Source organism: Streptomyces sp. NPDC058880, from assembly GCF_042742535.1.
Classification (GTDB): Bacteria; Actinomycetota; Actinomycetes; order Streptomycetales; family Streptomycetaceae; genus Streptomyces.
Genome location: NZ_JBHYMC010000031.1, coordinates 1 through 55933 on the forward strand (window position 1 = coordinate 1; position 55933 = coordinate 55933).

Consider the following 55933-nt stretch of genomic DNA (forward strand, 5'->3'; position numbering starts at 1 on the left):
CGGCGTCCGCCGCGACGCCGCCGAACCGCCCGCTCCCGCCACCTCCCGCGCGAGCCGGTTCCGGCGGGCCCGCAGCCGGGGCGGTCCGGCCGCGTCCGCCGCGGGCGGAGGGGCGCCGCTCGGACGGTTCCTGGCCAAGGCCGCCGCCGTGACCGCCGGGCTCACCGCCGCCGGGGCCCTGTTCGGGCTGGTGCGCGACCAGACCATCGCGCACCTCTTCGGCGCCGGTCACGCCAGCGACGCCTTCCTCATCGCCTGGACCCTCCCGGAAATGGCCTCGACGCTGCTGATCGAGGACGCCATGGCGCTGCTGATGGTCCCGGCCTTCAGCCACGCCCTGGCCCGGCGGGCGGCCGGCCGGGCCGGGCTGACCCGCAGGGAGGCCCGCGCCCAGGACCCCGTACGGATGCTGGTCGGGGCGACCCTGCCACGGCTCGTCGTGTTCCTGGCCGTCGTCGCCGCCCTCCTCGTCGTCGCCGCTCCGGCCGTCGTCGCCGTGCTCGCGCCCGGCCTGCCCGACCCCGCACTGGCCGTCGAGTGCACCCGTCTGACCGCGCTGACCGTGCTCTCCTTCGGCATCGCCGGCTACTTCAGCGCCGCGCTGCGCGCGCACCGCTCCTTCCTGCCGCCCGCCGCGATCTACGTCTCGTACAACATCGGCATCATCGGCACGATGGTGGCCCTCCACTCCCTGTGGGGTGTGCGGGCCGCCGCCGCGGGCGTCGCCGTCGGCGGGCTGCTGATGGCGCTCGTCCAACTCCCCGCCTTCATCCGCAACGTGGGCTTCGGACCGCCCCGGGTCAGACGGGCCGCCGCCCCGCGCAGCCAGCGCGACCGCGACCGCCCCACCCTCATCGCGTTCGGGGTCATCGCCCCCGTCGTCCTCTTCGCCGTCTTCCGCCAGTCGCAGGTGCTGGTCGAGCGGTTCCTGGCCGCTTCGCTCCCCTCCGGGGCGATCTCCCACCTCAACTACGCGCAGAAGGTCGCGCAGATGCCGATGGTGCTGTCGCTGATGATCTGCACCGTCACCTTTCCCGTCGTCGCCCAGGCGATGGCCGGCGGCGAGCGGGAGAAGGCCCGCCGGCGCGTGGAGCGCGACCTGGCGCTGGCCTCGCTCGCCGTCCTGATGGGCTCCGCGCTCGTCATCGGCTACGCCCCCCAGATCATCCAGGTCCTCTTCGAACGGGGCGCCTTTTCCCATGAGGACACCCTCGCCACCGCCTCCGTCATGCGGGTCTACGGACTCGGACTGCTCGGCCACTGCCTCGTCGGGGCGCTGTCCCGGCCCTTCTTCTCGACCGCCCGGCCCACCTGGTTCCCGGCGCTCGCGATGAGTGCCGGACTACTCGTCAACATCGTGGCCGGAGCCTTCGCCGTCCGCTGGTGGGGCACGTACGGGATCGCCGCCGCCAACGCCGCGGGCATCTCCACCGCCGCCGCCCTGCTGCTCACCGGTCTGGGCCCGCGGATCATCGACATCCACGTCCGCCGGGTCGCCGCCGGCATCGGGCGGCTCGCGGTGGCTGCCGCCGCCGCATGCGCCACCGGCTGGATCGCCGGGCCGATGATCCCCGATCCGCTGCTCAGCGCCGGCCTCGGCTGCCTGCTGGTACCGGCCATGTTCGGCGCCACCGGCACAGCCATACGCGCCCTCGAAGTCACCGCCCTGCCCGATCAGATCTCCCAGTTCACGCAGAGGTTCCGCAATGCCCGCTGACACCGACACGGCCCCCGCCGCCGTGGGGGTACCCGCCCGCCGGACCGCATCGCCCTGGGTCCTGATGTACCACTCGGTCGCCGAGTTCACCGACCCCGCCGAGGACCCGTACGGGATCACCGTCACCCCGCGCGCCCTGGAGGCCCAGCTGCTGTGGCTGCGCTCCCGGGGCCTGCGCGGGGTGTCGGTCGGCGAGCTGCTGCGGGCCCGGGCGGCCGGACACGGAGCCGGGCTCGTCGGCCTGACCTTCGACGACGGCTACACCGACTTCCTGACCCGTGCGCTGCCGCTGCTCCAGCGCCATGACTGCACCGCGACCCTCTTCGTGCTGCCCGGCCGGCTCGGCGTGGACAACGTGTGGGACCCGCTGGGGCCGCGCAAGTCCCTGCTCACGGCCGAGGGAATCCGCCAGGTCGCCGCTGCCGGACAGGAGATCGGCTCGCACGGCCTGCTCCACCAGGACCTCACCGCGGCCGCCGACGACGTGCTCCAGCAGGAACTGCGCGGCAGCCGTGACCTGTTGCGGGAGCTGACCGGAACCGTGCCCGAGGGCTTCTGCTACCCCTACGGCCACCTCGACGCCCGCGTCGTCGACGCGACGCGGGCGGCCGGCTACGGATACGCCTGCGCCATCGACCCCGGCCGGCTCGCCGGCCCGCACGCCCTGCCGCGCACGCACGTCAGCCAGGCCGACGGCGCCACCCGGCTGCGGGTCAAGCAGGTGCGCCACCGGGTCGCGGTGCTGCGCCGGGCGGTGCACCGGTGAAGCCGATCGAGGAGGTCAAGGCCCTGCACGTCATCACCGGCCTCGGTGTCGGCGGCGCGGAGCAGCAACTGCGGCTGATGCTGCGTCACATGCCGATGCGGTGCGACGTGCTGACGCTGACCAATCCCGGACCGGTGGCCGAGGGGCTGCGGGCCGACGGCGTACGGGTCGTGCACCTCGGGATGCGCGGCAACCGGGACCTGGGGGCGCTGCCGCGACTCGTGCGGTTCATCCGGCGCGGCCAGTACGACCTCGTGCACACGCACCTGTACCGGGCCTGCGTGTACGGGCGCCTCGCGGCCCGGCTCGCGGGCACCGGCGCGACCGTCGCCACCGAGCACTCCCTCGGCGAGGGCGAGATCGAGGGCCGGCCGCTCTCGGGCGGGGTGCGCGCGCTGTACCTGGCCAGCGAACGCCTGGGCGCGGCGACCGTGGCGGTGTCGGACACCGTGGCCGCCCGGCTGGAGGGATGGGGGGTGCCGGCCGCGCGGGTCCACGTCGTACCCAATGGGATCGAGGCCGTCCGCTTCCATTTCGACGAGGCTGTCCGCCGGGCGACCCGGGCCCGCACCGGGCTGCCCGAGCGGGCCTTCGTGGTCGGCGGGGTCGGCCGGCTGGTCCCGGGCAAGCGGTTCGACGTGTTGGTGCGGGCCATCGCCGCGCTGCCGGGCGCACACCTGCTGCTGGTCGGGGACGGCCCGCAGCGGGCGGGGCTGCGCCGGTTGGCCGCCGAGCTCGGCGCACAGAGCCGTATCCACCTGCTGGGGGAGCGGGACCCCCTGGGCGACAGCGCGGACGGCCGCACCCCCGGCATCCCGGCCCTGCTGGCCGCCATGGACGTCTTCGTCTCGCCGTCGCGGGAGGAGGCCTTCGGGCTCGCCGTCGTCGAGGCCCTGGCCGCCGGACTTCCCGTCCTGCACGTGACCTGCCCGGCCATCGACGACCTGCCCGCGTCCGAGGCCCCCGGAGCGCGCCGGATCGGGACCGGCACCGAGGAGTTGGTCGCGGCGCTGCGCGGCCACATGGAGGCGGGTGCGCGCCGACTGCCCCCGCCCCCGGTGGTGCGCCGCTACGACATCGCCCGCAGCGCACGTCGGCTGCTGGACGTGTACGACCTCGCCCTCTCGACCGCGCCGGGCCCGAGGGGGCCGGACCCTGCCCCGGACCGGGGCCCGGGCTCCGCCCCGGAGCCCGCCCCGGGACCGGCGGCGGGACTGACGGTGCCCGGCCCCGGCACCCCGCGGCGCACCCCGGGCCCCCGTGGCTGATCCCCACCCCCGAAGGGGTCCCGGAAGGGGTCCCGGCCGGGACCCGCAGGAACCCACCTCCCTCCAGGAAGCGAGCACGCACATGGCCGACACCGCCGAGACGAAGATCGAGAAGGCAGAGAGGACAGCGAAGACAGCGAAGACCGAGAAGAGCGGGACGTCCGAGAAGAAGCCGGAGCGCAAGGCCGACCACCGTTCCGGAAAGAGGCCCAGGAGGCGCCTCACCCGGCCCCCGGTGTGGTGGCCGCTGCCCGCCTGCGCCGTGCTGGGGCTCGCCGCCGGCGGGGCGTACGGGCTGATCAAGGCTCCCGAGTATGCCGCGACCAGCTATGTCGTCGCCGTTCCCGACGACACCACCCAGCCCGCCACCGCCCTCGGCTTCGCGCAGGCGTACGCCCGTATCGCCACCAGCAGCTCCACCCTCGCCTACGCGCAGCCCCGGGCGGGCATCACCGCGCGCGAGCTGCGCACCCAGGTGCGGGCCGAAACCTCCCCCGAGTCCCCCATGATTGCCATCACCGGCACGTCCAAGAGCCCCGGCGAGGCAGCCGACATCGCGAACGCCGTCGCCGACGCCCTGTCGCTGAGCAGCAACCAGGCCGCGAAGAACACCGGCGTGCAGCTCCTGCTCTTCAACCAGGCCGTGGCCCCCACCGACCCCGCCTCCCCGTCCGCCGCCGTCAGCGGTGCCGTCGGGCTCTGCGCCGGCGGGCTGCTGGGCGGGCTGTGGCTGCTCGCCCGGCCCGGCCGCGCCCGGCGCCCGGAGGAGGGCCTGGCCGGGCCCGCGGCCGGCCCGGCGGCGGAGCGCGTGACCGGGGCCCCGGCCGAGGAGTACGCCACCCTTCCCGCCCAGGGTGAGCCGGCCTCGGTCAAGGAGAAGGAGTCCGTGCGATGAAGCCGGGCTCCGCCGGGGCCCTGTCGGTGACGCTGTGCCGAGACCCCCGGCAGTTCGCCGCGCTGGAGGAGCCGTGGAACCGGCTCGTCCGCGCCTGTCCCACCGCCACCCCCTTCCAGAGCCACGCCTGGCTGCACTCCTGGTGGCTGTCGTACGGCAAGGAGGGCCGGCTCCGAATCGTCCTCGTCCGGCGCGGCGGGGAACTGGTCGGCGCGGCCGCCCTGATGCTCGTACACCGGCCGATCCCGCTGCTGGTCCCCCTCGGCGGTCCGATCACCGACTACTTCGACGTGCTCGTGGCCGACGAGCACGCCGACCAGGTCGTCCCGGCGCTGGCCCAGGGGCTGCACCGGGCCGCGCGCGGTGCCGTGGTCGACCTGCGGGAAGTGCGCCCCGGGGCCGCCGCCGAGGAGCTGTACCGGCAGTGGCCCGGGATCGGCAGCAGGCTCGCCGACTCCACGTGCATGGAGCTGCCGACGCTGCCGTTCGATGAACTGGTCAAGCGCATGCCGGCATCCGGCGCCCAGCGGGTGCGGGCGAAGCTGCGCAAGACCGACGCGGCGGGCATCGAGGAGCACGAGGCCACCGAGCAGGAGGTGCCGCGCGCGGTACGGAACCTGCTGCGGCTGCACGAGAAGCAGTGGCGCGGCCGCGGGGTGACGCCGGAGCACCTGCGCCCCCGTTTCGCCGAGCACCTCACCCGGGCCACCCGCCGGATGGTGCGGGCCGGCCAGGGCCGGCTCACGGAGTTCCGGCTGGACGGCAAGGTGGTGGCGGCCAACGTCACGCTGCTGTCCGCGGGGCTCAGCGGCGGCTACCTCTACGGCGCGGACCCGGACCTGCGGGCGCGCAAGGTGGACGTGGCGACGCTGCTGCTGCGCTACGAGGCCGGGCGGGCGCTGGCGGAGGGCCGGCCGGTGGTGAGCTTCCTGCGGGGCAACGAGCCCTACAAGAACCACTGGCGGCCGGCGACGGTCGTCAACCAGCGCTTCCTGATGGCCACGACCGCGCTCGCGCCCCTGCTGCGACTGCACGAGTCGCAGCTGACGGGGCGCGAGCGGGCGGTGGACGCGCTGCGCGAGGCGCTGCCGGCCGCCAGGGACTGGCGGGCGCGGCTCAACGAACTGCGGGTGCGATGAACCGGCTAGAAGGGCCAGAAGCCGGAGCCGTCCCCCAGGTCGATCTTGAAGCAGACCGACTGCTTGCCGACGAGCTTGGACAGCCATTCGCCGAGGTTGACCGGCACGCACCACTGCCGGCTGCCGAGGGGAGGCTGCTGCGGCTGGGGCGCGGGCTTGACCGGAGTGGGCTGGGGCTTCGGTACGACCGGGCCCGGCGTGACGGGCGCCGTGGCCACGGGAGAGGGCGTCACGGGCGAGGGCCTGGGCACTTCGGGGCTGGGGGTGACGGGCTCGGGGGCCTCCGGGCTCGGTGCGACGGGGGAGGGCACGAGCGGGCTCGGGGTCACCGGAAGCGGCACCTCGGGGCTCGGCACGGCCGGGCTCGGTTCCACCGGGGAGGGCTCGGTGGCCTCCGGGGTCGGGACCTGCGGGGTCGGGACGTCCGGGGTCGGGACGTCCGGGGTCGGGACCTGAGGCGTCGGGACCTGCGGGGTCGGGACCTGAGGCGTCGGGACCTGCGGGGTCGGGACCTGCGGGGTCGGGACCTGAGGTGTGGGAACGCCCGGCGTCGGCACCACGGGCGTGGGCACGACCGGTGTGGGCACGACCGGGGTCGGCACCACCGGAGTCGGCACCACCGGGCCGGGCGCCTCGGGCGTCAGCGCGTCCCGGAACACCTTCGTGGACGCGGGGTTCTGCTTGCACTGCCACACACCGTGCGGGCAGTAGTCGGTGATCGTGTGGTAGAGCGGTTTGTGCTGCGCGATCCACTGGAGCATGCGTCGCACGTACTCCGGGTTGTCACCGCGCCGGAACAGGCCCCACTCGGGGTACGAGATCGCCTTGCCGTGGGCCCGTGCGAAGTCGACGTGCTGCTGGAGCCCGTACGGCTGGGAGATCTGGTCGTCGAAGGTCTGGCCGGGCCCCTGGTCGTAGGAGTCCATCCCGATGATGTCGACGTAGCCGTCGCCCGGATAGCACTTGGTCCAGCCGATCGCGTCCGTACCGCGGTTCGGGGCGAAGTCGAACTTGAACTCCTGGCCGGGCACGGAGCGCATCACGGTGACGACGCGCCGCCAGTACAGCTTCCAGTTCGCCGGATCGGGACGGCACCGGTGGGTGTAGGTGACGCCGTTCATCTCCCAGCCGAGCACGATCACCGTGTCCGGGACACCGAGCGACACCAGCCGCTGGGCCAGCCTGCGGAAGTGCTCGTCGTGCTCGCCCCGCGCGCCCGCCCGGATCAGCTGGGCCACCTGCTGGTCGGGCACCCGCGCCTCGTTGCGCGCCTGCATGGGCACGTTGAGGACGAACATCCGGTCGTCGTCCGCCAGACGCCAGCGCGCCCAGTCCTCCAGGAAGGAGACCCGGCCCTCGATGCCGGCCCACTGGTCTCCGGGGAGATAGGTGTGGCCGACCCGGATCTCCCGGCCGCCCAGCCAGCGCGAGAGGTGCGGGATGCGGGCCACCCCACTGGGGCCGTAGTCGAGATAGGCGCCCATGGCGGTGCCGGAGTCCTTGATCCGGTCCTCGTCGGGCGCCGCGAGGGCGGCCCCGGTGGCGAGCAGTCCGGCCGTGACCGTGCCGATGCAGGTGCCCGCCAGTCGGCGGCGTGGTCTGGGCATGGCGTCTCCCGAGCTTTCCTGAATCGGTGTGCTTGTCCAAGACGTTAGGCATCAGATCTGACGAACGGCCTGTTCGGTGACTGCCGCCTAGGCCATTAGCAGCTGCACACCACTCCCGCTTGGTCCGACTAGGTGAAAGACACCGTTGCCATGCACGCGCATCTCAACCATGTGCCCGCCGTTGTGCTCAGACTCGACCGCAATCCGTTCCACCACGGAACCCTCGGCGCCGTCAGATCCCTTGGCCGCAAGGGCGTGGAGGTCCATGCCGTCGTCGCGGCCGGAGGAGGTCCCATGGTGCGTTCGCGGTACCTGCGCGCCGTGCATCCCGGGCCTGCCGGCGGGCTGGACCCGGAGGCCCCCGAAGCCCTGCTGGAGTGCCTGACCAGGGTGTCGGAACTGATCGGCCGTCCGGCCGTGCTCATCGCGATGGACGACCTGAGCGCCATCGCCGTGTCCCGGGTCGCGCCGCTGCTCCGCGAGCGCTTCCGGATCCCCCATCAGCCCGACAACCTGCCCGCCAGGGTGGCCGACAAGGCCGAGCTGTCGCGGCTGTGCGCGCGCTGGGACGTCCCGCACCCGGAGACCGTGGTCCCGGCGAGCGGGGCCGAGGCGGCGGACGCGGCCTGGCGGCTGGGCCTGCCGGTGGTCGCCAAGTGGAGCCGGCCGTGGCTGCTGCCCACCGGGGCGGACGGGCTGCGCAGCACCACGCTCGTGCAGACCACCGCCGAAGCGCGCCGGTTGTACGAGCGCTCCGCGGAGGCGGGGAGCAGGCTGCTGCTCCAGCGGTTCCTGCCGGCCGGGCCCGACACCGACTGGTTCTTCCACGGCGCCTTCACCCACGGCGGGCGTCCGCTGCTCGCCGGTTCGGGTCGCAAGGAGCTGTCCTGGCCGGTGCGCACGGGGCTGACGGCGGTGGGGCGCTGGCTGCCCGACCCGGCGGTGGAGGAGGCGGCACTGCGGCTCGCCGAACGACTCGGCTACCAGGGCATCCTGGACCTGGACTTCCGCCGGGACGAGCGCGGGGTCTTCCGGCTGGTGGACTTCAACCCGCGCCCCGGCGCGCAGTTCAGGCTGTTCACGGACGCGACGGGAATGGACGTGGTCCAGGCGATGTACCTGGATCTGACGGGCCAGCAGGTCCCGCAGCCCTCGGGCGGCGCCGGCCGCGTCTTCGTCGCGGAGAACTACGCGCTGCTGGCGGCGGTCCGGGGCCGGTCCCTGCCGCGGCGCCGGCCGGCGACGGCCCCCGCGCCCCCGAGGACGGGAGCGGCTGCCGAGCGGGGGCAGGTCGAGCCCGCCTGGTTCGCGTCGGACGACGTCCGGCCGTTCCTGTCCATGCTCGCGGCGTTCCTGGGACGCGGCGCGGCCAAGGGGGCCCGGGTCCTGCGGGGTGTCCCGGCGCAGGGCCGCCGCACCGCGCGCGCGGTCGTCCGCGCGCCGCGGCAGCGCGGGCGGGAGCAGCCGGGCGCGGCCTCCGCCGGGTCGGTCTCCCGCCCCGCCCCGCCGGAGGCGTCGGCCGAGCCGGACGAACTGGTGACCCGTTGACCGGGCCCGGACCGGCGGTCGGGGCCGGGCGGGTGTCCAAGGTGTTGGAGGAGCGACCGTGACTCGGACCGACGATCTCGTGGTGATCGGAGCCGGCCCGTACGGGCTGTCGATCGCCGCCCACGCGGCCGCCGCGGGGCTCGGCGTACGGCTGTTGGGGCGGCCCATGGCCGCGTGGCGCGACCACATGCCCGAGGGCATGTACCTGAAGTCGGAGCCCTGGTCCTCCAACCTGTCCGCGCCGGACGGGCGGCACACCCTGGCCGAGTACTGCGCCTCCCGGGGAACGGTCGCGGAACACGGCACTCCGCTGCCCATCGGCACGTTCAGCGCGTATGGGATGTGGTTCGCCCGGCACGCAGGGCCGCCGGTGGAGGAGGTGACCGTCACGGAGGTGACCCCGGAGGGGGAGGGTTTTCGCGTCCGCACCGCCGAGGGACCGCCCCTGCTCGCCCGCACGGTCGCCGTCGCGGTCGGGGTGATGCCCTTCACCCAGTACCCCGAGGCGCTGGCGGACCTCCCGCCCGCCCACTACTCGCACAGCAGCGGCCACCGGGACCTGTCCGGCTTCGCCGGCCATGACGTCGCCGTGCTCGGAGCCGGGCAGGCGGCGCTGGAGACCGCCGCCCTGCTGGCCGAGCGGGGGGCCCGGCCGTGCCTGGTCGCCCGGCGCTCCCGGCTGAACTGGAACACCGTCCCGCAGCCCCTGGCCAGGCCTGCGCTGCGCGCTCTGCGCGAGCCGCACAGCGGTCTCGGCACGGGTTGGCGCAGCTGGGTGTGGTCGGAACTGCCGTGGGCGGTGCGCCGGCTGCCCGCGCACACCCGGGAGCGGATCGCGGCGACCGCGCTGGGCCCGGCCGGCGCCTGGTGGCTGCGGGACCGTTTCGAGCGGCGGGTGCCGGCGCTCCTCGGGCACCGGCTGCACCGGGCGGTGGCGGCGGGCGAGCGGACCCGGCTCGGGCTGACCACACCGGCGGGTGAATCCACGGTCCTGGACGTCTCCCACGTCATCGCGGCCACCGGCTTCGTCCCCGACCTGGCCCGGTTGGGGATGCTCGACGCCCCCCTGCGCGCCGCGCTGCGGACCGTGGGCGGCGGCAGGGCCCCGGAACTGGGCCCCGGCTTCGAGTCCTCATGGCCCGGACTGTTCTTCGCCGGGCTGTTGGCGGCTCCCTCATTCGGCCCTTCCATGCGATTCGTGCACGGAGCGGGCTTCACGGCGGGGAGACTGGTGGCAGGAGTCCGCAAACGCCTCGGTGCCCGGCGTCCGCGGCCGGGCCCGCCCGGTGTCGCCCGATGGGACCGGGTCGCTTCCCCCGGGCCGGGCCCGGGGGTGCCCCCGGGGCATCCGAAGACGTACCTGCGGTGAGAACCGCGGTCAGATAGGGGTCCGTGATGAGTGCGGAGCGAGCACAGGGCCGCGGCTGGGTACGCATTCCCGCCAGCCGCGGCGAACAGTCCGCCACGTCCGGGCCCGCCGGGCACGACCGTCCCGCGTACCCGGGCTCCTATCCGGGCCCGCATGCGGGCTCCTATCCGAGCCAGCATTCGGGCGGGTACGCGGGTCCGTACCCGGGCGGGTACGCGGGTCCGTACGCGACGGCCGCCGCCACCGACCCGGCCACGATCTACCTCTCCGTCGTCCGGCGCTGGCGGGAGGCCGGGCGCACTCTTCCGGGGCACCCCGACGAGGAGTGGGAGCGGCTGATCTCCCAGCCCTGCTGGCCCGGCCGTTAGGAGGCGCGGACGGTGGCAGCGGCGGAGCGCGACGCACCCGGGCCGGCCCGGCGGACCCCCGTGACCGATGCCGGGGAGCGGCTCGCGCTGAACGGCATGGGCAGCTTCGAGTGGGACCTGAACTCGGGGACGGTGGCGCTGGACGCGGCCGCCATGGCCGTGTTCGACGTGGAGCCGGGGGAGTACGACGGAACCCCGGAGAGCGCCGCGCAGCGCGTCCGGCCCGAGGACGCGGCCCGGCTCCGCGAGACCATCGCCGGGGTGCTGGCGGAGGGCGGGGAGACCTTCGGCGCGTACTTCACCGTGCACCGGCGGGACGGCAGGGACCAGTGGACGCACACCACGGGCCGCGTGGTGCGGGGCACCGAGGGACAGCCCCCGCACATCGCCGGGATCGTCCGGGACGCTGCCGCCGAGCTGGCCCACGCGACGCTGCTGCGCAAGCTGGAGGCGGCGCGCGCCCAGCAGACCACGATCGTGCAGCGGACCACCGAGGCCCTGTCGCGGGCGGTGACGGTCGACGACGTCACGGCAGCGCTGACCGGCGCGGGCGCGCTGGAGCGGCTCGGAGCCGACGGGCTGGCCCTAGGGCTGGTCGAGGGCGGCACCATGAAGATCATCGCGCTGAGCGGGGAGTCGCTGGAGATCCTCAGCGAGCGCAGGTTCACCCGGATGGACGGGTCGCTGCCGCTCTCGCACGCGGTGCTGACCCGGCAGGCACGTTTCGTCACCTCGCTCACCGAGCTCGGCGAAGAGTTCCCGCTGCTCGCGGACTACCTCGGCCGCATCCGGTTCGACGCCGCCGCCTACCTGCCGCTGATCGCCCAGGCCAAGGCCATCGGCGGGCTGGTCCTCTTCTACCGGCACCGCGAGGAGTTCAGTCCGGAGGAGCGCAACCTGTGCCTGGGCCTGGCGGGCATCGTCGCCCAGTCGCTCCAGCGGGCGCTGCTCTTCGACCAGGAGCGGGAGTTCGCGACGGGCCTGCAGGCGGCCATGCTGCCGCGCCGGATCCCGGAGATCTCCGGCGGGGAGATCGCGGTCCGCTACCACGCCGCGTGGAGCGGGCGGGAGGTCGGCGGCGACTGGTACGACGTGATCGCACTGCCCCGCAACCGGGTCGGCATCGTGGTGGGCGACGTCCAGGGCCATGACACGCACGCCGCGGCCATCATGGGCCAGCTGCGGATCGCGCTGCGGGCGTACGCCGGGGAGGGACACCCGCCGTCCACCGTGCTGGCGCGGGCTTCGCGCTTCCTCGCCGAACTGGACACCGAGCGCTTCGCCACCTGCCTGTACGCGCAGGTGGACCTGGAGACCGGCGGCGTACGCGCGGTCCGGGCGGGCCACCTCGGCCCGCTGATCCGCCACACGGACGGGCGAACGGGCTGGCCCAACGTCCGCGGCGGCCTGCCGCTGGGCCTGGCCTCAGCCTTCGAGCAGGAGGATTTCCCGGAGACCCAGCTCGACCTGGTCCCGGGCGAGACGCTCGTCCTGTGCACCGACGGCCTCGTGGAGGAGCCCGGCACGGCCATCACCGCCGGCATGGACGCTCTCGCCCACGCGGTGCGCAGCGGCCCGCAGGACGCCGGGGCGCTCGCCGACCACCTCTCGGACCGGCTGTGGGAGCGCTGGGGCTCCGGCGACGACGTGGCCCTGCTGGTGCTGCGCAGGGCCCCCGACCCCGGCACCCACCGGGCACCGCGCATCCACCAGTACATCCACCAGGCGGATCCCGAAGGCCTCCGTGAGGCCCGCTACGCCCTGCGCCAGGCCCTGCGCGACTGGGGTGTGCCGGAGCTCGCCGACGACGTGGAGGTGGCGGCGGGGGAGCTGCTGGTCAATGCCCTCCTGCACACCGATGGCGGGGCGGTGCTGACCATGGAGGTGCTGCCGGAGCCGGTGCGGCGGATCCGGCTGTGGGTCAAGGACCGCTCCAGCGTGTGGCCGCGCCGGCGAAGCCCGGGCGAGGCGGCCACCACGGGGCGCGGGCTGCTGCTGGTGGACGCCCTGGCCGCGCACTGGGGCGTGGAGTCCCGGGGCGACGGCAAGGCGGTGTGGTGCGAGTTCGACATCGGCGACAGCTCCCGGAGCGCCGGGTGACTGGCCGTACACGCCGAGTTGTGGGCGGCGGTGGCCGGGGCGATGATGCCGACCATGGAACGGAACGCGCTGTGCGCAGGCTGAGCCGGGGTGCCGTGACCGGCATCCTCGCCGCGCTCCTGCTGGCCGCGGGAGTGCCGACGGCCGTGGACTGGACGACGGGACGACCGCACGCGGACCCCGGGTGCCAGGCGGTGGCCTTCATGTCGATGACGGGCGTCGCGCCCGAGTGCCGGTCCCGGTAGCGGCGGCTACCGGGAAGGCGCCGGGGCTGCGCACGGGCCTCAGTGCCTGCGGACCTCGACGTCCTGCCGGTCCTGGGCGACGGTGCTGACCGACCTCGGCATCAGGCCCGAGAGCCGGACCTCCTGGAGCTCGGCGGTGACCACCGCGCGGCCCGGGCGCACGTCCACCCAGCGGCCGGGGGCCGTGGCCACCCACCGGCGCTCCTTGCCGTCGCAGACGGGCTGCTCCGCCCCGATGCTCAGCCGGCCGCCCTCGTGTTCGACGGTCGCCTTGATCTGCATCGCCCCCGAGGGTGAAGCCTGCTCGCAGTGGTAGGACCCGGAAAGGGTGACGGTGCCGTCGCCCGCGACGTACGCGTCGTGATGCACGGAAATACCTTGACTGAAAACGGTGGCGCCGGCCGGGGCACAGAACAGCGTGGTGGCGGCCAGTGCGGAGAAGGCCGCGAGGGCCATTCGGCGGGGGGAGATGCGCATTCTTCCTCCAGAGGGTGCGGACGGCGGTATTCCGCCGGAACGCATTGTGCTGGCAGGTGGCCGTACGCGTTCGCTCCCCGGACTCGTGTCGGTGTGTGCATTTGCCTGCCCGGGGGCGTGAAACTGGCCGCAATACGTCCCCGAAGGGATCTTGCATGCGCCAGCCCGCCCTCCCCGCCCTCGCCCTCCTCCCGCTGCTGCTGTTCGGTGCCTCCGCCTGCCAGGGCGCTCGCGAGGGAGTCGCCCTTGCCCCGGCCGCGGCCCCGGCCGTCCCGGTGGACGACGGGGCTCCCGGGGGCGAGGAGGGTCCCGTACGGCCGGTCGCGAAGGACGCCCATGTGGGTGACGCCCTGCGGGTGCACGGCACGCAGGTGGGCCGCCACCTGGAGGTCGTGCTCGGTGCGTACGTGGATCCGGCGATCAGTGCCGACAAGAACTTCGCCCCGCCCGCCGGCAAGCGCTGGGTGGCCGCCTCGATGTCGTTCGTCAACGTGGGCGGTGCCTCGTACGGGGCTCTCGGACGCATGTGGGCGCACGACGGCGCGGGGCAGCGCCACCCGGTGGTGCCCACCGGTGAGCTGACGACCGGCAAACCCATCGTCTTCGATTCCCTGGAGGTCGGTGAGCGGGCAGAGGGGTGGGTGGTGTTCGAAATCCCAGAAAACGCGCGCATTGTGCGGCTGGAATACCAGGACACGAACATCCGGGCGAATGTCGGAGAGGGATTCTGGGCTGTCTAGCCCGCCCGGGTGAAAGGCCGTGAAAGGCCCGGGCGCGCGACCACTAGGGTGCGGCGCATGACTTCTACTCAAGCCGAAATCGACCGGTCCCAGCTCGGCACCCTTTCGGTGCTCGCCTGGATCGGCGACCCCTCCGAGGCACACGACATCCCGTACCTCCTCGCCTACACCCTGGGCGACGGCCCGGGCGGCCGGGAGGCCGGGGAGGTGGCGGCTCGCGGGCTGCTGGAGGAGATCGGCCTGCCCATCGGTGACGTCGTCATGGACGGCACCCGCAACCCCGCCGGCTTCCCGGTGCAGATCCTGCTGGAGGGCAACCAGATCGCGCTCACCCTGCCCGGGATGAACGCACAGTGCACTGCCCCCGACGAGTGGGTCGCCGCGGCCGACGAGAGCGGGCAGGTGTACTTCCTCTTCGCCACGCGCGCCTGGCCCGAGGCGGTCCCGGGGCGGCCCGTCGACGCGACGACCCTCCAGGCCTTCGCGGGCGACGAGGAGGTCCTCACGGCCAGCGCCCACTGCGTGCTCTCCGTGCGGCGCCTGCAGAAGTAGCCGGCCGCCCCACCGCTCCGGCCGCCGGGCTCCCAGCCTGCCCGGTGGCCGGGCCCCTCCCGCGGGCTCCCGCCGGGTCTCGGCCCGGGCCCCTTTCCCCGGATCTCCGCCCGGAGTCCTCCGTCAGGGCCGCTCGAAGACGAATCCGAGCGAGCGGACCCGATTGTCGAAGCTGGAACCCGCCAGGTCCGGCAGGCCCACCGCGCGCAGCCCGACCGGCCGGGTCAGCAGCTCGCGGAAGAGCGCCTTCATCTCCACCCGGGCCAGGTGCGCACCCAGGCAGAAATGCGGTCCGCCGCCGCCGAAGCCCAGGTGCGGATTGGGCGAGCGGGTGATCACGAAGGCGTCCGGGTCGGGGAAGACCGACGCGTCGCGGTTGGCGGAGGCGTAGTACAGGACCACCTTCTCGCCCGGCCGGAAGACGCGGCCGCCCATGGTGTGCTCGGCGGTCACCGTCCGGCGGAACTGGATGATCGGCGTCGAGTGCCGGATGATCTCGTCCACCGCGCCGTCCGCGTACGTCTCGAAGTCCGACATCAGCAGGTCCCGTTGGCCGGGGTGGTCGGTCAGCAGGGTCAGCCCGTGGGTGATGGCGTTGCGGGTGGTCTCCACCCCGGCGACCATCAGGAGCGAGAAGAAGGCGCCGAGTTGGCGGGCCCCGAGGGCCTGTCCGTCGACGTTCGCGCAGACCAGCGCCGAGATCAGGTCGTCGGCCGGGTTCTTGCGCCGCTCCCTGCCGATGCCCGCCACCATCCGCTGCATCCGGGCGAGCGCGCGCAGCCCGCGGCCGGGCATCCGCAGCCGGGAGAGCAGGCCGCGTTCCACGCCGATGTTCTCGGAGGCATGGTTGACCCGGTCGGCGATCTCGGCGCGGAAGCGCTCAGGGATGCCCATCATGTTGCAGATGACCTCCAGCGGCAGCCGGGAGGCCACCGCCGAGACGAACTCGTCGGGCCGGTCGGCCAGTACGTCGTCCACGATGCGGGCGGCCACGGCGTGGATGTCGGCCTCGGCCGCAGCCAGCAGGCGGGGAGTGAAGGCCCGCTGGACGATCCGGCGGAGCCTGGCGTGGTCCGGGCCGTCCAGGTTGACCATGGAGTCGCCGAACAGGGCCCGCACCCAGCGGGCCGGTTCGGGAGTGGTCACTCCGGGGGCACTGGCGAAGACCTTGGGGAGCCGGCTGGCCTCCTGCACGTGGGCGTGTCGGACGAGGGCCCAGTGGCCGGCCCCCTCGGGCACGAACACGGGGCCTTCGGCGGCGCGCAGGCGGGCGAAGACGGCGAGCCGGTGTGCGGGCGGCTGCTGCCAGAAGCCCGGCTCGGCCAGTTCCCCGCCGGGTCCGGTGCCGTGGCGTTGCGCCGGGAGTGTCATGGCCGTGCCTCCAGTCGGTGCGGTGCGGTGTGTCCTGCTCGTCCTGCGCTGAGAACGGCGGCGGGGGCGCGGGAGTGACGGTCGGGCCGCCGCCCGCTACAGGACCTCGGCGCCGGACCGCTCGGCCAGGATCAGGCCGACGGTGACCGTGACCACCGCGACGAGTCCCGCGTAGAGGACGGCGTAGGCGCCCGTCCAGATGCAGGCGAGGGTGACCACGGCGGAGACCGGGAGCACCAGTTGCTGGGCGAGGCCGCGCTTGAAGTGGCGCGAGTGCAGCAGCCACACCATGAAGAGGAAGGCCGCGGCCGGGACCATGACGGATGCGTTGGCGGAGACCTGGGAGATGTGCGCCTTGCCGACCGCGTGCTCGACCACGACCTCGATGCCCGCGCCGATCGCCGCACCGGAGGCGAAGATCAGCAGGTGGCCGTAGCCCCACGGGATGGCCTCCCGGTTGGAGGTCAGGTGCTGGTGCATCGGCACGGCGAAGTAGATCCACCACGCGGCGAACACGATCAGCAGCCCGCCGGCGGCGATGGGGAGCAGCAGGTCGAGGGCTTCGTGCTCGTCGAGCGCGGACTTCACGGCCACCGTGCTCGCCGCGATCGTCTCGCCGAGCACGATGATGGTGAACAGCCCGTACCGCTCGACGATGTGGTGGGCGTGCCAGGGCGTCTGGTGCCCGCGCTCGGCGATCACCGGGACCATCAGCTCGGCCGCGACCAGCACCAGGAACAGCCAGCGCTTGGCGCCGTCGGGCGCGAAGAGGAGCCCCACCCAGCCGGCCTGGCAGATCACCAGCCCGGCCGCGTACGTCAGGGCGGCGGTGCGGGCGGCGCCGCTCTCCCCGGCGGCGGCCCGCAGCCACTGCGCCGTCAGCGCCACGCGCATGATGATGTAGCCGACGACGGCGATCGCCCAGTCGTTCTCGTCGAAGGCTTCGCCCACCCCTGCCGCGTAGACGAGGACGCCGGCGATCTGGACGAGCGTCGCGATCCGGTACGGCACGTCGTCGCAGTCGTAGGCGGAGGCGAACCAGGTGAAGTTCATCCAGGCCCACCACACGCCGAAGAACACGAAGAAGTAGCCGATCACCCCGGTACCGGGATGGCCCTCCGCGAGTGCGTGCACGAGCCGGGCTCCGGCCTGCGCGACAGCCACGACGAAGCAGAGGTCGAAGAACAGCTCCAGCGGGGTCGCGGCGCGGTGGCCCTCGTCTCGGCTGCGGGCGGTCATCGGGGTGTAGGCCATACGGTCAGGAGAGCAGGGTGGTGACGCGCCGCAGCTCAGGCGCGCTGCCCGGGGGGGCCGCTGTGCCCCGGGCGGCCGTCCGGGCCGGTCACGCCGGTCACACCGGGCTGCTCGGGCCGCTGCGGGTCAGAGGCTGCGGGCGGCGATGTCGCCGTAGGCGGTGGTGGCGTGGAGGGTGAGGTCTCGGCCGCTGCCGTCGTTGGTGAGGGCGTTGCGTATCCGGCCGTAGGAGGTGCCCGCGTCGAGGGTGGCACGGGTTCCGCGGGCGGCGCCGACGGAGATGTCGCCGGCCTGCGTCCGCAGGACGACCGTGCCGCGGACGGCCTCGGTGACGTGCACGCCGCCCTTCTGGGTGGTGATCTCCGCGGAGCCGCCGAGACGGCCGACCGTGATGTCCCCGGCCTGGAGGGCGAGTCGGGCGCCCGCGGTCTCGTCGAGCTTGATCGCGCCGTGGGCGCTGTCGATGGTGACGTCCCCGAGCCGGCCGACGCCCCGAATCTCGGCACTGGCGGTCCTGGCCTCGACGCGGGAGCCCGTGGGAAGCCTGACGGTCACCTCGACCGATCCGGAGCCGCCGAGGATCCGGTTCCTCGGCGCAGCGGCGGCGATCCGCAGGACGCCGTCTGCGTATGCGACGGTGGTCCGTTCGGCGGCCGTCACATCGCGGCCCCTGGAGGCGTCGGCCGGGAGGATCTCGACGGTGGTGTCGGCGCGGTCGGCGGCGATGAAGCGGAGGCGTCCGACGGGGATGTCGAGGACGGCGGCGATCGGGGCGGCGGTGGTGAACTTCTGCATGGTGCTTCTCCGTTCTCCGTCAGCGGCGCCCTGCGGCCCGCTGGTTTCGATAAGAGAAAAGCTACGTTGCGTTTGCAGTTTCGGCAATCACGCGATTGCATGCGGCCTCTATATGAGCAGCTCAGAGGCCCTATTTCGTTGCAACTGCTTCGAGGTGAAAGCTAAGGGGGTGGCGCTGCGTTGCAATGAGATGGAGGTGAACGCTAGGGTGGAGATTCCACGGGATGCAGAGGGAGGCCGCGATGCCGGGAGGCAGGCTTACGCAGCAGGAGCGCCGGCAGATCGCCCTGGGAGTGGCCGACGGCCTCGCCTATGCCGAGATCGCCAGGCGCTTGGACCGTCCGACCTCCACGGTCACCCGCGAGGTCATGCGCAACGGCGGCCCCTCCGGCTATCGGGCGGACCAGGCCCACCGTGCCACCGAGCGCCGCGCCCGCCGGCGCCGCACCGCCGTCCCCCCGAGCGCGGATCCGGTCGTCCTGCCGCACGGCCGCGATCCCGGAGCGGTGGCCGCGTACGAAGAGCAGTTCACCACGGTGATGATGCAGTCGGGCCTGTCGAACAAGATGACCGCGCGGGTGATGGTCTGTCTCCTCACCGCCGATTCCGGCAGCATGACCGCCGCCGAGCTCGTCCGGCGCCTCCAGGTCAGTCCGGCGTCCATCTCCAAGTCGATCGCCTTCCTGGAGGGGCAGGCTCTCGTCCGCCGGGAGCGTGACGAGGGCCGCCGGGAGCGCTACGTCATCGACGAGAACCTCTGGTACCAGTCGATGGTCACAAGCGTCCGCTCCCTCAACCAGCAGGTCGACATCGCCCGGCAGGGTGCCGGTGTCCTCGGCCCCGGTACCCCGGCCGCCGTCCGCCTGGAGAACGTCGCCCGCTTCCTCGACTTCGTCGCCGAAAGCCTCGCCCGCGCCGCGGAGCAGGCCCGAGACATCCTTCATGTGAAGGGGGAGGAGCCCTCGGGCGGCGCCGCCGGCGAGGTGTGACCGGGCGAGGTGTGGCCGGGCGGCGTGAACGCGTGGAACGTGGACGCGAGCCGAGGCCGGGAGGGCGTCGAGGACGGGCCGTCGCGCGACGCCGGCGATGTGGCCGGTCCCGGCCGGCGCAACCGCAGGCCCGGCGAGGGCGACGGGCGGCCGTACCCTGGTGGCATGAGCAGCACCCCCGACCCCGACCCGCAGCCCCCGCGCTCCGCCCCCGAGGCCCGGCAGTCCCGGCCGAAGCCGCGGATCGTCTTCGACGACCCGCTGGACCAGCAGTCGTCGGACGACACCGACCGGGGCTGGGGCGATCGGCCGCCCACCGGAGGAAGCGCGGCCGATCTGGCCCGCTTCCTCGACGAGAAGCCACCGCACCACATCTGACCGGACGGGGCGGCCGGTGCTGCCGGCGCGGTCAGAAGCCGTTGCGCGAACCCGCCTGGCCGCCAACACTGCCGCCCGTGCGCTGCGCGACCAGGGTGTCCCGGATCTCCTTGAGGACCTCCAGCTCGGTGATCTCGACGATCTCCTGGGCCCCCTCGCGGGCCTTGCGGCGGTCCTCCATGCGCGCCAGGTACTTCGACATCGGCAGCACCATCAGGAAGTACACGACCGCCGCGGTGATCACAAAGGTCAGCGTGGCGTTGAGCACCGACCCCCAGAGGATCTCGACACCGGTCGGCTGGCCGTCGGGGCCGATTTCGCACGGCGCCTTCAGGCAGGACTTGTAGCCTTCCAAGCTCTTCGTGCCCACCGCGCCCACCACGGGGCTGATGATCCCCTTGACCACGGAGTTCACGATGTTCGTGAACGCGGCGCCGATCACCACGGCCACCGCCAGGTCGATCACGTTGCCGCGCATCAGGAAGGCCTTGAAGCCCGCCAGCACGCTTTCCTTCTTGTTCTCGCTCATCGCTGAGCCCTTCTCTGCGGAAGCCAAACACGGAGCCAACGGTTCCGAAAGCTACGGCAGTCCGGGCGAGGTCTGTCCAATCGGTCTTCACTTTGAGGTGAATTGACTGATCGTGCGTACGGATCAGCACAGCGTCACCGCCAGCCGCGCCGTCGCGCCGGCGCCCACCAGGTCCCGCGCGGTGTCCCTCGGTACGGACAGCACGACCAGCGCCCCGCCGTCCCCAACACCCTGTTCCGGATCGGGTACTTCGGCGACCGTGGCCCCTGCCGCCACCACCCTGGGTTGCTGCGCCCGCTCGGCCGCCACCACGTCCACCCGGTCCCCGGGCCGCAGCAGTCGCACCGTCGCGCCGTCCGCGATGCGCACCGGCGCCGAGACCAGCCGCACCACCGTCGGCGGCGGTTTCACCTCGGACGGCGGCTCGCCCCGGGAGGCCTGGGCCTCGGTCCCTCCCACGGCGAGTGCTGCCGCCACGACGGCCAGGGAGGCCGAGGCGGCCCGCCGCCGGCGCCGCAGGGCCCGACGCAGCCGCCCGGGGCCCCGCCCCACACGGAGTGGCGGGAACGGCGGGACGGGACGCGACGGAGGACACGCGGAGGAGGCTCGTGGCGATGCCGGGGAGAAGCCCGGAGCGGAGGGCGGAGCGGAGGGCGGAGGGGTGGCCGGGCAGGAGGTCGTGGACGAGGCCGAAGAGGCTGCGGAGGTACGGGACATGACGAGCACCACCAGACGGAGTGAGTTCCTGTGCCCGGACTCGCCGCCCGGACACACTCCACCATCCGGCCTGCGCCCGCATCCCGCTCGGGCCTGTGGACCGTCCCCAGCCTGTGGAAAACCCTGTCACCCGACCGAGTGGCGAACCCCCGTCCACACCGTCCTCGGTGGCGGGTGGACCTCAGCGCTTCGCCGGCACCTGGCAGGACTCCGAGAAACCCTGGCTGGTCAGGCCGAAGGCGCTGTTGATGCGTGAGCGCCAGTTCTCCAGCGCGACCACCGCCGTCAGTTCGACGAACGCCGCCTCCCCGAGCCGTGCGATCAGCGCCGCGGCCAGTTCGTCGGTGACCGTGGGCTCGGTCTCGGTCATGGCCTCGGCGTACTCCATGACCAACAGCTCCAGCTCGGTGAACACCTCACGGGCCTCCCGCCATTGCGGAACCCGCTCGATCTTCTCCGGCGCCATCCCCAGTTCGTGGCCCTCCCAATAGCCGAAGTCCATGCACCACGAGCAGTTGATGCGGGCCGCCGACGCCATCACGGCGAGGTGCTTCAGGCCGGCGTCCAGCGCGTTCCATCCGGCCGCCCGCTGTTCCAGGCGGACGTAGGTGAACAGCACGCGCGGGTTGTGCCCGTAGGCCTGTCCGGGGTCGAGCACCTTGCCGTAGGTGCGGCGCGAGTACCAGGCGCCGACGCGCATCAGTAGGGTGCGGGGCGGGGTGAGCGAGATACGCGGCATGACTGTCATCTCCCGGAGCGGTCTGTCCGAATGGGCCTTCACGGAGGAAGACCGGACAGCCGCCCCGGATGTGACAGCGCGGACTACGGAAGCTCGATGCCCAGGTCCCAGCCGTCCAGCGCGTGCGTGCACAGGCAGTCGCGGGTCGCCGTGGCCGGCAGCGCCGCCACCGCGTCGAAGAGGACCTCGCGCAGGCGGCCGACGTTCTCGCCGAACACCTTGAGCACCTCCGTGTGGGACACGCCCTCACCGGTCTCGGCACCCGCGTCCAGGTCCGTCACCAGAGCCATCGAGGTGTAGCAGAGCCCCAGCTCACGGGCGAGGATCGCCTCCGGGTGCCCGGTCATGCCGATCACCGACCAGCCCGCCGAGGCGTACCAGCGGGACTCCGCACGCGTCGAGAAGCGCGGCCCTTCGACGACGACCATGGTGCCGCCGTCCACCGGCTCCCAGTCCCGGCCGCGGGCTGCGGCCACCGCCACGGAACGGCCCACCGGACAGTACGGGTCGGCGAAGGTGGTGTGCACGACGTTCGGAACGGATCCGTCCGGCAGTGCCACCCCGTCGAAGAAGGTCTGCACGCGGCTCTGCGTACGGTCGACCAGCTGGTCGGGCACGAGCAGCGTGCCCGGCCCGTACTCGGGCCGCAGGCCGCCGACGGCGCACGGGCCGAGCACCTGGCGGACGCCGACCGAGCGCAGGGCCCAGAGGTTCGCCCGGTAGTTGATCTTGTTCGGCGGGACCGTGTGGCTGCGCCCGTGCCGGGGCAGGAAGGCCACCGCGCGGCCGGCGAGCTCGCCCATGTACAGGGAGTCGCTGGGAGGCCCGTACGGGGTCTCCACCTGGATCTCGGAGACGTCCTCCAGGAAGGAGTAGAAGCCCGAGCCGCCGATGACACCGATCTCTGCGTTCACCATGCCGCTCACCCTAACCGGGCACGCCGGAGGCCCCGCAGCCCGGTGGGGGCGTGCGGGGCCTCGGGAAGGAGCGGGTCAGGCGGCCGACGTGGAGCTGCTGCTCGTGCTCGACGACGTCGAGGAGGACGAAGCGGCGGGAGCGGCGGCGGCGGTCGACGTCGAGGACGACGACGTGCTCGACGCGGGCTTCGAGGCAGGGGTGCTGCTCGACGAGGCGCCACGGCTGTCGTTCCGGTAGAAACCGGAGCCCTTGAAGACGATGCCGACCGCGGAGAACACCTTCTTCAGGCGTCCGTCGCAGTTCGGGCACACGGTCAGCGCGTCATCGGTGAACTTCTGCACGGCCTCAAGGCCCTCACCGCACTCGGTGCACTGGTACTGGTAGGTCGGCACGAATTTCCTCCTGGCACTCTGACTCAATGAGTGCTAACGACGCTCCATGGTGACGTATTCCGGCGGATCAGTCCACCGTCACCGGCACGCGGTGACCCATCCCACGCTCGTTCACCCGGATACGGGGCGCCGCAGACGGGCCGGCCGCAGCGCCGATCTCGGCGCGGCCCGGGACCTCGGCACGGGCCGCGGTCCCGCTGCCGGACGCGGCCTCGGTACCGGACCCCGCCTCGGCACCGGGCGCGGACGCGTTCACGATCCGGCTCGGAGCCTTCGGGGCCAGCTTGGCGCGCAGCGTCAGCAGGGTGGCCAGCGCCAGGGCGGTGGCCGCCATCGGCACCATGAAGCCGGACGAGGATCCGTGCGCGTCGGTCAGGCGGCCGGCCAGGATGACCGCGATGGCCTGCCCGAAGGCGATCGAACCGGTCAGCCAGGTGAAGGCCTCGGTCCGGGCGTTCGCCGGAACCAGCTGCTCGACCATCGTGTAGCCGGTGATCAGGGCCGGGGCGATGAACAGGCCCACCACCAGGCCGAGCGCGCCCAGCAGGATGACCGAGTGCGCGGCCCACAGCACGGACGCGGCGGCGGTGAGGCCGACGTACCCCAGGATCAGTCGGCGGCGCGGGCCGATCTTCCAGGCGATGGCGCCCATGGCGATGCCGGCGGTCATGTTGCCGGCGGCGAAGACGCCGTAGAGCAGGCCGTTGGCGCCGGGGTTGCCGATCTCGTTGGAGAAGGCGGCGAGCGAGACCTGCATGCCGCCGAAGACGGCGCCGATCCCGAGGAAGGCGAAGATCAGCACGCGCAGGCCCGGGTAGGACAGCGCGAAGGCGCGCTTCCCGCCGGTGGTCGACGGGGTGTGCGTGCTGGGCTGGGAGGCGCGGCGGGCCGCGAAGAGCAGGCCGCCGAGCAGCGTCAGGGTGGCCTCGGTGGCCAGACCGGCCGCCGGGTGGACGCCGGTGCACAGGGCGGTCGCCAGGACCGGGCCGACGACGAAGGTGAACTCGTCGGTGACGGATTCGAAGGCGGCGGCCGTCGGGAGCAGCGGCGAGCCCTCCAGCCTGGCGGCCCAGCGCGCCCGGACCATCGGTCCGACCTGCGGCACGGAGGCGCCGGCGGGTACGGCGGCCAGCGCCAGCGCCCAGACGGGGGCGCCGGCCAGCGCCAGGGCCGTCAGGCCGCTCACGGCGGCGGCGTGCGCGAGGACCACCGGCACCAGTACGGCGCTCTGGCCGAACCGGTCGGTGAAGATGCCCATCAGCGGGGCGGAGAGGGCCATCGAGATGCCGGTGACGGCGGCGACGATGCCGGCGCTGCCGTAAGAACCGGTGGTGTGCTGCACCAGCAGCAGGATGCTGATGGTCAGCATGCCGAAGGGGAGCCTGGCTGCGAAGCCGGGGAGGACGAAGCCCAGGGCGCCAGGTGTGCGCAGGAGCTGTCCGTATCCGGGGCGGGCGGACGTGTCGGTCGTGACCGCGGATGTCACGGCCTTGCCTTTCCGCTGCCTGGTAGAACTCCCCGTCTGCGGACGGTGCCGTGCTTTGTGAGCGGTCGCACCCGTACGTGTTGGGAGCCCCGAGAGCTGTCCTCTTGCGCAGAACCGAGTGATACCTGGGCGCCCCTTGCGGGAGGGAGCCACGGCCGCTTTGCGGTCGCGCCAGCTCTGCGTCAGGCAGAGTTGGTTCGATCTGTTGTGCCTTCATCGTACAGGGGACGCCGGTATCACGCCCTGTGATTGCCCCGACAATCCGTGTCTTCACCTGCGATTGGCGGGAACTTCGCAGATGAAGGACCTCGCATATGCTGACAAGGGCCGTCGGATCTCCCCGAATGCGCCCGGATGGGAACGCTGCTCCGGGGCCGGTCCGGCGGATCGGGGTCGCCCGGCCGCGATCCGCCCGACGGCCCTGGCCGCGATCCGCCGGACCGGCCCTAGGGGGAGCCGGATCCGTTTCCGGTCCCGAGCCAGCCCGCCAGCTTCCCGCCCCGGGCCACCGCCCGCAGCCGTGCCTCTGCGGCGTCCCGGACCGGGTCCGTGGCCACCACCAGCAGCTCGTCACCCCGCCGCAGCACGGTGGACGGCGCCGGTACGAAGCTCCTGGCGTCCCGCACGACCAGCGTGACCGATGCCCCGGGCGGCAGCCTCAGTTCGCTGACCTCGACGCCGTGCATCCGTGAGGCCGGCGGGATGGCGAAGGACAGCAGGTGCCCGCGCAGCTTCTCCAGCGGCGCCGACTCGATGCCGAGGTCGGACGCGGTCTCCATGCCCCGCCCGAGGTCCAGCTTGCGCGCCAGCCAGGGCAGGGTCGGCCCCTGCACCAGGGTGTAGACGACGACCAGCACGAAGACGATGTTGAAGACGCGGTCGCTGCCCTCGATCCCGGACACCATGGGGATGGTCGCCAGGATGATGGGCACGGCGCCGCGCAGGCCCGCCCACGACATCAGGACCTGCTCCTGCCACGGGATGCGGAAGGGCAGCAGGCTGACGAAGACCTCCAGGGGCCGCGCCACCGTCGTCAGCACCAGGCCGATGATGACCGCGGGCCAGAAGTCGCGGACCAGCTCGTGCGGCGTGACGAGCAGGCCCAGCAGCACGAACATGCCGATCTGGGCGATCCAGCCGAGCCCGTCGGCGAAGCCGCGCGTGGCGGGCCAGTGTGGGAGCTTGGCGTTGCCCAGGACGACCGCCGCCAGGTACACGGCGAGGAAGCCGGACCCGTGCGCCATCGCGCCGGCCGCGTACGCCACGATCGCGATGGCCATCACGGCGATCGGGTAGAGGCCGGATGCGGGCAGGGCCACGTGCCGCAGGGCGTAGGCGCCGAGGAAGCCCACGGCCAGACCGATCGTGGCGCCGATCGCGAGCTCCAGGGCGATCTTGCCGAGCAGGACGTACCACGCGTCCGCCGGGCCCACTGCGGAGAGCGCGACCACGAGGATCACGACGGGTGCGTCGTTGAAGCCGGACTCGGCCTCCAGGACGCCCGTGATCCGGGACGGCAGGGGCACCTTGCGCAGCACGGAGAAGACGGCCGCCGCGTCGGTCGAGGAGACGACCGCCCCGATCAGCAGCGCCTGGCGCCATTCGAGTCCGACGAGGTAGTGCGCCCCCGCCGCCGTCACGCTCACACTGATCGCCACACCCACCAGGGAGAGCATGATCGCGGCCGGCAGGGCCGGCTTGATCTCTTTCCACTTGGTGCCCAGACCGCCCTCGGCGAGGATCACGACGAGGGCGGCGTAGCCGATGACCTGTGTCAGCTCGGCATTGTCGAAGACGACGTTCCCGATGCCGTCCTGGCCTATGGCGACGCCTATGCCGAGGTAGATGAGCAGGCTGGGCAGGCCGCTGCGCGACGAGACCCGCACGGCGGCCACGGCGACGAGCAGTACGAGCGAGCAGACCAGCAGAAGCTCATTGAGCGTGTGGACAGTCAGCGGGCGGCCCTCCTCAATGCGCCCGGCGGATCGGTCCTCCCGGCGGCAAGTTCGGCAAGTAATTCGTTACCTTACCTAATCTTTGACGCGCCCTTTACGCGATAACCACATTGTGAAACGGCTGTTCTCCGCTGTCCTCGGGACCGCGGGACCCATGGAAGATCCATTCAGGGCCGCCTCCCGGGCCGCCCTGCGCCCATGCCCTCCACACAGCCTCCACCCCTGGCGGATCAACGGAGTCGGTCCTGCGCCTATGGTTGCTCCCAGCACTCCCAGGACCACCCTGCCCCTCTAAGGACAGCGATGCCCGCCAACGAAACCGCTCCTCCCACCAAGAAGAAGGGACGACGCGCCCGTCTGATCGTGCTCGTACTGGTCCTGGGACTCGTCGCGGGCCTCGGCTACGGGGCGTACTGGAGCGTGGACAGCGTGCGCGCCTCCTTCCCCCAGACGACCGGCTCCCTCGACGTGCCCGGCCTGAAGGGGGCGGTCGAGGTGAAGCGCGATGCCAACGGCATTCCCCAGCTCTACGCGGACAGCGACGACGACCTCTTCCGCGCGCAGGGCTTCGTGCACGCGCAGGACCGCTTCTGGGAGATGGACGTACGCCGCCACATGACCGCGGGGCGGCTGTCGGAGATGTTCGGCGCCGGCCAGGTCGAGACCGACGCCTTCCTGCGCACCCTGGGCTGGCGCCAGGTCGCGCAGGAGGAGTACGACACCAAGCTCTCCGCCGAGACGAAGAAGAACCTGCAGTCCTACGCCGACGGGGTCAACGCGTACCTGAAGGGCAAGTCCGGCAAGACCCTGTCCGTCGAGCACGCGGCCCTCAAGCTCAGCGACGGCTACCAGCCCGAGCAGTGGTCGCCGGTGGACTCGGTGGCCTGGCTCAAGGCGATGGCCTGGGACCTGCGCGGCAACATGCAGGACGAGATCGACCGGTCGCTGATGGCGAGCAAGCTCTCGCAGGAGCAGATCGCCGAGCTCTACCCGCCCTACCCGTTCGACCGGAACAAGCCGGTCGTCGAGGGCGGCAAGGTCGACGGCGGCAAGTACACCCCCCAGGGCCAGACCGGAAACTCGGGCTCGGGCAGCGGCTCCGGCAGTGGTTCCGGCTCCGGCAGTGGTTCCGGTTCCGGCTCCGGCGGTGCCGTCGCCAACCGGGCCTCCACCGCCCCGGCCGCCGGTGAGGCCACCGGCCTCGCCGGCAACGCCACCGCCCAGGGCGCCACCGTGGGCCTGCGCACCCAGCTGAGCGCCCTCGCCGACACCCTGGAGAAGGTTCCGGCCATCCTCGGCCCCAACGGCAGCGGCATCGGCTCGAACTCCTGGGTCATCTCGGGCAAGTACACGACCACCGGCAAGCCGCTGCTCGCCAACGACCCGCACCTGTCGCCGCAACTGCCCTCGGTCTGGTACCAAATGGGCCTGCACTGCCGTGCCGTCTCGGCCGAGTGCAAGTACGACGTGGCCGGCTACACCTTCTCCGGGATGCCCGGCGTGGTCATCGGCCACAACACCGACATCGCCTGGGGCATGACCAACCTCGGCGCCGACGTCACCGACCTCTACCTCGAACAGATCAAGCCCGAGGGCTACGTCTACGACAACCGGGTGCTCCCCTTCACCTCCCGCGAAGAGGTGATCAAGATCGCGGGCGGCAGCAGCAAGAAGATCACCGTCCGCACCACCAACAACGGTCCGCTCGTCTCGGACCGTAGCGAGGAGCTCGCCACGGTGGGCACCCGCGCCCCGGTCGACAGCTCCGCCCCCGACCGCGGCGACGGCTACGCCATCGCCCTGCGCTGGACCGCGCTGGACCCGGGCAGGACGATGGACGCGGTCTTCAAGCTCAACCAGGCCAAGAACTTCGACGACTTCCGCAAGGCGGCCGCCGACTTCGACGTCCCCTCCCAGAACCTGATCTACGCCGACAACAAGGGCGCCAACGGCAACATCGGCTACCAGGCCCCCGGCCGCATCCCGCTGCGCGGCCAGGGCGACGGCCGGATGCCCGCCCCGGGCTGGGACTCCAAGTACGCCTGGAAGGGCGGCCGGGACGGCAACACCGGCTACATCCCGCAGAACGAGCTGCCCTGGGACCAGAACCCGGCGCGCGGCTACATCGTCACCGCCAACCAGGCCGTCGCGGAGAACGGGACCGGCGCGGGCAAGTACCCGCACCTGCTGACCACCGACTGGGGCTACGGCGCCCGCAGCCAGCGGATCAACGACCTCATCGAGGCGAAGATCAAGGATGGCGGGAAGATCTCGACCGACGACATGCGCACCATGCAGATGGACAACAGCAGCGAGATCGCCGCGCTGCTGACCCCGATGCTGGCGAAGATCGAGGTGTCGGACCCGGGCGTGCGCGCCGCGCAGAAGCTGCTGGACGGCTGGAACTACACCCAGGAGTCCGACTCGGCGGCCGCCGCCTACTTCAACGCGGTCTGGCGCAACGTCCTCAAGCTGGCCTTCGGCGACAAGATGCCCAAGGAGCTGCGGATCGAGGGCAGCTGCATGAACGTCCTGGGCAACGGCACCGGCCCGGCCGACGACCTCGCCAAGACCGTCCGCGAATGCGGAACCCGCGACGCCGGCTCGGCGCAGCCCGACGGCGGCGACCGCTGGTTCGAGGTGGTCCGCCGCCTGGTCAAGGACGAGAAGTCGCCGTGGTGGAGCGTCCCCGCCAAGGGCCTGAACAAGCCGGCCACCACCACCCGTGACGAGCTGTTCGCCCGGGCCATGGCGGACGCCCGCTGGGAGCTCACCGCCAAGCTCGGCAAGGACCAGTCCACCTGGAGCTGGGGCCGGCTGCACCAGCTCAACCTGAAGAACCAGACGATCGGCACCGAGGGCCCCGGCTTCCTGCAGTGGCTCCTCAACCGCGGCCCGTGGAACGTGGGCGGCGGCGAGGCGACCGTCAACGCCACCGGCTGGAACGCCTCCAGTGGCTACGGGATCACCTGGGTGCCGTCGATGCGGATGGTCGTCAACCTCAGCGACCTCGACAAGTCCCGCTGGATCAACCTCACGGGCGCCTCGGGTCACGCGTACAACTCGCACTACACGGACCAGACGCAGATGTGGGCCACGGGCGAGCTGCTGGAGTGGCCCTTCGGTAAGGAGGCCGTCGACAAGGCCACGGTCGACACCCTGACCCTGCGGCCGGCCGGGTCGTGAGCCGGGTCACGGGCTGAAGCGGCGCACCCCCGACGGGGTGGCCACCGCCTGGACGGGGTGGTCGTGCGGTTCCTCCGGGACCCGCGCGACCACCTCGTCGTCGTAGAGGAGCACGACCAGCGCCGGATGCGCCCCGGCGCGCTCCAGCCGCCCCAGTACCCGGTCGTAGCTGCCCCCGCCGCGGCCGAGCCGCATACCGCGCCCGTCCACCGCGAGCCCGGGCAGCAGCACCGCGTCGGCCTCCGTCACCGCGTCCGGTCCGAGCGCCGGGCCGGAGGGCTCCAGCAGCCGCATCTTCCCCGGGTGGGCGGCCTCGACGAGGCTGCCGGGACCCTCGTACGCCGCCCAGTCGAGGTCGTTGTCGGGCAGCAGGAGGGGGAGCAGTACCCGCTTGCCGGCCGCGCGCAGGGCATCGAGGAGTGCGCGGGTGCCCGGCTCGCCGCCGACCGAGACGTACGCCGCCACCGTGCGCGCAGTGGCCAGTTCGGGCAGTTGGAGGGCGGTGACGGCCAGCGCCGCGGCCGCCGTGCGGCGGGCTTCGGGGGTCAAGGCGCGACGGGCCGCGAGGAGTTCCCGGCGCAGCTCGGACTTGGCGGACGTGGTGGGCGGGGTCTCTGCCACGGGAATCAGCTGTCCTTCGAATCAGGGCATAAATGGATCTGTCTGCCGTGACCTCGTCGGGTGTTCGACAGGACCCACTATCGTTCTGGCCATGACTATGTTGCACCCCGTGATCAAGAAGGCCGTCATTCCGGCCGCTGGCCTCGGTACCCGCTTCCTCCCGGCGACCAAGGCGACCCCGAAGGAAATGCTCCCGGTTGTGGACAAGCCGGCCATCCAGTACGTGGTCGAGGAGGCCGTCGCGGCCGGGCTCGACGACGTCCTCATGATCACAGGGCGTAACAAGCGTGCCCTGGAGGACCACTTCGACCGCAACTACGAGCTGGAGTCGGCCCTCACCGCCAAGGGCGACGACGACCGGCTGAAGAAGGTCCAGGAGTCCAGCGACCTCGCGACCATGCACTACGTCCGCCAGGGCGACCCGCGGGGCCTCGGCCACGCGGTGCTGTGCGCCGAGCCGCACGTCGGCCGCGAGCCCTTCGCCGTCCTCCTCGGCGACGACCTCATCGACCCGCGCGACCCCCTGCTGCGCCAGATGGCCGACATCCACGCCCGCACCGGCGGCACCGTCATCGCCCTGATGGAGGTCGACCCGGCCAACGTCCACCTCTACGGCTGCGCCGCCGTCGAGGCCACCGACGAGAAGGACGTGGTCCGCATCACCGGCCTCGTCGAGAAGCCGGAACCCCAGGACGCCCCCAGCAACTACGCGGTGATCGGACGCTACGTCCTCAACCCCGCGATCTTCGACATACTGCGGGAGACCGAGCCGGGCCGCGGTGGGGAGATCCAGCTCACCGACGCCCTGCAGAAGCTGGCCGCCGACGAGAGCGTGGGCGGCCCGGTGCACGGCGTGGTCTTCCGGGGCCGTCGCTACGACACCGGGGACCGCGGCGACTACCTGCGGGCCATCGTCCGCCTCGCGTGCGAGCGCGAGGACCTGGGCCCCGAGTTCCGCACCTGGCTTCACCGTTACGTCACGGAGGAGATGTAGCACCTTGAGCAGTTCCGCACCGCAGGACACCGGCCACCGTCTGTGGTCCGTGGACGAGCACCTCGCGGACGTCCTCGGGGCCGTCCGGCCGCTGGAGCCGATCGAGCTCCAGCTGCCGGACGCCCAGGGCTGTGTCCTGGTCGAGGACGTCACCGTGCCCGTCGCCCTCCCGCCCTTCGACAACAGCTCCATGGACGGCTACGCCGTCCGCACGGCCGACGTCCAGGGCGCCAGCGAGGAGTTCCCCGCGGTGCTGACGGTGATCGGGGACGTCGCGGCGGGCAGCGGTGAGCTGCCCACCGTGGGCCCCGGTGAGGCCGCCAGGATCATGACCGGCGCCCCGATGCCACCCGGCGCGGAAGCCGTCGTGCCGGTGGAGTGGACCGACGGCGGCACCGGAGGCGGGGCCGCCGCCGGGATGACCCCGGCCAGCTCCGCCCCCGAGCGGTCGGCCGGAGAGGTGCGCGTGCACCGCGCCGCCGAGCCGCGGGCACACGTCCGCGCCCGCGGCAGCGACGTCCAGGCGGGCGACCTCGCCCTCGCCGCCGGAACGGTCCTCGGCCCGCCCCAGATCGCCCTGCTGGCCGCCATCGGACGCGGCACCGTCCGGGTGCGCCCCCGCCCGCGGGTGGTGGTCCTGTCCACCGGCAGCGAGCTGGTCCAGCCCGGCGAGCCGCTCGCCGCCGGCACGATCTACGACTCCAACAGCTTTGCGCTGGCGGCGGCCGCGCGGGACGCCGGAGCCATCGCCTACCGGGTCGGGGCCGTCGCGGACGACGCGGACACCCTGCGCTCCACCATCGAGGACCAGCTCATCCGGGCCGACCTGCTGGTCACCACAGGCGGCGTCAGCGTCGGCGCCTACGACGTGGTCAAGGAGGCGCTCTCCCCGGCCGGCTCGCCCGCCGCGCCCGGCCTGTCCGGCCCGGGCGAGGACGACGCCGACGTGGACGCGACCCGGATCGACTTCCGCAAGCTCGCCATGCAGCCCGGCAAGCCGCAGGGCTTCGGCACGATCGGCCCGGACCACACCCCGCTGCTGGCACTGCCCGGGAACCCCGTCTCCTCCTACGTCTCCTTCGAACTGTTCGTGCGCCCGGCGATCCGCGCCCTCATGGGGCTGCCGGAGTCCGAGGTCCGGCGGCCGAGCGTGCGGGCCGTGCTGAGGGCCGACAAGGCGCTCGGCTCCCCGGCCGGCCGCCGCCAGTTCCTGCGCGGGAAGTACGACGCCGGGAGCGGCACGGTCAGCCCCGTCGGTGGATCCGGGTCCCACCTGATCGCCGCACTGGCGCACGCCGACTCCCTGATGGTCGTACCGGAGGACGTCACCTCGGTGGAGCCCGGCACCGAGCTGGAAGTGATCCTGCTCGGCTGAGCCGGGCGTCCGTTCCCGCCCGCCCGGACCGTTCCCCCGGCCCGCCCCTCCGGCGGCCCGTGCGGGTAGCGTGTGTCGCACCACACAGGCCCGCGGGCCCAGAGCGGAGCGGCACAGCAATGAGTACCGAGAGCAGGCTCACCCACATCGACGAGGCCGGCGCGGCCCGGATGGTCGACGTCTCCGCCAAGGACGTCACCACCCGGACGGCGCGCGCCAGCGGGCGCGTACTCGTCTCCCCGCGGGTGATCGAGCTGCTGCGCGGCGAGGGCGTGCCCAAGGGGGACGCCCTCGCCACGGCGCGCATCGCGGGGATCATGGGAGCGAAGAAGACCCCGGACCTGATCCCGCTGTGCCACCCCCTGGCCGTCTCGGGCGTGAAGGTCGACCTGTCGGTCGCCGACGACGCCGTGGAGATCCTCGCCACCGTCAGGACGACCGACCGCACGGGCGTCGAGATGGAGGCGCTGACCGCCGTCGCGGTCGCCGGACTCACCGTGATCGACATGGTGAAGGCCGTCGACAAGGGCGCGGTCATCACGGACGTCCGGGTGGAGGAGAAGACCGGCGGCAAGTCCGGCGACTGGGTGCGCTCGTGAACGCCCCGCGCGGCGGGGAGGTGCACAGCCACCACGCGGCGGGCGAGCAGGAGACCGGTGCGGCTCCGGACGGGTCCCTGGGCAGGGCGCTCGTCGTCACCGCCTCCAATCGGGCCTCGCAGGGCGTGTACGCCGACCGGGGCGGCCCGCTGCTCGCGGAGGCGCTGGAGAAGCTCGGCTTCAGGGTGGACGGCCCCCGGGTCGTCCCGGACGGCGATCCCGTCGAACAGGCGCTGCGCGAGGGCGTGTCCGCCGCGTACGACGTGATCCTGACCACGGGTGGCACCGGGATCTCGCCGACCGACCGCACCCCGGACGCCACCGCGCGGGTGCTGGACTACGAGGTCCCCGGCATCCCCCAGGCCATCCGCGCCGAGGGCCTGGCGAAGGTGCCGACCGCGGCCCTGTCCCGGGGCCTGGCCGGTGTCGCCGGGCGCACCCTGATCGTCAACCTGCCCGGTTCCACGGGCGGGGTGCGTGACGGCCTGGCGGTCCTGTCCCGCATCCTGCCGCACGCGGTGGACCAGATCCGGGGCGGGGACCACCCCAGACCTGCGGGACCCACCGGGAGCGCGAGCTGAACGGCCCCACCTGGCCGGTGGTCCTGACCGACGGCGACGTCACGCTCCGGCCGATACGACTGCGCGACCAGAAGGACTGGCGCGAGGTCAACCAGCGCAACCGCGACTGGCTGCGGCCGTGGGAGGCCACGATCCCGCCGCCGGCGCCGTGGGGGCCGGTGATCCAGCGGCCCACGTACCGCCAGATGGTCCGCCACCTGCGGGCGGAGGCGAACGCGGGCCGGATGCTGCCCTTCGTCATCGAGTACCAGGGGCGGCTGGTGGGCCAGTTGACGGTCGCCGGGATCACCTGGGGCTCGATGTGCGCGGCGCACATCGGCTACTGGGTGGACCGCGACGTGGCCGGCCGCGGCGTGATGCCGACGGCGGTCGCGATGGCGGTCGACCACTGCTTCCGGAAGGTCGGCCTGCACCGGATCGAGGTGTGCATCCGCCCCGAGAACGGGCCGAGCCGGCGAGTCGTGGAGAAGCTGGGGCTGCGCGAGGAGGGGCTGCGCCCGCGGTACCTCCACATCGACGGGGCCTGGCGCGACCACCTCGTGTACGCGATCACCGCGGAGGAGGTGCCGGAGGGTCTGCTGCGCCGCTGGCACCGGGCGCGCCACTCGCAGTCCCCGCCGAAATAGGGAGGTACGGCGGAAGCCGCCGCCCGCGATAAACGAATATCTGTTCGAATTAATGGCCCGAGGTAACCGATTCGCCCATAACCTGATCCGAAGAATCACAAAAAAAGTCCGTGATATCAGTGAGATCGCGCGACACGCCGGCCCAATTGGCCGATCCCCTCGCCCGCGCCCCTCTACGGTGTGAGGTGTGAGCAGCAGCGGCCTCATCTACGCAGTCATTGTCGGGGCCTGGGCCGCCTACTTGGTGCCCATGTGGCTCCGGAGGCAGGACGAGCTGAACGAGGCCCGTCCGACGGAACGCTTCTCCACTGCCATTCGGCTGCTTTCCGGCCGGGCGGGAATGGAGCGCCGTTACGCCAAGGGACTGCGTGAGCGCGGTGACGAAGAGGCGGAGCCCCAGCCCCACGCGGACCCGGACGCCGCGACGGAGACGGTCGATTCCGTCGACGCCGACGCCCGGGCCCTCGGCGTGTCCCCGACCAGGGCGGAGCCGCGCGCCGCAGCCGCCGAGCGGGAGCAGCGGGCGGAGCGTGCCCGGCGCGAGAAGCGCCTCCGGGTCCTCGCGCGCCGCCGGCGCACCACCGCACTCCTCTTCCTGGTCTTCACCGCGGGCGCCGTCGTCGCGGCGGTGGGCGGCCTGCGCTACCTGTGGGCGCCCGCCGTGCCCGCCCTCCTGCTGAGCGCGTACATCGCCCACCTGCGGGTCCAGGAACGGCGGCGCTACGCCTTCACCATGGACCGGCGGCGTGCCGAGGCGGCCGCGCGGCAGCTGCGCGAGGACCGCCCGCGCCGCCGCCACCCCGAGGAGGGCGCCGACGCGGCGGGCGAACCGGACCCCGCTCCACCGGTCTCCCCCCAGGAGGCCGGACGGCGCGCGCTGGTCGAGCAGACCGACCACGCCGAGTGGGTGGACCAGCAGCGCGAGCGTGAACGCGGCCCCGCCCGCGGCGACAGCTGGGAGCCGGTCCCGGTCCCGCTGCCGACGTACGTGACGGCCCCGGTCGCCCCCCGGGCCACCGGTCCCGTGACCCCGGACGCCTGGAGTGCGACCCGCTCCAGCACGGCCGAGCCGACCGAGCCGCGCCTGCGCGCCCAGCCGGCGGTACCCGCCCCGGCGCCCGCCGAGGACGACGCGCAGGAGCGGACCGCCCAGCGCCCCCGCGGCCAGGGCCGTGGCCGCACCCCGCTGTTCGACCAGTACGAGAGCGAGGGCCGCCCGCGCGCCGCGAACGAGTGATCGGTGACCTGCGCGGACCCTCGCGGGAACGCGTTTTGGAGCACCGGCGCAGGGGTGCTAATGTTTCACACGTCGCAAGGGCCTGTGGCGCAGTCTGGTAGCGCACCTCGTTCGCATCGAGGGGGTCTGGGGTTCAAATCCCCACAGGTCCACAGACGACTGTTCTTGAGTTAGCTCAGGAATGGTGACGAGATCCCGTCCGATCGCAAGATCGGGCGGGATCTTCGTCGTTTCAAGGGTCGTTCGATGCCTGTTCGGGGTGGTGGATGGCGGCGTATCGGGTCTGGCGGGTTGCTCGGCAGGTGCCTGGCCGCTGCCGGGGCATGCGAACCGGCCCCGGTCGCCCGGGGCTGGTGATGGTGCTGTACGGCTGTGACGCTGCCCGATCAGAGGTTGGCCGGCGGATGCCGTCCCATGTCGAGTGGTGTGGGGCCGGAAGACGGGTCGCGACCTGGGGCAGCCGGAACAGACTCGAAGTCGGCGTCGGAGAGTCGGCTGCCGGTGCGCTCGTAGAGCCAGGTTTCCAGGATGTCCAGGTTTCCGACGGCCAACATGATCGCGATCAGGATCGTCTGGGCCACCTGGCCGGGTGCTCGGCGGTGCATCGGGTTGCCGATGTCCATGTAGGCGCCCTTGAGGCGGCCGTTGAGGCCCTCGTTGTGGGAACGGATCGGCTTGTAGATCCGATCCCAGGCGAGGCTGAGGTAGTGGCTGTCCTGCCGGAACTTGGCGATCTTCAGGTCTCCGGCCGCGTCGGCGGGGACGCTGATCGCGGAGGCCCCGCAGACGGCGGGCAGCGCCTCCCTGCCGGGAGGGTCCGTCCGCTCTCTGTCAGGGAACTGGACGGTCGGGCGAGCCGAGGCGTGGCTGGCGCGGGAGAGGAGATCCGCCAGTTTGATCACGGTCTGAGGCGGGCCCGAGGCGGTCGGTCGAGCAGGGCGGAGGCGTTCTCGGCGGGTGCAGTTCACCGAAGGGGACGGTCCGGCCGCCGGGCATTGCAGGCGCACGGTTCCGCGGGCGTCGGCGTTCTGCTTGAGCTTGAGGAAGTAGGGCAGTCGCTCGGCGACCAGAGGTTTCAGATCGTCGAGCCGTCGGCGGAAGGTTTTGTCGTCCATGCCGTGAGTGGCCTGAGCCAGGGCGTTGGGGATGTGTGGGCAGGCGAGGGAGCCGTCGATCAGTACGGCTCCTTGCCAGCTGCCCTGGACGCCACGGTCGGCCGCCTTGTAGTCCAGGGCCAGGCGGTAGCCGAGTCGGCGTACCGGAACCTGAAAATTCTCCGGCGAGCAGCCGGTGTAGGCCCGATCTGCGGCACATACACCTGTCGGCAGTCGAAGCTCGCCGAGGTGCTTCAACACGGTGACCGCGTTCTCGCCCGTACGGACGGTCGGGGTGTCCAGGCTGAGGCCGAGGCAGAGTTGCGGGTAGGAGGGCGCGCGGCGACCCTTCGTGGCTCCTTCGCCCGTGCGGGAGTGGGCGGCGACGAGCAGGCTCGCGCTGTAGCCGAAGATGCCCTTGTCGGAGCCGCCGCTGAAGTGCCAGCCGGCGGTGATCTCGACGGAGGCTGTGCCCGAGTAGTCGCTATCAGGGTTGGCCAGCACCGGGATGGAGGTGGCGTCCACGCCCACGTCACCGGCCCAGTTCCGCAGGTATCCCCGTTGCTGTGCCAGCCGGACCGGGACCAGTACGAGATCGTTCGCCAGCCGTTGGAGCCGGTTCGCGGCCGCGCGGCCGGCAGCCTCGTTCCAGGCAGCGGAGTGGATGTCCGCCTCCGCTTGGTCCAGGCGCCGGCGCCGGTCGCAGCGTGCCGGGTCGAGCGCGGTGGTGATCCGGTCCATCCCTCGGTAGAGGCGACGACTGGCAGCTATGCACGCACGTGCCGTGGATGGCGGAACCTCGGGGATGCCGAGCCAGGCACGAGCTGCGGGTTGGAGACGGAAGTGCAGGATCCGCCAGGCGTCGGAGACCGTGGCTCGGCCCGTGTAGTACACGGCGAGCATCAGGCCGGCCAGCACGGTCCTCGGCCGCACGCCTGGTGGCCCAGGACGGCCGCGCAGCATGTCCTCCAACTGCTGGGGCAGACCAGAACGGTCGAGGACTGTCAGCAGCTGGCCGACCTTGGAGTCGGGGATCTCAGTGAGCCGCCCAGGCCGCAGCCGTGGCCGCGCATGACGGGCGGCCAGCTGATCGGCCTCAGGCCGCGCCCTCACGAGCGGCGGCCACGCAGCAAGCGGATCACCTCCGCCCTGGGTAGTGGGGGCACCCAATGGTGGTAGCCGGCCAAACCGGCAGGGGAGGCCATGCCCGCGGCGGAAGCGACTGCCTCCGGACTGATGCCCTCGGAAAGTCGGCCGACGATCCACGTCGACCGCAATCGCCGGGCGGAGAGCGGCGGCAGACCCGCGTGGGGCCGATGGCGGGCAGGCCAGGACGAGACGAGGTTCTTGGCTGCCGCGACCTTCCGTCCCGGCCGGAAGAGAAATCCGGTTCCGGAGCTCTCTGCCAGCTCGGCCAGAGTGCCTTCCCAGTCGGAGTGGCACGCCACGAGTCGGCCGAGCAGCTTCTCCTCCAGCACCGCAACCCCACCAGAGGTCACGCGAACGTGGCTGCCTCGCATGGGCGGGACCTCGCCCGGCATCAGGCCACACCCGGCTCCGAGCGTCATGAGGGCGAGGCCGTCGAGTCGAGCCTGGTCCGGCAGATGATTCGCCCAATCCCGCAAGCGAGCCAACTCCCCCGCACCGTAAGGCGGCTGAGGCGTGCGAGGCGAGGAAAGCCGAGCCGGAGGGGCCTCTCCGCGCTGGACCCACACCAGAGCCTCCCGTGCCCGCCGCAGCCAGGTCCGGTAGGTCAGTACTGTCGAGTCCTTTGCCGTAACGCAGCCCGACAGGATGAAGGCGTCGATCGTCTCGGTCCGCAGCCAGGTTCCCGGGTCGCGCGGCAGCCCGCTCCGGTCCGCCCAGACCGCGACCCGGCCGATCACGTGCAGCAGTGACTGCAGGGGAAGTTGAGAGTCATGGTGGAGAAGCGGCGGAAGTTCGATGCGGAGTTTCGTGAGGGGCTGTGCGGATCGTGACGGAGACCGGCAAGACGGTCGCCGAGGTTGCCAGGGACCTGGGGATCAACGAGGCGACGCCAGCCCGCTGGGTGTCCCGGGCTCGGCGTACGGGGACCGCGCCGGCCAGCGGGGTGACGAGCTGGAGCGGTTGCGGCGGGAGATTGTCCCGCTCAAGCGGGACAACAAGGAGCTGGCGATGGAGCGTGATGTCCTCAAACGCTGCATGGTCCTGTGGGTGAAGTAGCCATGGCGGACCCGGCGGCCGTCGTCGGGGCGATCGGCGATCGGCGGTCAGAGGAACAAGCACGGTATCCCGCACCGCGTGGCCTGTCGCGCGCTGGGCGTAAGCGGGTCGTGGTTCTACAAGCAACGGAATCGCACACCCACCGGCCGTGAAGTACGCCGTCAGCAGTTGGTGGAGGCGGTGCAGGAGGAGTTCGCCAAGTCGGGCGGCACCTACGCTTCCCCCAAGATCTGGATCACGCTGGTGCGGCAGGGCCGGCGAGTCTCGTCGAGGCTCGTTGCCCGCACGGACATCGATGTCTCCGCGGAACACATACAGCTACAGGGGGCAACTCTGAGCCATAGAGGCCCTCACGACTCACCGGCGACGTGACCGGCGGCGACCGGCACGGCGGGCTTAGCCCGTGTGCAGTTGCCATGTCTATGATCATCCGAGGTCGATGGGGAGGGTACAACGTGGGGGATTTCGACGAGGAGTGGCGCCAGTCGCGCTCTGGTGCGGGCGATGAGCCGGTGCACATGCGGTTGAACGGAACGGGCGCTCCGGCGGGGCCGTACGCACCTGGTGGGTCGGGGACCTTCGGGTCCACACCGGCGGAGAAGAATGCGGCTGCAAACACGATCGAGAATGAGCTCGAGGACAAGACGAAGACGGCCACGGAGCACGCTGACGAGGCGACCAACACCGCGGTCAAGGGCTTCGACGGGTGGGACACCGCTGCGGGCCTGAAGAAGCTCTCGGAGACCTGGGACAAGCAGGTCAAGGTTCTGATGGGGCGTCTCGGGTCCGAGAAGATCGCGTTGCGTGGGGCATACGGTCTTATCGCGCGCAATGACATCGGTCTGGGTGACCAGTTCCGTCCGATCGGCCAGTCGAAGCTTCACGGGGTGTAGGGGTAGTTGCAGGTGCTGACGTACAACGAAGTGATGACGACGGATCTGAGCCTGCTGACGGCGGCGGCCGACAAGTGGGAATCCATGGCCGGTGAGATCAAGAAGGTCGAAGACCGGTACGGCGACAGCGTCCAGAAGATCACCATGGGCCAGAACTGGACCGGCATCAGCGCCGGCGTCGCCCACACCAACTTCGCCGGCACGCGCTACGAGTACGCCGCCGCCCAGGTCCAGGCGAAGGCCGCCGCCTCTCTGCTGCGCGACGCCCACAGCCAGTTCGTCGAGCTCAAGAAGAAGCTCGACTCCCTTTGCGCGGATGCCGTCAAGGAGGGATTGCTCGTCGATTCGCGGGGAACCGTGAGTCAGGACCAGAGCAAGCTCACCGGTCAGGACCGCATGTACCTGCGGGATCACCCGGAGGCCGTGGCCGCTCTGAACAAGACAATCGAGGCCTGGTCCCAGCGGATCAAGGACCTCGTTCAGGCCTTCGCCGACGCCGATCAGGGCGTCAGGCTGGCCCTCGAAGCCGTCGGTGTCGACAGCAACAAGGACGCCTTCGGCAAGGGCAACGACGACCAGCTCAACGGCTTCAACGCCGGGGCCCTGGGTGACGTCGAGCAGTACGAGGAGATCCGCGCCGAGGAGATAGCCACCCGCATCAACAGCGGCGAGAAGGTTTCGTCTGCGGACTACGCGGAGCTGAACCGGTCGCTGCGGGACAACGCCAAGGACAAGGTCTTCAGTCAGACCTTCCTCAACGGCATCGGTGTCGACGGAACCATCAAGCTCGGCAACAAGCTCAACGACCTCGCCTACTTCAACGACAAACAGGGCAAGCAGACTTACCTGGGTATCGAGCACGGCCTGTCGGCCACCATGGCCAGTGCTACGCGGGTGCCTGAGTTCAAGAAGGACGGCAAGGTCCTGGAGATGGGCTCGCGGGAGTACGCCCAGGCTCTGGCCGACTGGAAGAACAAGCGCGGGGAGTGGGAGAAGAACCCGGACTCCGACTTCTACAACGCATGGCTGAACGACATCAAGAGCAACGGAACCGAGGAGTTCGGCACCCAGGCCGCCGGCGCCAACCCGTCCGGAATGGACCAGAAGGCACTCGGCTACCAGAGCCTGGTCACCCTGATGCAGAACGGCGGGGACTACAGCAGCCCCTTCCTCCACGATCTGGCGGATTCCATCCGCGTGGCGGAGGATCCCGCCCGGGGAGGGAAGAAGGACATCTGGGACCTGGACCACAAGTTCGACGCGAAGAACCCGGACAAGACGTCCGGCTGGTTCGCCAACGATCCCCTCGACGGCCTGCTCGGCGTCATGAGCAAGAACCCTGACGCCGCCACGGCATACTTCGACCCGCAGGCCTACTCCGACGTCGACCACAAGCTCGGCAAGGACCGCCTGGAGTACCTTCAGTCCGGACGCGACTGGGACGTCGTCAACGAGTACAGGCCGAGTCTCAAGGACGGCGTCGCCGTCTACAAGGGCGACACGGCGGACGTGGACACCCGCGTCGGCTTCGGCGCGGCCCTGGAAGCCGCCATGACCGGACACGTCCCCGGCAGCCACGCTCCGGAGGGCTTCACGAAGCACAGCGAAGCACAGACGCGCGTGCTGGAAGACGTCGTGAAATCCTACGCGGAGATCACCAAGATCGACCAGGGCGCCATGCCTGCCAACATACGCGTCAACATGGCGAACTCTCTCGCGTACTACCCGGGCGATGTCCACGACCTCCTCAGTGCGCAGGTCGACTACTCGAACCCCGCGTTCTCGACGCGCCCGAACGGTGTCGACGTGAGCACGGAAACGATGAACCAGTTCATCCGCGCGGCCTCGGAGGACGGCGGCGCCTTCCGAATGATCCACGACTCGCAGCTGGGACACATTGCCGAGCAGATCAACACACTCGGCAGGGATGACTTCATGCAGACGCCTACGGGAGACTCCGACCGGGCCGCTGGCACGGTAAGAGCGGCCGGGGGGATCATGGGAACACTGGACGAGATCCGCGCCGATGCGCTGGGTGACGCGCGCGACAAAGAAATAGGCCAGAACAACTGGAATAAAACGTACAAGTACCATGTCTACGGTGCTCCAGTGACCGGAATTCCGGTAATCGGTGACAGCTTGCAGCGAATGATCGACATAGCCACGGGCAAGCAGGCTGAGGGGCTCAACAATGCCGTGACCGACGCTACGAAGGAACAACTGATCGACCACTACGGGAAGTACGGCTATCCCCGGCTACGGCAAATGCTCAGCGAGCAGGCGCTGGACGTGGGGGTGCCTGCCGACTACATCACGGGCCTTGACAACCGTATGGGGCGCATCAACGAGTCAGCCAAAAACTCCTACCAGTCGGGCTTGGGGAGTGCGCAGGGATCCACTGGAGAGAACGGCTGATCATATGTGGACGCAAGGGAAGCTTCGTCTGTATGCCGCCGTTGCGGCGTTCCTCACCTCCGCTGTCTGTGCAGTCGTATGGTTCTGGCTGCAGGGTGACAGCGACGAGAAGCATGAGACCAAGGCCTGCTGGCGCATCCTTGGGGAACTCGGTACCCATTCCTCGGGGTCGATCGGCTCCTGCGGCGACGCACTGGAATCCGCGATGACGGGGAAGCCGGCGGGGAGCAAGGCGACGGACGGCGCCCAGGGCGCCACTATCCGGCTGGCGGAAGAACAGAGCCAGGCCTTCGAGCATGTCGTGAATGTGTACGCGAACCGCGATGTCAAGCGTGAGCCGATGCCGAGCGGGATCCTCATGAACATGGCCAATGCGTTGACGTACTACCGCGACGATGTGTCCCAGATCCTGTCCGCGCAGGTGGATTACTCGAACCCTGCATTCTCGACCGAACCCAATGACATCGACATCGACACCAATGTTATGAGGGAATTTCTTACGGCTGTGGCCAAGGACGAGGCGGCGTTCGGTCTGGTCCGCGAGTCCATGTTCGGTCTCGTCACTCAGCAGGTGAACGAGCTCGAACAGGATGACTTCGCCAGGAAGCCGCAAGGAGACCGCGACCATGCCTACGGGGTGGCGCGTAGCGCCGGGAGCACGCTAGGCGCCCTGCGGCAGGCTCGGTTCGATGCCCTCAAAGCCCAGGACGAGGGCTCTGGGGCGCTCAAGGAAGCGCTTGCCGGCAAGGATTACGCGGCGTACAGGTATTCCCGGCTTGAGCAGTTGATCCGGAGTCGCGCAAGCAGCCTTGCTGTCCCGGAGACGCCGGAAAGCAAGAGTCGTCTGGAGGACATCCTCTCAAGGGCGCAGAACAGCTATCGCTGAGCACAAGCCGCTGAGTACTCCCGTGCACGCCGCACGCACAGGCGTTCCTCGCCGGCCGTCCACATGCACGTCTGGGGCTGGTCGCCGCAGCGTCTGGTGCCGGGTCATCGCCCTGCCATTGGCCCAGAGCAACTGGTGGCGCAGCGAAGACTTCCTCACCGCCGTCTACAGAGGCGAAGCCGACCGTCTCATGGCACCTCAATGCCGAACGGCGCACATCTACTGCGGCCTCGATCGCTGGGGTCTCCGCGGCGGCTGACCGCTGATTGGTGGGAAACGATCTCCGCCGATCTGGGAAGCGATCTCCGACTGCCTCTGTACCGCCTGGTCAGCGGTACTCGTGAACAGCCCACAGACGACAGTTCTTGACTAGCTCTCAGGAATCGTCACGAGATCCCGTTCAGCCGAAAGGCTGGGCGGGATCTCGGCGTTTCCGGGGTGTGTTCGAGGTGGTGTCCGATTGCCTGGCCCGTCGTAGTCACTGACCAAGCGTCGGCGGGAGGGGATTGCCGGGGGTGGTTCGCATGAATGCGGCGCTTTCGGCCGTCTGTCACGGCAGCTGTAGTTCTTGATCACGGTTGGTCGTGACGGTGGTGTCGTTGCTGGTGGCAGGTGGTTGCGACGGCTTGGTGATGACGTCTCCAGGCGATCCAGCGCAGGACGTGATCACGGTCTCGGGCGGGTGGGGGCAGCACGATGGCCCGCAGGAGACGGATGAGCTCGGGACAGGTCAGCGGGACGAGTCCGGGCTGCCGCTCGGAGCCCTCACGGACGGCGGCGGCCGTGAGAGCGAGGACGGCCGCGGCGATGAGTGAGAACAGCGACCAGCGCATCCAGGAGTTCCAGCAGGTCACCTGGCCCTGGTCGAGTCCGGTGAAACCCTTGGCGAGCTGGAAGGTCTCCTCGATCCGCCACCTGCGGCAGATCACTTCCACCAACGTGCCGAGGGAGACGTCGCCAGGTGCCCAGCAGCGGAAGTAGGACACCTCGCCGGTGTAGCGGTGCCGCCGCGCGACCAGCACACTCGTTCCCGGTCCGGCCGCGTTTTCGTTCTCGTTCTCGTTCTCGTGGGGAGTGTCGTCGGGGCGGACGTCGAGCCAGGCCCAGTCGTACTCGCGGGTGCCCTTGGTGCCGTGTCCGGTCTGTCGGCGCATCCACTGCCCGGGCTGCACCTTGTTGATCAGCTTGCGGGCCTCCCACCGGCGGCCCGCTCCGTCGGTGACGTGGTAGGAAGCGGGGATGCCGACCGTGTAGCCGATCCCCAGCGACCGGATACCCCGGCACAGACCACGTCCGCAGTACACCTCGTCGCCTGCGAACCAGCAGGCCCCGATCCCCATGGCGACCGCGTCGGTGACCATGGCCAGCGCCTGCTGCGGCTTCGTCGCGAAGACGATCTCCTCCGGAACCCCGGCCGCCTCGCGGCGTTCCTCGTCAGCGGCCCAGTCCGCGGGGAGGTACAGGGCCCGGTCGATGATCACCTTCATGGTTGCTGTGACCGCCGCCAGATGCACTGCCACCTGGCACAGACCGACGCCCCCGATCGCACCCGAGTACTGCCGCCCCGCCTCCACGCAGTCCGCGGAGGACTTCGCGTCACCCGTCTCGTCCACCACCAGCACCACGTCCTGCCCGGCGAGTTCACCGGCAACCAGGCGGGCGATCTCCTCCCGTGCCCGGTCATGATCGAACCGGGCACGGGACAGCAGATGCTGCAGACGGTGCGGGCCCGGGTGTCCCAGAGCCTGCCCGAGCGTCCAGCAGTTCCGCGTGTCCACCTCCAACAGCAGCCCCGCGATCAACTCCGCCGCAGCCAAACGCGCTTCACGCCGCGCGAAGCAACCCGCGACCGCCCTCATGGCCGCCCCGAACGTCTCGCTCCACGCCTGCTCGGCTATCGTGGCCTCCACGGCCACCGCATCCTGATACGTCATCACAAACGTTCATGATCACGGTGGCCGTACTCATGTCCTCACCCGACCCCGCAAGCCACTGACCAGCACAGACACCGGAACTACAGCTGCCGTGTCTGTGGGCATGACGGAGCGCGGCCTGTGGTGCCGGTTTCAGATGCGGGTGTCGATCTTCGGCGTTCGCGGCGGTGGCAGGCCGGCCTGGGCTGGCGATCGGTCCTCGTGGCTGTCGGCGGTGGTTTTGTGGCCGACGTCGGTGAGGACGCTCGGTGTGCCGGTGGTCTGGTGCCAGCTGTGGAGGATGGCCAGGTTGACGGAGCAGATCATCAGGGCGAGCAGGAGGGTCTGAGCGACCCGTCCGTGCGCGAGGCGTTTGGACGGGTCGGAGATGTCGATTCCGTGGGCCTTGGCGCGGCCGTTGAGTCCTTCGATGTTGGCGCGTTGGGGCCGGTAGACGTCCTGCCAGGTGGGGTGGAGGTAGTGCCGGTCCTGGCGGAACTTGTCGATCACGCCGAGGTCGCCGGGCCGGACGGTGATCGTGGGCCGCTGGCAGATTCTGGGCAGCTCGTTCGTGGGCGGAGGCCGCAGCCGTTCGGCCTGAGGGATGGGCACGGTCGGTTTGGCCGCGAGGTGCGCCTGAGTGGATCGCCGGTTGGTCAGGTCGACGACGGTCGGCCCCTGAGGCGGGATGTGGTGGACCTGGTTGTAGCGGGGGCAGGCGACAGCCGGAGAGGGGCGGGCGGCCGGGCACTGGTAGCGGATGGCGCCTCGGGGGTCGGCGGATTCTTTGACCTTGAGGAAGTACGGCTCCCGCTGGGTGATCTGGTCCTGCAGGGCGGGGGCCTGAGCGAGGTCGCGTACGGCCTCGTCGCCGAGTTCGGTCGTCGCGTGCGCGAGTGCGTGGGGCATGGCGGGGCAGGCGAGCGAGCCGTCGATGAGGAGGGCTCCCGCATGGGTGCCCTGGACGCCTCGTTGGTCCTGCTTGTAGTCGAGGGCGAGTCGGTGGCCGAGTCTGCAGGCCGGGGCGGCGACGTTCTCGGTCTGCTGGTCGGTGTAGGCACGGTCGGCGGCCAGAAACCCGGTGGGGAACCCGAACGGGACGAGCCTGGCGAGGCTGTGGATGGCATTCGGGCCGATCCGTTTCCCGGGGGTGTCGAGGACGGCGCCGAGGGCGAGTTGCGGGTGCCGGCTGACGCGTTTCCCTTCCAGGGGATGTCCTGCGGGGTGCCGCCGGGAACCCGCGACCACCAGGGTGGCGGAGTGCCCGAAGATCCCGTCGCTGGAGCCGCCGCAGTGATGCCAGCCCGCCGTGATCTCGACCGACGACAGGTTCTTCCAGTCCGGGTGGGGCTGGTGCCATGCGGGGAACGGGGTCGTGTCGATCCCGATGTCGCCTCGCCATCCGCGGAACAGACCGCGCTGGTGAGCGAGGCGGACAGCGACCAGGACCAGCCGGTCGCTGATCTCCTGCAGCACCCGCCGACGGCGGACCTGCTCGACTCCTGCCTCCTCCTCCCAGGCCGCGATCACCTGCCGGGCCTCGACCGTGGGCAGACGGCGGCGCCGGTCGCAGCGATGGGGGTCCAGGGCGGTGGTGAGCCGGTCGAACGCGCGGTAGACCCGGCGCGTGAACGCGTGCCGGCCGTGAACATCGACCGTGGCCGGGTTGGGGACCTCCAGCCAAGCACGGGCTGGTGGCCGCAGTTGGTCGAGGAGAACCCGGCAGACATCGGCGAGAGTGGCACTGCGGTGGTAGTGCAAGGACAGCAACACGCCGACCAACACGGTGCGAACCGGCAGGCCCTTGGGTCCTGGTCGCTCGGCGAGTTCGAGGGCGATCAGGTCAAGAGCTCCGGAGCTCTCCAGCAGTGCGAGAAGCTGCCCGACCTTCGAGTCCGGGATCTCCGCCGGAGCATCAGTGACAGGCCGGGGCCTGCACCCTCTGATCCGTTCCGATTTCTGCCAGGGCCGGGGCCTTGCGGTCACCTGTCCGGCCCGCGCAGGAGCCGGGCGGCAGTGACGTGATCCAGAGGCGGCACGTGATGTTGCCAGCGGGCCAGGGACGCGGCCGACGCAAGGCCGGCGGCCTGGGCGATCAAGTGGTGATCGATCCGCGCGGTCATCAGCTCGACGATCCACGTCGCCCGCGCCCTGCCCGCCGACAGCGCCGGCAGGCTGTCCGGCGGCCGGTGGTTGAGCGGCCAGGAACCGATCAGGTTCCTGGAGTACTCGGTGGTGCGGCGAGGTCGGAACAGGTACCCGCTGCCGGCCTGATCTGCGAGTTCCCCGAGAACCCCGTCCCAGTCGGCACGCGCCACGAGTGCAACCAGACGGTCGACGGACGTGTGCATCAACGGACCGCCCGGACGATGCCGCCGCAGATCCCCGCCTCGACACGCCGCGATCTCCCTCGGCGTCAGTCCGAAGTCGGCACCGAGACCGAGAAGCGCGAGTCCATCGGTCCTCTGCTGACGAGGCAGATGCATGCCCCAGTGCCGCAAGCCTGCGAGTTCTGCACGACTGTAGGGCTGATGCGGGCTCGCCTCTGCATGCATCCGGGCCGGGGCCGCCTCCCCACGCTCGCTCCAGGCCAGAGCGTCCCGCACCCGCAAGAGCCACGTTCGATAGGTCCGGACCGACGACCCTTTAATGTCCGCGGCGCGGGAGAGCACGAACGCGTCGATGACCTCGTTGCGCAGCCACTCGTTCGGATCGCGCTCCAACCCGGCCGCCTCCGCCCACAGAGCGAGACGCCCGGTGACGTGCAGCAGCCGTTCCACGTCGTAGGGCACGGAAGTCACCACGGCGGCGACCACCGACCTCACCAGCGGCGCGACGTCCACCCAGAGCGGCGGCGCATGCTTCGGCCGATACCGGGTGATCTTCGCCGAAGTCTCGGGATCAAGGACCACGGTCCATGCATACCGGCTGGACAAGCAGCCATTCACAGTTGATCAACTTCAACAGACAAGGTGGTGCGCGCATGGTCGGCGGACGCGCCCGCGCACGCTCCCCCAGGGAGCTGACCGACGATCCGGAAGCCTGGCCCGAGCAGCCGAGCCCCGACGTGGCCGCCGAGGCAGTCCGTCGGATCGCCCGGAATCTCGCTGAGGCCCTGGACGAACGGAGCTGGAGCCTGCGGACGGCGGCCGCCGGCTCCGGGGTCAACCGGCAGGCCATCGCGGACCTCCTCGCCGGGAAGTCCTGGCCAGACGTGGCGACCGTCGCCCGGCTCACCCACTTCACCGACACCGCTCTGTGGCCGGACACCACCCAAACCGGGCAGAAAAGAACGCATTGAGCCTCGATCCACACCCGGGAACACCAAATGGCGACCGGGCATGCCAAAGTTCGCGGCTCCGCGTATCAAGGGGAGAGTGCCTCTACTACCCTCGAACACGCGGGAGCCACCTGCCTGACGGGCGCTCACGCACCCGGCACCGCCGAGGGACTACCAATCGACTCGGCGGTGCCACCGTTCGTGCCGCGCTCTCGCGGCTCCGGTTCACTCCCGGGCATCCCCCTGCTGCCGGTCACCCGTGTCGACGGGGGCGATTGCGAACCACGCTGTCGGCCCGTGGACCAGCCTGCCCTCCTTCACCAGCGCCTTGAGCCGGGACCTTGTCGTCTCCACTCGGCGTCCATTGGAGGTGGCGGAGACGTCTTCACCGATTGCCGAGGTGATGTCCTTGACGTGCATTGCCCGTCCAGCCCCTGCAAGCAGCACCAAGGCACGCTCACGGGTGACTTCCCGCTCCAGCGGGCCCGCAGGCACGTACCCACCAGCAGTGGTCTCGTCAGCGCGGGGAGGGGGGACGTGAGGGCTGTGGTCCGGATCGGGTTCGCTGCCGGTGTCAGCGTCCGGCTGGCCGTCTTCCGCGTCGTGCGCGACGTACTCCGAGCCGCCCAGCGAAACGACCGTCTTCCGCGTGATCACCAGATCCGCCAGACGCCCCTCGAGCGCAGCGATCCTTCCGTGCAGAGCAGCCAACTCCCCACCCAGGACGGACAACTCGCTGCGGACAGCCGTCTCTTCCAGATCCAGACGCTCGAACAGTGACGCCATTCAGCCCGCCCTCGCCCTACCGACTCCGCGACCCCGACGACACTCGAAGCCCCAGCCAAACCTAGGACGGACTGCAACAAGATCGCAGAGGGTGACCGCAGCTGCCCCCAACCGATCGCACACGCTCATCTCGCGCCCATGCCGCATCGATGGGCGACAACTCTCGTCCGCGCCGTAGGCTCGGCGGATGCCGACCGACGACAGCCTGCAGAACACCGTCAAACACTGGCAGGACTGCACGGACGTATACGACTTCCTCGAGCAGATCCGCCTGCGGCCCAGCATGTGGCTTCCTGACGGCTCGCTGGACCACCTCCAGGCCATGCTTCTCGGCTACCAGATCGCCGTCAGCGTGCATTCCGCCGATGAGGCCTTCAGCTTTTGGAAGTTCAGCCAGTGGATCAAGGAACGCCTCGGAGGCAGCAGCGCGTCGTACGGCTGGGCAGCCGACATCGAACGCAACACCCCTGCCGACTCGACCCCGGTCGCGGAGTTCTTCCGGCTTCTGGACCAGTACCGCCTCGCGAGTGGCCCATCAGCGGTGTAGTGATAGCGAGACCCTGCGAAGCGTGAAGTTGAATTCGGTGATCTCAACGACGACTTCGTCGCCGAGCTGCGGAAGCGAGACGAGCCGGCCGGAGTCGTGATCGCTGAACTCCGACTCGTGGAGCAACCCCTGGATGCCTTCATGTACTTGGACGAAGACACCGAAGGGGACGACCTTGGTCACGTGGCCGGGAAGCACGCGGCCGAGGTGAGTGCGAGCGAAGTCCTTGAAGGGATCGAGCTGCAACGCCTTCAAGGAGAGGGACATCCGGATCCGGTCCAGGTCGATGTCCAGGACCACCACCGTGACTTTCTGGCCCACCTCAACCACGTCCGCCAAGCGGTCGTAGTACCGCCAGGACACCTCCGCCACGTTCACCAGGCCATCGACACACCCACCGAGATCCACGAACGCGCCGAAATTGACCAGGGAAGACACCACACCCCTGCGGACCTGGCCCTTCTGTAAAGTCCGAAGGAATGCTCGGCCAGCCTCGCTGGTTGCGTCGTCCATGCCATTCAGCCTCTCCCACGCGTCATCGTGGCTTCTTCCTCCAGGATCAGCCGGCGCAGTTCGGCTGCGGAAGCGGGCGCGAGCCGGTAGATGCCCTGGAGGCTGACCGAGCGGATCAGCCTGCCCTCTTCGACGTACTTCAGCGTCCGCTCGCCGCGGCGCGAGGAATAGGTCAGCCGCTCCAGAAGGTCCGGCGGCACGGCTGTGCCGAATGAGAGAAGAGAGCCCGGCGGGCCGGTCACCACCTCGGTGACGCAGCCGGCCTTCAACGGCCGCCAGTCCAGGAGCTTCGCGTAATCGTCATCGTGGAGCACCACGCCCGCGTCCTCATAGGGGATGATCCGGGACACCTCCATCGCGCCCAGCACGTGGAGCCGGGTGCGCAGGACCCGCACGGGGTAGATCAGATCACCGGGCTGCACGCCCGCCCGCTGGAAACTCGGCAGCGACTGGTGCGGTCCGCCAAACAGCATCGTCAGCCGCTGGCCGGCGTAACCGGACCGCTAAAGCTCGCGGCACAGATCATTGGTCCACAGCGTCGTGTACGAGTTCGACATGGCAGGACCGTACCCGTGCCCACCGACAGCCCGTAATCATGAGCTCGGTGGCTCCAGCGCCGCCCACCATGCGACGAGGCGGTCCGCCACTGCATCCACCTCGTATCGGAAGGGCGCCAGCCCGAAGTGCTCCGTCACCTCGTGCCAGAGGAACTCGCTGATCTCCGTCCGGCCGGCCCGGTGGTGCAACCTGCTGAGCAATGGCCCGATCAGGCAGTCGTACTCGTCCTGGACCATGTCGGCGACGCCGATCGGGTCCCACTCGTTCAGCAGAAGGCGGAGATTACCTGAATGCTCCGCAACTTGGCGGGCTTCCATGGCTACCCGTTCCCTTCCTGGCCGACCTGCATGGCGCGTCGGCATCGTTCGACCTGGTCCGCCACGCGGTCCATGAACCAGCGCATGATCTCGTAGGGAACCACGTGCTCGTCGTGGCTGTGGATGTGAATGGTCGGCTCGGCCAACGGGTCCTCGTCGGGAACCACCGCGACGAGGAAGGCTCTGCCGGGGAGGTACCTCGATGCGTTCTGGGCGTTTGCCCATGCGGCCGGAGCAGGCGCGGCTTCGCTGAGCTCAACGCACCAGGCGTCGTCAGGCAGCGCGTAGGTGAACTGCACCGCGTAATGGTGGCCGCCGTGCTCCCGCTCTTCGAAAGGCATACACGCAGGCTGCCATGCCGGACCCGTCACGCCCAATGATCCGGACCTCTGTCAGCCGGGAAACGATCACCAGGTATCTGGGAAGCGATCTTTCAGCAGCCGTCGGCGCCGCAGGTCAGGGGTACTCGTGAACACCCCACAGACGGCAGTTCTTGAGTAGCTCTCAGGAATCGTCACGAGATCCCGTTCCGCCGAAAGGCGGGGCGGGATCTCGGCGTTTCCGGGCTTGCCGGGCGGAATGGGCGCCGATGGCCCACCGGGGGCAGCGTCTTCTTCTGCGTTGCTCCGGCGAGCGAGCAGTGATCACTGACTTCGCGGCGGCCGGTTTCGCCGTGCGGGAGACCACGTCGTTCAGCCATCCGGTTGCCGTCAGTCCGCGCGACTGCCCCGCGCGACTGCCCCGCGCGGATGACCCCCGGCCGCAGTCGCAGCTCACCTGCCTCACCGCCGAGCGGTGCGACGAGGGCCTTCGCGGTTCGGCCACCGATGCCCCGGCGGAGCTGCTCGCCCGGCCCGTTCCTGTCGTGGCGCGTTACGACGTGGTCGTGCTCTCCCACTCCTGAGCACCCGGGTCTGTCGAGGCGGTGTCCGCATCACGGGCGGGGGCCTTTCCTGGGCGCGGCCATCCCGAGAGCCCGTTTCGAGGCGTCAGGCGGTCGTGTGGAGGGCCGGCCTTCCGGGTGCGGGAGCCGGCCGTGTGAGGTGGCGGGTCCGGCCGTCGGGAGCGTTGTCGGATCTCTCCCCTACTGTCTTCGCATGGTGACGGAGACGAACAACCTGCCCCGGCTCGCGGATGACGCGGGCCGGCGGGCGCTCGGGCTCGACCTTCCCTCGGGGAGGCTGCTGAACGAGACCTACCAAGGACCCTGGCCGTATCCGCTGATGTGGCTGGCCGATGCGCGTGCCGTGCCCGGGCAGTGGTCCGCACAGTCCGCCGCGCGCCGAGCGGCGGACCTCGTGCCGGTGCTGGTGGACGTCGGCGGCCCGTCGGGAGACCCGGAGGGGTGGGACCTGATGTGCGGAAACCTGTCCTATCCGGAGGACCTGGGAGCCGACGAGATGCTGTCCTACCACTGGTCGGAGCTCCGCGAGAAGTCCGGGGGAGCGGTGGCCCGTTTCGACGCGCCGTGGCCGGGACTCGCCGGGGCGGTGTCGTCCGACGTCGATCCCGAGGTGCAGGCAGCCCAATTGGCCGATGTCCTGTCGGGTGACGACTCCTGGTTGGCAGAGCCGCGCCTCGCCCTGGTGTCCGCCGAATGCAACGCTGACATACCCGCGGCCGTCGGCTGGTCCGGCGCGCTGCATCACGAGGACGACGCCGGTGTCCTCAGCGCCGTCCTGCGCAGTTGGGACGAGCGCTTCGGCACCCGGGTCGTGGCGCTCACCGCGAACCGGCTCGTCCTCTCGGTCGCCGCGCCGCCCACCACGCTGGAGGAGGCGGTGGCCGTGGCCGCGGAGCACGCCGCCTTCTGTCCTGACGACCTCGACCGGAATCCACACGGCACGCTGGAGGCGTACGCCGCCCGCGAACTCCTCGGGCGGCGCACCTGGGTCCACCACTGGGACTGATCGGACGTGCGAGAGGGGAAGCCCTGCCGCAGGCGGCCGAGGGCGTCCCGCACGCTCGATCGGGGGCGCTCGTGAACGTCCCGCGGACGCCGGTTCCCGAGTAGCTCTCAGGGATTGTCGCGGGATCCCGTTCCGCCGAAAGGCGGTGCAGGAGCACGGTGTTGTGCGAGGGGTACGGCTACTTCCGGCCGACTTCGGGGCGAAGATACGTCCATGACGATCGGTTGTGAACGGGACGGCGCGACGGCCCAGGCCTGGCAGGCCCTCGGCGGCGCAGCGGAACGGGTGGACCGGGTCCGGTTCGAGGGAGCCGGCAACCTTGGGGAAGGGCCGCTGCCGGTGCGTGAGTTGGCGCGTGCCACCGTCGCGGTCTGCGGGCTGGCGGCGGCGGAGCTGGCCGCGGTGCGGGCCGCGGGGGCGGCGGGGGACGTCGGGCCTGCCACGGTCCACGAGGCCGCGGTGGCCACCGCCTTCGTCAGCGAACGCCATCTGCGGGTCGCCGGCCGGCCCACGGTGACGTTCGCTCCGCTGTCCGGCTTCTGGCGGGCCGCGGACGGCTGGGTCCGTACGCACGCCAACTACCCCCACCACGAGGCCGCGCTCGTACGGGCGCTGGGGCTGCCCTCCGCGACGCCGGAGGCACTGCGCGCCGCAGTGGCCGGACGGACGGCCGTCGGGGTGCAGGAGGCCGTGTACGGGGCCGGCGGTCTCGCCGTCGCCGTGGCGTCGCGCTACGGGGATCCGCAGCCGCTGGTGGAGGTCGTGGGCGCCGCGGCGGCTCGGGGGCGGGCGCTCGGCGGGGCTCCTCCGGGCCGGCCCGCCGCCGGGGTCCGGGTGCTGGACCTGACGCGGGTCATCGCCGGGCCCGTCGCCACGCGCACGCTCGGCCTGCTGGGCGCGGACGTGCTGCGGATCGACGCACCGGGGCTGCCGGAGGCGGACGACGCGTACGCGGACACCGGCTTCGGCAAGCGGTCGGCGCTGCTGGACCTGGCGCGGGCCGCCGACCGGTCGGCCTTCGAGGACCTGCTGGCCGGGGCCGATGTGGTGGTGACCGGGTACCGGCCGGGGGCGCTGGAGCGCTACGGGCTCGGGGCGCGGGACCTGCTGGAGCGGCGGCCGGGGCTGGTGGTGGCCGAGCTGTGCGCTTGGGGGTGGCGGGCGCCGGAGCCGTGGGCCGGGCGGCGGGGCTTCGACTCGCTGGTGCAGGCCGGCTACGGGATCGCCGCCACGTGCGCGGGCCCGGACGGGACCCCCGGGGTGCTGCCGGCGCAGGCGCTGGACCACGGGACCGGATATCTGATGGCGGCCGGGGTGCTGCGGGCGCTGGCCGGGGGCGGCGGGCGGGGGATGCGGTTCTCCCTGGCCGGGACGGCTTCGTGGCTGGTCAGGGGGCTGGCCGGGGCCCGGGCGCGGGACGGTGCGGGGGCGCCGCAGTACGCGGCCGAGCCGTGGCTGCGGGAGACCGGGTCGGGGTACGGGGTGCTGCGGCACGCGGCCAGCCCCTTCGGGGAGTGGGCCGCGGGCCCGTCCCGCTGGGGGACGGACCGGGCCGCCTGGCTCCCGCGGTAGGGCGGCGGCGCCTCAGGTGCGGGCCGGCTGCTGGAGCGGCTTGGCCATGCAGCGGCTGGACTCGTGGAAGCGGTAGAAGCCGAACTTCGGCGAGGGGGTGTAGCCCTCGGAGAGGTAGAGGGCGATCGCCTCCGGCTGGCGGTCGCCCGTTTCGAGGACCATCCGCCGGCGTCCGGCCGCGCGGGCGTCCGCCTCCAGGGCCGCGAGGATGCGGCGGGCCAGGCCGAGGCCGCGGGCCTCCGGGACGACGTACATCCGCTTGAGTTCGGCGTCGCCGTCCGAGTAGCCCTCGTCGTTCTGCTCCTGGCTGCGCCAGCCCCCGGTCGCCACCGGGGCGCCGGTCGTGTCGTACGCCACGATGTACAGGCCCCTCGGCGGGGCGAACATCGCCGGGTCCATGAAGGTGGCGTCGCCCTCGCCCTGGTAGCGCTCCTGGTATTCGAGCTGCACCCGGTCGTCGAGCTTGACCGCGTCCGGGTGGTCGTACGGCACGGTGCGGAGGTCGATCCCATGAGACATCCGAACATCGTACGGAACCCTCCCGCTATGGTGCAGGGATGCTCACTGTGACCTCCGTGAATGTGAATGGGATCCGGGCCGCCGCCAAGAAGGGGTTCGGGGCGTGGCTCGCGGGATCCGACGCCGACGTGGTCTGCCTGCAGGAGGTACGGGCCGAGGAGGGGCAGATCCCGGCCGAGATCCGCTCGCCCGAGGGCTGGCACACCGTCTTCGCGCCGGCCGCCGCCAAGGGGCGGGCCGGGGTCGCGCTGTACACGCGGCGTGCGCCGGAGCGGGTGCGGGTCGGGTTCGGGAGCGAGGAGTTCGACACCTCCGGCCGGTACCTGGAGATCGACCTGCCCGGTGTGACCGTGGCCAGCCTCTACCTGCCCTCCGGCGAGGCGGGCACGGAGAAGCAGGACGAGAAGTACCGCTTCATGGGGGAGTTCCTGGCCTACCTCGCCGAGCTGAAGGGCCGGGCCGCAGCCGACGGGCGCGAGGTCGTGGTCTGCGGCGACTGGAACATCTGCCACCAGGAGGCCGACCTCAAGAACTGGAAGACCAACCGCAAGAGCGCCGGTTTCCTCCCCGAGGAGCGCGCCTGGCTGGGCAAGGTCTACTCGGAGGCCGGCTACGTCGACGTGGTGCGCGCGCTGCACCCCGGCACCGAGGGCCCGTACTCCTGGTGGTCCTACCGGGGCCGCGCCTTCGACAACGACGCCGGCTGGCGCATCGACCTCCAGGTGGCGACCCCGGGGCTGGCCGCGAAGGCCGTGAAGGCCTTCGTCGAGCGGGCCGAGACGCACCCGGAGCGCTGGTCCGACCACGCGCCCGTGACCGTCGTCTACGAGCTCGGCGTCTGATCGGAGGGCGGGGCGGTGGACGCCAGCAGGCGGTCCATCGCCATCGTCAGCTCGGCCTCGACCACGCTCGTGGCGAGCGGGCGCAGCCGGGTGAGTGCCTCGGGCGCGATGTGGTCCGAGATCAGCCCGGCGAACAGCAGCGCCATGGCG

55 protein-coding genes, 1 tRNA gene and 2 pseudogenes (1 of these 58 cut by a window edge) are annotated in these 55933 nt (G+C 71.3%); 33 read left to right on the forward strand and 25 right to left on the reverse strand.

Annotation, left to right across the window (positions count from 1 at the left end):
* The 5 genes from murJ to ACFW2G_RS18870 all read left to right on the forward strand — a co-directional run.
* On the forward strand, positions 1–1717 hold a 1717-nt coding region (gene murJ, locus ACFW2G_RS18850; RefSeq protein WP_384680989.1), incomplete at its 5' end, for a murein biosynthesis integral membrane protein MurJ.
* The gene (locus tag ACFW2G_RS18855) at positions 1707–2483 is read left to right on the forward strand and encodes a polysaccharide deacetylase family protein (protein ID WP_037925065.1); all 777 of its coding nucleotides are present in this window, start codon (positions 1707–1709) and stop codon (positions 2481–2483) included. The genes murJ and ACFW2G_RS18855, both read left to right, overlap by 11 nt.
* Positions 2480–3751, forward strand: a complete 1272-nt coding sequence (locus tag ACFW2G_RS18860; protein WP_384582760.1) for a glycosyltransferase — start codon at positions 2480–2482, stop codon at positions 3749–3751. Before ACFW2G_RS18855 ends, ACFW2G_RS18860 begins: the two co-directional genes overlap by 4 nt.
* A gap of 82 nt (positions 3752–3833) precedes the next feature.
* Positions 3834–4646, forward strand: coding sequence for a lipopolysaccharide biosynthesis protein (locus ACFW2G_RS18865; RefSeq protein ID WP_384582763.1), 813 nt, complete (start codon positions 3834–3836; stop codon positions 4644–4646).
* Positions 4643–5785 carry a GNAT family N-acetyltransferase gene (locus tag ACFW2G_RS18870; protein WP_037925067.1) on the forward strand — a complete coding sequence of 381 codons (1143 nt, stop codon included), beginning with the start codon at positions 4643–4645 and terminating at the stop codon, positions 5783–5785. Before ACFW2G_RS18865 ends, ACFW2G_RS18870 begins: the two co-directional genes overlap by 4 nt.
* A gap of 5 nt (positions 5786–5790) precedes the next feature.
* Here ACFW2G_RS18870 and ACFW2G_RS18875 read toward each other — a convergent pair whose 3' ends face one another.
* On the reverse strand, positions 5791–7392 hold the full coding sequence (locus ACFW2G_RS18875) for a glycosyl hydrolase (protein WP_384582766.1): 1602 nt from the start codon (positions 7390–7392) through the stop codon (positions 5791–5793).
* Positions 7393–7686: 294 nt separating this feature from the next.
* On the opposite strand from ACFW2G_RS18875, the gene ACFW2G_RS18880 reads away from it, so the two are divergent.
* The 5 genes from ACFW2G_RS18880 (at position 7687) to ACFW2G_RS18900 (ending at position 13022) form a co-directional block, all read left to right on the forward strand.
* Positions 7687–8940 carry an ATP-grasp domain-containing protein gene (locus ACFW2G_RS18880; protein ID WP_384582769.1) on the forward strand — a complete coding sequence of 418 codons (1254 nt, stop codon included), beginning with the start codon at positions 7687–7689 and terminating at the stop codon, positions 8938–8940.
* Positions 8941–8998: 58 nt separating this feature from the next.
* Complete coding sequence (locus tag ACFW2G_RS18885; RefSeq protein ID WP_384582772.1) at positions 8999–10309, forward strand: NAD(P)-binding domain-containing protein; 1311 nt, start codon at positions 8999–9001, stop codon at positions 10307–10309.
* A gap of 26 nt (positions 10310–10335) precedes the next feature.
* The gene (locus ACFW2G_RS18890) at positions 10336–10677 is read left to right on the forward strand and encodes a hypothetical protein (protein WP_384582775.1); all 342 of its coding nucleotides are present in this window, start codon (positions 10336–10338) and stop codon (positions 10675–10677) included.
* Between the two features lie 12 nt (positions 10678–10689).
* A complete protein-coding gene (locus ACFW2G_RS18895) occupies positions 10690–12777 on the forward strand; it encodes a SpoIIE family protein phosphatase (protein WP_384582779.1) in 2088 nt (695 codons plus the stop codon).
* Between the two features lie 71 nt (positions 12778–12848).
* Positions 12849–13022 (forward strand): hypothetical protein, encoded by a 174-nt coding sequence (locus ACFW2G_RS18900; protein ID WP_172671370.1) that lies wholly within the window; start codon positions 12849–12851, stop codon positions 13020–13022.
* Positions 13023–13061: 39 nt separating this feature from the next.
* On the opposite strand, the gene ACFW2G_RS18905 is transcribed toward ACFW2G_RS18900, so the two are convergent.
* Positions 13062–13499: a DUF6299 family protein gene (locus tag ACFW2G_RS18905; protein ID WP_384450035.1), complete on the reverse strand. Its 438-nt coding sequence runs from the start codon at positions 13497–13499 to the stop codon at positions 13062–13064.
* A gap of 155 nt (positions 13500–13654) precedes the next feature.
* Between ACFW2G_RS18905 and ACFW2G_RS18910 the strand changes: the two genes are divergently transcribed.
* Positions 13655–14239: a DUF4352 domain-containing protein gene (locus ACFW2G_RS18910; protein ID WP_384450039.1), complete on the forward strand. Its 585-nt coding sequence runs from the start codon at positions 13655–13657 to the stop codon at positions 14237–14239.
* A 57-nt stretch (positions 14240–14296) separates the two neighbouring features.
* Complete coding sequence (locus ACFW2G_RS18915; protein WP_037925080.1) at positions 14297–14791, forward strand: DUF5949 family protein; 495 nt, start codon at positions 14297–14299, stop codon at positions 14789–14791.
* A 123-nt stretch (positions 14792–14914) separates the two neighbouring features.
* Here the strand turns inward: ACFW2G_RS18915 and ACFW2G_RS18920 are convergent, their stop codons facing one another.
* From ACFW2G_RS18920 to ACFW2G_RS18930, 3 genes are all read right to left on the reverse strand, one after another.
* Positions 14915–16162, reverse strand: a complete 1248-nt coding sequence (locus tag ACFW2G_RS18920) for a cytochrome P450 (RefSeq protein ID WP_384450044.1) — start codon at positions 16160–16162, stop codon at positions 14915–14917.
* Positions 16163–16258: 96 nt separating this feature from the next.
* The gene (locus ACFW2G_RS18925; protein ID WP_384450047.1) at positions 16259–17416 is read right to left on the reverse strand and encodes a low temperature requirement protein A; all 1158 of its coding nucleotides are present in this window, start codon (positions 17414–17416) and stop codon (positions 16259–16261) included.
* 126 nt (positions 17417–17542) lie between these two features.
* Positions 17543–18211: a DUF4097 family beta strand repeat-containing protein gene (locus ACFW2G_RS18930; protein ID WP_384582782.1), complete on the reverse strand. Its 669-nt coding sequence runs from the start codon at positions 18209–18211 to the stop codon at positions 17543–17545.
* A gap of 242 nt (positions 18212–18453) precedes the next feature.
* Between ACFW2G_RS18930 and ACFW2G_RS18935 the strand changes: the two genes are divergently transcribed.
* Both ACFW2G_RS18935 and ACFW2G_RS18940 read left to right on the forward strand, forming a co-directional pair.
* Positions 18454–19200, forward strand: a complete 747-nt coding sequence (locus tag ACFW2G_RS18935; RefSeq protein WP_384582785.1) for a helix-turn-helix domain-containing protein — start codon at positions 18454–18456, stop codon at positions 19198–19200.
* A 165-nt stretch (positions 19201–19365) separates the two neighbouring features.
* The gene (locus ACFW2G_RS18940; RefSeq protein WP_384582788.1) at positions 19366–19578 is read left to right on the forward strand and encodes a hypothetical protein; all 213 of its coding nucleotides are present in this window, start codon (positions 19366–19368) and stop codon (positions 19576–19578) included.
* A gap of 31 nt (positions 19579–19609) precedes the next feature.
* On the opposite strand, the gene mscL is transcribed toward ACFW2G_RS18940, so the two are convergent.
* The 7 genes from mscL to ACFW2G_RS18975 all read right to left on the reverse strand — a co-directional run bounded on the left by mscL (position 19610) and on the right by ACFW2G_RS18975 (position 26377).
* Positions 19610–20107 carry a large conductance mechanosensitive channel protein MscL gene (mscL, locus tag ACFW2G_RS18945; protein WP_037925088.1) on the reverse strand — a complete coding sequence of 166 codons (498 nt, stop codon included), beginning with the start codon at positions 20105–20107 and terminating at the stop codon, positions 19610–19612.
* Between the two features lie 123 nt (positions 20108–20230).
* A complete protein-coding gene (locus ACFW2G_RS18950) occupies positions 20231–20824 on the reverse strand; it encodes a hypothetical protein (RefSeq protein ID WP_384582791.1) in 594 nt (197 codons plus the stop codon).
* A 181-nt stretch (positions 20825–21005) separates the two neighbouring features.
* Entirely contained in the window at positions 21006–21563 is a 558-nt protein-coding gene (locus ACFW2G_RS18955; protein ID WP_384450057.1) for a carboxymuconolactone decarboxylase family protein, read from the reverse strand.
* An 83-nt stretch (positions 21564–21646) separates the two neighbouring features.
* Positions 21647–22480, reverse strand: coding sequence for an S-methyl-5'-thioadenosine phosphorylase (locus ACFW2G_RS18960; protein ID WP_384450060.1), 834 nt, complete (start codon positions 22478–22480; stop codon positions 21647–21649).
* Between the two features lie 75 nt (positions 22481–22555).
* On the reverse strand, positions 22556–22873 hold the full coding sequence (locus ACFW2G_RS18965) for an FmdB family zinc ribbon protein (RefSeq protein ID WP_384450063.1): 318 nt from the start codon (positions 22871–22873) through the stop codon (positions 22556–22558).
* A 67-nt stretch (positions 22874–22940) separates the two neighbouring features.
* Complete coding sequence (locus ACFW2G_RS18970; protein ID WP_384582794.1) at positions 22941–24359, reverse strand: MFS transporter; 1419 nt, start codon at positions 24357–24359, stop codon at positions 22941–22943.
* A 446-nt stretch (positions 24360–24805) separates the two neighbouring features.
* The gene (locus tag ACFW2G_RS18975) at positions 24806–26377 is read right to left on the reverse strand and encodes a potassium/proton antiporter (RefSeq protein ID WP_384450150.1); all 1572 of its coding nucleotides are present in this window, start codon (positions 26375–26377) and stop codon (positions 24806–24808) included.
* Between the two features lie 240 nt (positions 26378–26617).
* On the opposite strand from ACFW2G_RS18975, the gene ACFW2G_RS18980 reads away from it, so the two are divergent.
* On the forward strand, positions 26618–29500 hold the full coding sequence (locus tag ACFW2G_RS18980) for a penicillin acylase family protein (RefSeq protein ID WP_384582797.1): 2883 nt from the start codon (positions 26618–26620) through the stop codon (positions 29498–29500).
* A gap of 6 nt (positions 29501–29506) precedes the next feature.
* Here the strand turns inward: ACFW2G_RS18980 and ACFW2G_RS18985 are convergent, their stop codons facing one another.
* Positions 29507–30121, reverse strand: a complete 615-nt coding sequence (locus ACFW2G_RS18985) for a 5-formyltetrahydrofolate cyclo-ligase (protein WP_384582800.1) — start codon at positions 30119–30121, stop codon at positions 29507–29509.
* 91 nt (positions 30122–30212) lie between these two features.
* On the opposite strand from ACFW2G_RS18985, the gene galU reads away from it, so the two are divergent.
* From galU to ACFW2G_RS19020, 7 genes are all read left to right on the forward strand, one after another.
* Entirely contained in the window at positions 30213–31115 is a 903-nt protein-coding gene (gene galU / locus ACFW2G_RS18990) for a UTP--glucose-1-phosphate uridylyltransferase GalU (RefSeq protein ID WP_037925115.1), read from the forward strand.
* A 4-nt stretch (positions 31116–31119) separates the two neighbouring features.
* Positions 31120–32490, forward strand: a complete 1371-nt coding sequence (gene glp / locus ACFW2G_RS18995) for a gephyrin-like molybdotransferase Glp (protein ID WP_052031117.1) — start codon at positions 31120–31122, stop codon at positions 32488–32490.
* Between the two features lie 119 nt (positions 32491–32609).
* A complete protein-coding gene (gene moaC, locus ACFW2G_RS19000; RefSeq protein ID WP_037925117.1) occupies positions 32610–33089 on the forward strand; it encodes a cyclic pyranopterin monophosphate synthase MoaC in 480 nt (159 codons plus the stop codon).
* A 77-nt stretch (positions 33090–33166) separates the two neighbouring features.
* A complete protein-coding gene (locus ACFW2G_RS19005; protein WP_037925517.1) occupies positions 33167–33670 on the forward strand; it encodes a molybdenum cofactor biosynthesis protein B in 504 nt (167 codons plus the stop codon).
* Between the two features lie 17 nt (positions 33671–33687).
* On the forward strand, positions 33688–34296 hold the full coding sequence (locus ACFW2G_RS19010) for a GNAT family N-acetyltransferase (protein ID WP_037925119.1): 609 nt from the start codon (positions 33688–33690) through the stop codon (positions 34294–34296).
* Between the two features lie 187 nt (positions 34297–34483).
* A complete protein-coding gene (locus ACFW2G_RS19015) occupies positions 34484–35533 on the forward strand; it encodes a hypothetical protein (RefSeq protein WP_384582804.1) in 1050 nt (349 codons plus the stop codon).
* Positions 35534–35611: 78 nt separating this feature from the next.
* Positions 35612–35685: transfer RNA gene (locus tag ACFW2G_RS19020), tRNA-Ala, on the forward strand.
* 234 nt (positions 35686–35919) lie between these two features.
* Here the strand turns inward: ACFW2G_RS19020 and ACFW2G_RS19025 are convergent.
* The gene (locus ACFW2G_RS19025) at positions 35920–37740 is read right to left on the reverse strand and encodes a hypothetical protein (protein ID WP_384582807.1); all 1821 of its coding nucleotides are present in this window, start codon (positions 37738–37740) and stop codon (positions 35920–35922) included.
* The gene (locus tag ACFW2G_RS19030) at positions 37737–38513 is read right to left on the reverse strand and encodes a hypothetical protein (protein WP_384582810.1); all 777 of its coding nucleotides are present in this window, start codon (positions 38511–38513) and stop codon (positions 37737–37739) included. Before ACFW2G_RS19030 ends, ACFW2G_RS19025 begins: the two co-directional genes overlap by 4 nt.
* Before the next feature lie 89 nt (positions 38514–38602).
* Between ACFW2G_RS19030 and ACFW2G_RS19035 the strand changes: the two are divergent.
* From ACFW2G_RS19035 to ACFW2G_RS19055, 5 genes and pseudogenes are all read left to right on the forward strand, one after another.
* A pseudogene (locus tag ACFW2G_RS19035) lies at positions 38603–38677 on the forward strand (hypothetical protein); the annotation flags it as partial.
* A gap of 326 nt (positions 38678–39003) precedes the next feature.
* Positions 39004–39204, forward strand: a complete 201-nt coding sequence (locus ACFW2G_RS19040; protein ID WP_384582874.1) for a transposase — start codon at positions 39004–39006, stop codon at positions 39202–39204.
* 83 nt (positions 39205–39287) lie between these two features.
* Positions 39288–39725 (forward strand): hypothetical protein, encoded by a 438-nt coding sequence (locus tag ACFW2G_RS19045; RefSeq protein WP_384582813.1) that lies wholly within the window; start codon positions 39288–39290, stop codon positions 39723–39725.
* 12 nt (positions 39726–39737) lie between these two features.
* Positions 39738–42140 (forward strand): DUF6571 family protein, encoded by a 2403-nt coding sequence (locus ACFW2G_RS19050; RefSeq protein WP_384582816.1) that lies wholly within the window; start codon positions 39738–39740, stop codon positions 42138–42140.
* A gap of 4 nt (positions 42141–42144) precedes the next feature.
* Positions 42145–43026, forward strand: a complete 882-nt coding sequence (locus tag ACFW2G_RS19055) for a hypothetical protein (RefSeq protein WP_384582819.1) — start codon at positions 42145–42147, stop codon at positions 43024–43026.
* A 572-nt stretch (positions 43027–43598) separates the two neighbouring features.
* Here the strand turns inward: ACFW2G_RS19055 and ACFW2G_RS19060 are convergent.
* The 3 genes from ACFW2G_RS19060 to ACFW2G_RS19070 all read right to left on the reverse strand — a co-directional run bounded on the left by ACFW2G_RS19060 (position 43599) and on the right by ACFW2G_RS19070 (position 47851).
* Positions 43599–44960: an IS701 family transposase gene (locus ACFW2G_RS19060; protein WP_384582822.1), complete on the reverse strand. Its 1362-nt coding sequence runs from the start codon at positions 44958–44960 to the stop codon at positions 43599–43601.
* A 132-nt stretch (positions 44961–45092) separates the two neighbouring features.
* Complete coding sequence (locus ACFW2G_RS19065) at positions 45093–46712, reverse strand: hypothetical protein (protein ID WP_384582825.1); 1620 nt, start codon at positions 46710–46712, stop codon at positions 45093–45095.
* Between the two features lie 209 nt (positions 46713–46921).
* On the reverse strand, positions 46922–47851 hold the full coding sequence (locus ACFW2G_RS19070; RefSeq protein WP_384582828.1) for a hypothetical protein: 930 nt from the start codon (positions 47849–47851) through the stop codon (positions 46922–46924).
* A gap of 71 nt (positions 47852–47922) precedes the next feature.
* On the opposite strand from ACFW2G_RS19070, the gene ACFW2G_RS19075 reads away from it, so the two are divergent.
* Positions 47923–48240: a helix-turn-helix domain-containing protein gene (locus tag ACFW2G_RS19075; RefSeq protein ID WP_384582831.1), complete on the forward strand. Its 318-nt coding sequence runs from the start codon at positions 47923–47925 to the stop codon at positions 48238–48240.
* 204 nt (positions 48241–48444) lie between these two features.
* Here ACFW2G_RS19075 and ACFW2G_RS19080 read toward each other — a convergent pair whose 3' ends face one another.
* Positions 48445–49005 carry a hypothetical protein gene (locus ACFW2G_RS19080; protein ID WP_384582834.1) on the reverse strand — a complete coding sequence of 187 codons (561 nt, stop codon included), beginning with the start codon at positions 49003–49005 and terminating at the stop codon, positions 48445–48447.
* 187 nt (positions 49006–49192) lie between these two features.
* Between ACFW2G_RS19080 and ACFW2G_RS19085 the strand changes: the two genes are divergently transcribed.
* Positions 49193–49552: a hypothetical protein gene (locus tag ACFW2G_RS19085; RefSeq protein ID WP_384582837.1), complete on the forward strand. Its 360-nt coding sequence runs from the start codon at positions 49193–49195 to the stop codon at positions 49550–49552.
* Here ACFW2G_RS19085 and ACFW2G_RS19090 read toward each other — a convergent pair.
* The 4 genes and pseudogenes from ACFW2G_RS19090 to ACFW2G_RS19105 all read right to left on the reverse strand — a co-directional run.
* A pseudogene (locus tag ACFW2G_RS19090) lies at positions 49541–50032 on the reverse strand (S1 RNA-binding domain-containing protein); the annotation flags it as partial. The gene ACFW2G_RS19085 and the pseudogene ACFW2G_RS19090 sit on opposite strands and share 12 nt — an antisense overlap.
* Positions 50033–50070: 38 nt before the next feature.
* Positions 50071–50538: a hypothetical protein gene (locus tag ACFW2G_RS19095; RefSeq protein ID WP_384582840.1), complete on the reverse strand. Its 468-nt coding sequence runs from the start codon at positions 50536–50538 to the stop codon at positions 50071–50073.
* A 120-nt stretch (positions 50539–50658) separates the two neighbouring features.
* Positions 50659–50940, reverse strand: a complete 282-nt coding sequence (locus tag ACFW2G_RS19100; protein WP_384582843.1) for a hypothetical protein — start codon at positions 50938–50940, stop codon at positions 50659–50661.
* 2 nt (positions 50941–50942) lie between these two features.
* Positions 50943–51281, reverse strand: coding sequence for a hypothetical protein (locus ACFW2G_RS19105; RefSeq protein WP_384582846.1), 339 nt, complete (start codon positions 51279–51281; stop codon positions 50943–50945).
* Positions 51282–51580: 299 nt separating this feature from the next.
* Between ACFW2G_RS19105 and ACFW2G_RS19110 the strand changes: the two genes are divergently transcribed.
* From ACFW2G_RS19110 to ACFW2G_RS19120, 3 genes are all read left to right on the forward strand, one after another.
* Positions 51581–51844 (forward strand): hypothetical protein, encoded by a 264-nt coding sequence (locus tag ACFW2G_RS19110; RefSeq protein WP_384582849.1) that lies wholly within the window; start codon positions 51581–51583, stop codon positions 51842–51844.
* Between the two features lie 193 nt (positions 51845–52037).
* The gene (locus tag ACFW2G_RS19115) at positions 52038–52850 is read left to right on the forward strand and encodes a DUF4253 domain-containing protein (protein WP_384450082.1); all 813 of its coding nucleotides are present in this window, start codon (positions 52038–52040) and stop codon (positions 52848–52850) included.
* Positions 52851–53063: 213 nt separating this feature from the next.
* Positions 53064–54422 carry a CoA transferase gene (locus ACFW2G_RS19120; protein WP_384582852.1) on the forward strand — a complete coding sequence of 453 codons (1359 nt, stop codon included), beginning with the start codon at positions 53064–53066 and terminating at the stop codon, positions 54420–54422.
* A gap of 12 nt (positions 54423–54434) precedes the next feature.
* Here the strand turns inward: ACFW2G_RS19120 and ACFW2G_RS19125 are convergent, their stop codons facing one another.
* Complete coding sequence (locus ACFW2G_RS19125; protein WP_106967633.1) at positions 54435–54941, reverse strand: GNAT family N-acetyltransferase; 507 nt, start codon at positions 54939–54941, stop codon at positions 54435–54437.
* A 38-nt stretch (positions 54942–54979) separates the two neighbouring features.
* Here ACFW2G_RS19125 and ACFW2G_RS19130 point away from each other — a divergent pair, with 38 nt between their 5' ends.
* Positions 54980–55783, forward strand: a complete 804-nt coding sequence (locus ACFW2G_RS19130; protein WP_384582855.1) for an exodeoxyribonuclease III — start codon at positions 54980–54982, stop codon at positions 55781–55783.
* On the opposite strand, the gene ACFW2G_RS19135 is transcribed toward ACFW2G_RS19130, so the two are convergent.
* On the reverse strand, positions 55765–55933 hold the end of the coding sequence (locus tag ACFW2G_RS19135; protein ID WP_037925136.1) for a MerR family transcriptional regulator. It continues 515 nt past the right edge of the window; 169 of the gene's 684 nt are visible here — the last part of the coding sequence; its start codon lies beyond the right edge, outside the window; it ends in the stop codon at positions 55765–55767. The genes ACFW2G_RS19130 and ACFW2G_RS19135 overlap by 19 nt on opposite strands.

Excerpts from the sequence above, each read along its gene's own strand:
- ACFW2G_RS19100 (WP_384582843.1), bottom strand. The coding sequence starts at position 50,940 with ATGGAAGCCCGCCAAGTTGCGGAGCATTCAGGTAATCTCCGCCTTCTG.
- ACFW2G_RS18940 (WP_384582788.1), top strand. The coding sequence starts at position 19,366 with ATGAGCAGCACCCCCGACCCCGACCCGCAGCCCCCGCGCTCCGCCCCC.
- ACFW2G_RS18925 (WP_384450047.1), bottom strand. The coding sequence starts at position 17,416 with ATGGCCTACACCCCGATGACCGCCCGCAGCCGAGACGAGGGCCACCGC.
- ACFW2G_RS18905 (WP_384450035.1), bottom strand. The coding sequence starts at position 13,499 with ATGCGCATCTCCCCCCGCCGAATGGCCCTCGCGGCCTTCTCCGCACTG.
- ACFW2G_RS19055 (WP_384582819.1), top strand. The coding sequence starts at position 42,145 with ATGTGGACGCAAGGGAAGCTTCGTCTGTATGCCGCCGTTGCGGCGTTC.
- ACFW2G_RS19120 (WP_384582852.1), top strand. The coding sequence starts at position 53,064 with ATGACGATCGGTTGTGAACGGGACGGCGCGACGGCCCAGGCCTGGCAG.
- ACFW2G_RS18875 (WP_384582766.1), bottom strand. The coding sequence starts at position 7,392 with ATGCCCAGACCACGCCGCCGACTGGCGGGCACCTGCATCGGCACGGTC.
- ACFW2G_RS19075 (WP_384582831.1), top strand. The coding sequence starts at position 47,923 with ATGGTCGGCGGACGCGCCCGCGCACGCTCCCCCAGGGAGCTGACCGAC.
- ACFW2G_RS18870 (WP_037925067.1), top strand. The coding sequence starts at position 4,643 with ATGAAGCCGGGCTCCGCCGGGGCCCTGTCGGTGACGCTGTGCCGAGAC.
- ACFW2G_RS19105 (WP_384582846.1), bottom strand. The coding sequence starts at position 51,281 with ATGCCTTTCGAAGAGCGGGAGCACGGCGGCCACCATTACGCGGTGCAG.
- ACFW2G_RS18935 (WP_384582785.1), top strand. The coding sequence starts at position 18,454 with ATGCCGGGAGGCAGGCTTACGCAGCAGGAGCGCCGGCAGATCGCCCTG.
- mscL (WP_037925088.1), bottom strand. The coding sequence starts at position 20,107 with ATGAGCGAGAACAAGAAGGAAAGCGTGCTGGCGGGCTTCAAGGCCTTC.
- ACFW2G_RS19060 (WP_384582822.1), bottom strand. The coding sequence starts at position 44,960 with ATGACGTATCAGGATGCGGTGGCCGTGGAGGCCACGATAGCCGAGCAG.
- ACFW2G_RS18930 (WP_384582782.1), bottom strand. The coding sequence starts at position 18,211 with ATGCAGAAGTTCACCACCGCCGCCCCGATCGCCGCCGTCCTCGACATC.
- moaC (WP_037925117.1), top strand. The coding sequence starts at position 32,610 with ATGAGTACCGAGAGCAGGCTCACCCACATCGACGAGGCCGGCGCGGCC.
- ACFW2G_RS18955 (WP_384450057.1), bottom strand. The coding sequence starts at position 21,563 with ATGCCGCGTATCTCGCTCACCCCGCCCCGCACCCTACTGATGCGCGTC.
- ACFW2G_RS18915 (WP_037925080.1), top strand. The coding sequence starts at position 14,297 with ATGACTTCTACTCAAGCCGAAATCGACCGGTCCCAGCTCGGCACCCTT.
- ACFW2G_RS19125 (WP_106967633.1), bottom strand. The coding sequence starts at position 54,941 with ATGTCTCATGGGATCGACCTCCGCACCGTGCCGTACGACCACCCGGAC.
- ACFW2G_RS18980 (WP_384582797.1), top strand. The coding sequence starts at position 26,618 with ATGCCCGCCAACGAAACCGCTCCTCCCACCAAGAAGAAGGGACGACGC.
- ACFW2G_RS19080 (WP_384582834.1), bottom strand. The coding sequence starts at position 49,005 with ATGGCGTCACTGTTCGAGCGTCTGGATCTGGAAGAGACGGCTGTCCGC.
- ACFW2G_RS19095 (WP_384582840.1), bottom strand. The coding sequence starts at position 50,538 with ATGCTGTTTGGCGGACCGCACCAGTCGCTGCCGAGTTTCCAGCGGGCG.
- ACFW2G_RS18855 (WP_037925065.1), top strand. The coding sequence starts at position 1,707 with ATGCCCGCTGACACCGACACGGCCCCCGCCGCCGTGGGGGTACCCGCC.
- ACFW2G_RS18865 (WP_384582763.1), top strand. The coding sequence starts at position 3,834 with ATGGCCGACACCGCCGAGACGAAGATCGAGAAGGCAGAGAGGACAGCG.
- ACFW2G_RS18910 (WP_384450039.1), top strand. The coding sequence starts at position 13,655 with ATGCGCCAGCCCGCCCTCCCCGCCCTCGCCCTCCTCCCGCTGCTGCTG.
- ACFW2G_RS19115 (WP_384450082.1), top strand. The coding sequence starts at position 52,038 with ATGGTGACGGAGACGAACAACCTGCCCCGGCTCGCGGATGACGCGGGC.
- ACFW2G_RS18950 (WP_384582791.1), bottom strand. The coding sequence starts at position 20,824 with ATGTCCCGTACCTCCGCAGCCTCTTCGGCCTCGTCCACGACCTCCTGC.
- ACFW2G_RS19085 (WP_384582837.1), top strand. The coding sequence starts at position 49,193 with ATGCCGACCGACGACAGCCTGCAGAACACCGTCAAACACTGGCAGGAC.
- galU (WP_037925115.1), top strand. The coding sequence starts at position 30,213 with ATGACTATGTTGCACCCCGTGATCAAGAAGGCCGTCATTCCGGCCGCT.
- ACFW2G_RS18960 (WP_384450060.1), bottom strand. The coding sequence starts at position 22,480 with ATGGTGAACGCAGAGATCGGTGTCATCGGCGGCTCGGGCTTCTACTCC.
- ACFW2G_RS18880 (WP_384582769.1), top strand. The coding sequence starts at position 7,687 with ATGGTGCGTTCGCGGTACCTGCGCGCCGTGCATCCCGGGCCTGCCGGC.
- ACFW2G_RS18890 (WP_384582775.1), top strand. The coding sequence starts at position 10,336 with ATGAGTGCGGAGCGAGCACAGGGCCGCGGCTGGGTACGCATTCCCGCC.
- ACFW2G_RS18920 (WP_384450044.1), bottom strand. The coding sequence starts at position 16,162 with ATGACACTCCCGGCGCAACGCCACGGCACCGGACCCGGCGGGGAACTG.
- ACFW2G_RS19130 (WP_384582855.1), top strand. The coding sequence starts at position 54,980 with ATGCTCACTGTGACCTCCGTGAATGTGAATGGGATCCGGGCCGCCGCC.